The following is a 57,671-nucleotide window of genomic DNA, read 5'->3' as shown; positions in this document are numbered from 1 at the left end:
GTAATGGGCCTTGCAGAAGGAGTCATTGTTTTCGTGTCTGCTCTTATATTCTGGAGGGGACTGGAGCCGGTTTTAAATCCCGGGATAAAGGGTGAGGCCCTGTCCAATGAGCAGATTATCGGACTTGCGGTTATGGGGGGAGTTATTATATACGGAATACCGGATATGAATTCTCTGGGCTTTTCCCTTCCGCTGACCTGTGCGATGTTCAGCGTCCTTCTTATCGGTTTTCGCTATGGAGCAGGCTTTGGGGCGGTAATAGGAGCGGCCTGCGGGATTATTCTGGCACTTCGGACCGGGGAGCTGAATCAGCTGGGTCTGATGTGCATGCTTGGTATTATCAGCGGAAGCTTTCGGGAGATGGGAAGGATTGTGGATTTTCTGGCCTATACAGGAGGCTTTCTTGTCCTCGGAGAGCTTTATAAGAACAGCAAGTTCAATCTGGAAGGTTTTGGGGTGCTAATCTCCTGTGCAGTGCTGTTTTTCCTGCTGCCTAAAAATCTGATATATGGTAAAAGGGCTGGTGAGAATGACAGGGAGGAGGAAGTGTTTGTTCATCAGAATCTGCAAAGCATTGCCAGAGGGAAGCTGAGAGATTTTTCGGAATCCTTTCACAATCTCTCCACCACGTTCCATTCCATCTCCGAGCAGAAGGAGGAGTTGGACAAGCTTGATAAAAGGGAGCTCTTTGACCAGTTATCGGAAAAGCTCTGCAAGGATTGTGAGAATTGCAGCTATTGCTGGGAGGGGCATTTTTATGAGACCTACGAGGGGGCCTACCGCATTATGGAACAGGTGAACGAAAATGGGACCGTATCCTTAAGTGAGATTCCGGGAGAATTTGCCTCCAGATGTATTTGTCTGGATAATTTCCTGGAGGAAGCAAAGAGAAGCATAGAGGTGGCAAGAATCAACATGGTCTGGAGTAATAAGCTGGCCCAGAGCAGGGCGGCGATTGCAGAGCAGCTGGGGGAAGTAGCCAATATTATCGATGATTTTTCTCTTGACCTGTATAAGCCTTATGAGGATGAGAGCAGGAAGGAAAGAATTGCCTCTGATCTGAGGCGCAGCCATATCCTGGTAAAGAAGGTGGCGGTGTTTGAAAAAAGGGACGGAAAGCAGGAAATTTATATAACCGCAAGAACGGATAAGGGCCGCTGTATTACGGCAAAGGAAGCCGCAGGCATCATAGGAAAGGCCTATGGGAAGCCCATGAGGCCCTATGAGGGCTGTAAGAAAGTAATCGCAAAGGAGCTGGATACCTTTACCTTTGTGGAGGATACGGATTACATGGTGTATACGGGCTTTGCCAGAATGAATAAAGAGAAGAATCCGGTATCCGGAGATAATTATTCCTTCCTGAACCCGGATACGGGAACCTTTATTATGAGCCTTGCAGACGGCATGGGAACCGGGCAGGGAGCTTATGAAGAGAGCGAGTCGGTCATCGAATTGCTGGAGCAGTTTATGGAAGCGGGTTTTCGAAAGGAATCCGCCATAAAGCTGATAAATTCCATTATGGTATTACGGGATAAGGAGGAGAGCTTTTCAACAATTGATTTAACCATCATAAACCTTTATACGGGCTTTTGTGATTTTATCAAGATGGGGGCTGCCGCTACTTTTCTTAAAAAAGCGGGAGAGGTGGAGGTCATACATTCCACCACGCTTCCTGCCGGTATCATCCAGAAAGCGGATTATGAAATCATAACCAAGAAGCTTTACAGCGGAGAATTTGTCATTATGGCTACGGACGGGGTGGTCGACTGTATACCGGGAGACGAAAAGGAGGAATTCATCAGTGAATTCCTGAAGGACCTTAAGACAAATAATCCGAAGGAAATAGCAAATTCCCTTTTAAATATGGCCCTGGAACAAAACGGCTGGGTCCCTGTTGACGATATGACGGTATTGGTAGCCGGCTTTTGGAGCAAGGCTTGATATTTCCCATGGTTCGAGGTAAAATGATAAAAAACTCTGGAGTTATTCATGATAAATAAGGTAAAACAATATATAAAGAAATATAAAATGCTTGAAAAGGGAGACCAAATTATTGTCGGTGTTTCCGGCGGAGCGGATTCGGTCTGCCTTTTTCACGTGCTTTTGGAGCTCCAAAGGGAATATGGCCTGACCCTTTATGTCATCCATGTAAACCATGGCATAAGGGGAGAAGAAGCTCTCAGGGATGAGGAGCATGTAAGGGAGCTTTGTAAAAAGGAAAATGTATCCTTCACCTCCGTTCATAAAGATATTCCGGCACTGGCAAAAGAAGGCAGAATGTCCCTTGAAGAAGCAGGAAGAAAAGTAAGGTATGAAGTTTTTAACCAGTATCTTATTGCATATAAGTGTAATAAAATTGCAATTGCACATAATAAAAATGATAACGCAGAAACAATTCTTTTCCATATGTTCCGGGGTAGTGCCCTTGCAGGATTAACAGGCATCAGTCCCATAAGGGATAAGCTTATCAGACCCCTGCTCTGCCTTGAAAGGCAGGAGATAGAGGAATATTTGCAGGAAAAGGGAATTTCTTTCCTGAATGACTCCACAAATTTTACGCTGGATTACAGCCGCAATAAGATACGGCTGGGCATTTTAAAGGAAGCGCGGGAAATAAACAGGGGTGCTGTGTCCCACATTGCAAAGGCCGGGGAAAGCCTGAAGGAAATTCAGGAGTTTATAGAAAAGTCCACACAAAAGGCCATGGAGGGAATACTTATAAAGGAGGAAAATAACAGTCTCCTCCTAAAAGCAGAGGAGCTTAAGGCAGAGGATGCCGTTATACAGAAAGAAGTGGTAAGGAAGGCTCTTTACCTGCTGGGTGAAAGCCTGAAGGATATCGAGGCAGTTCATGTGGCAGCTGTACTGGAGCTTTTGGATAAGCAGGCTGGAAGAAGGGTAAATCTGCCCTATGGGATTACTGCCGTAAGAGAATACCGGCATATAGAGCTGTTAATTGAAAAGAAAGACAGGAAGGAAGAAGCTTTCGCTGCAGATAGCGATATAGCAGAATGGGAGCTTATAATTCCGGGTGTTACCCCTCTTCCCCGAAGGGGAAAGAAACTTTATGGAGCAGAAATAAGTTCTGCCGGTGAAGAAAAGGGCCTTCCGGGAGCAGTAACGAGCGCTGCCGGAGAAGAAAAGGGCCTTTTAGAAGCAGGAACGAGTCCTGCCGTTGAAGCAAATACCCTTACCGGAACAGGAAAGAACCGGCCCTTTTTAGGAAAAAGTCTTATAGCCACAATTTTAAATTATAAAAAAAATATGATAATTCCTGAAAGTATCTGTACGAAATGGTTTGACTATGATAAAATTAAGGATACTGTGTTAATCCGCTTCCGAAAGCAGGGAGATTATCTTTGCATTGACAAACAGGGCGGCACAAAAAAATTAAAGGCCTTTTTCATAGATGAAAAGGTACCAAGACAAGAGAGAGATGTCCTGCCTTTACTAGCCGACGGTTCCCATATTATGTGGGTGATCGGGGGCAGAATAAGTGAAGCCTATAAGGTGGATGAAAATACAAGGAGGATACTTCAGATAAAATTGACGGAGGAAGAAGAAAATGAATGAAGATATCAAGGTATTAATATCCGAAGAGGAGGTAAATAAAAAAATAAGAAGCCTGGGTGAGCAGATAAGCAGGGACTACGAAGGAAAAGAACTGCACCTTATCTGTGTATTAAAGGGCGGAGTTTTTGCTACCTGTGAGCTGGCAAAGCATATCAGTGTTCCCCTATCCATCGACTTTATGTCAGTTTCCAGCTATGGAGACGGTTTCGTAAGCTCTGGAAGGGTTAAAATAATTAAGGATCTGGATGATTCCATTGAAGATAAGGAAGTACTTATTGTGGAGGATATCATTGATTCCGGTAATACACTGAAATATCTTGTAGACCTGTTAAATACCAGGAAGCCAAAGAGTGTCAGGATATGCACTCTTTTAGACAAACCTGACAGAAGGACTACGGATGTTGCGGTAGATTATGTAGGTTTTCAAATTCCCGATAAATTCGTGGTAGGCTACGGGCTGGATTATATGCAGAAATACCGAAACCTTCCCTATATCGGCGTAATTGAAGAATAGAAAGGAGGGGTGTTAAGTGAAAAGACAACTAAAAGGATATGGGGCTTATTTGGTTATCCTTGGCATTATTCTGGTCTTGTCGCTTGTTCATCAAAATATAAAAAGCAATCCCAATAATAATTATGAGTACAGCAATTTTCTGGAAGATGTCAATAATAATAATGTTACGGATGTAAGAATTTATCAGAATCAGGAAACTCCTACCGGAAAGGCCATTGTGACCCTGAAGGATAAGAGTGTGGAGAAATTCAATGTAACCAATGTTAGTGAGATGCGAAATGTTATCGATGATAAAATCGTAAATCAAAACAATAAAGAGCTTATCTATCATGTATATGATATTTCCAAGCCCAGCTGGTTTCTGACACTGCTGCCCTACCTTTTGGGCTTCGTAGTGATAATTCTATTATTCTCCTATCTTTCCAACCAGGCAGCAGGAGGCGGCGGTGGCGGCAGCAAGGTGATGAACTTTGGCAAGAGCCGGGCCAAGATGACTACCGATGAGAATAAGAAAACGACCTTTAAGAATGTGGCAGGTCTGGAAGAAGAGAAAGAAGAGCTGCAGGAAATCGTTGATTTCCTGAAGACACCCAAGAAATACACCCAGGTAGGGGCAAGAATTCCCAAAGGTGTATTGCTGGAAGGACCTCCCGGAACCGGTAAGACCCTTCTTGCAAAGGCAGTAGCCGGAGAAGCAGGAGTACCCTTCTTTAGTATATCCGGTTCGGACTTTGTTGAAATGTTCGTAGGTGTAGGTGCTTCCCGTGTAAGGGATTTATTTGAAGATGCCAAGAAGCATTCCCCCTGTATTGTATTTATTGATGAAATTGATGCGGTAGCCAGAAGAAGAGGAACCGGCATGGGCGGAGGCCACGATGAAAGAGAACAGACCCTGAACCAGCTGCTGGTCGAAATGGATGGTTTTGGCGCCAATGAAGGAATTATCGTAATGGCAGCAACCAACCGTGTGGATATCCTGGACCCTGCTATTTTAAGACCCGGCCGTTTTGACCGTAAGGTTATGGTGGGAAGGCCCGATGTAAAGGGCAGGGAAGAGATTCTTCAGGTTCATTCCAAGGGCAAACCCCTGGGAGAGGATGTTGACTTAAAGCAGATTGCCCAGACAACGGCAGGCTTTACAGGCGCAGACCTTGAAAACCTCTTAAATGAAGCTGCCATCAGCGCAGCAAAGGATAACCGCTCTTATATCATTCATGAAGATATCAATAAATCCTTTATCAAGGTAGGTATCGGTACGGAGAAAAAGAGCAGGATTATCTCCGAAAAGGAAAAGAAAATTACAGCTTACCATGAAGCCGGTCATGCAATCCTATTTCATGTGCTTCCGGACGTGGGACCTGTTTATACCATATCCATTATACCTACCGGAAACGGAGCGGCAGGCTATACCATGCCTTTACCGGAAAAGGATGAAATGTTCCAGACAAAAGGCGGCATGAAGCAGGATATCATTGTAGGCCTTGGCGGAAGGGCAGCGGAAGAGCTGATTTTTGATGATATTACGACCGGTGCTTCTCAGGATATCAAGGTAGCCACAAAGACAGCCAGAGCGATGATTACCAAATATGGCTTCTCCTCCTCCGTAGGAATGGTCAACTATGACAACGACGATGATGAGGTATTTATCGGAAGAGATTTAGCACATACCAGAAGCTACAGTGAAAATGTTGCCAGAATTATTGATGATGAAGTAAAGGGCATGATTGATAACTGCTATGGCGAGGCAAAAAAAATCCTCACAGATTACATGGATGTACTGCATAATTGTGCAAAACTCTTAATTGAAAAAGAGCGAATCAACCGTGAAGAATTCGAGTCACTTTTTCTCCAGAGGGGCGAAGGAAAGATTAACGGTGAAAATTCCCCTATTTTAGAAGTATAAATAGCCTATTACAAAAAAATGTCTGAAAATAAATGGTTTTTATATATTTTACAGGAGCGGATATTACGCAAGTAAAAAGATAAGAATAAAAACAGACAAAAAAAAATTATAAAAAATGCAATGTTTGTGCACACTTTTTGTATACATGATGTTATACTAATACTCGTAAACCCCAATACATTATATAGTTTTTGCTACACCCCATAAGTAACAAAATACCTTCTCCAAGAAAAGGACAGCACTCGGAAAGCTGTCCTTTTCTTTGCCCAAAAATAGATGCAGGTTGCTATTTTTCCTGAATTGATTTAATATACAATATCAGATAGTCCCATACAAAATTGGGAATCAGTAAAACGGAAGGGCCTGACTTGAGATTATGATAAATAAAGGTGCACTATACAGTGACGGAACGAAAGATTACAGAATACCTGCTGAACCCAGGGAATTTGAAACTGTAAAAATCCGCTTAAGGACTGGGAAAGGCAGCTTAAGGGTAAACCTTCATCCTTTCACAGGAGCGGAAGAAACAGAAGTAATCCGAATGGAGCGAGCGGAGGAAGAGGATTATTTCGATTATTATGAAGGTATGATTAAGCTCACGGACCAGCCGGTAAGGTATTATTTTGAAATAGAGGACGGAGAGAGCGTCTGTTATTATACAAAAGCAGGAGCAGTTGACAAGCCTCAGGATAAGTTCTTTTTTAATATTACCCCTGGTTTTCAGACACCGGAATGGGCTAAGGGAGCGGTGATTTACCAGATATATGTGGACCGTTTCTGCAATGGAGATGCCTCAAACGATGTGGAGAACAGGGAGTATTTCTATGTCGGAGATTATGTGAAGAAGGCAGAGGACTGGTACCAGTATCCGTCCGCTGTTGGAATCCGCGAATTTTACGGAGGAGATTTGGCAGGTATCATGCAGAAGCTTGGATATCTGAAAGACCTGGGAGTGGAGGTACTGTATCTGAATCCCATCTTTGTTTCTCCTTCCAACCATAAATATGATACACAGGATTATGATTATATAGACCCTCATTTTGGTGTCATAGAAGAGGATTGCGAAGAAGCCATGCCGGAGGGAGTATATGACAACCGCCAGGCATACCGTTATAAGAAAAGGGTAACAAGCCGTGTGAACCTGGAGAAAAGCAATGAGCTGTTTGCAAAGCTTGTGGCACTTGCCCATGAAAATGGCATGAAGGTAATTTTAGACGGTGTATTTAACCATTGCGGTTCCTTTCATAAGTGGCTTGACAGGGAAGGAATCTATGAGGGAGAAAAGGATTTCGCAGTCGGAGCCTATTGGGATAAGATAAGTCCTTACAGGGATTACTTTAACTTCCGGGAAGAGGGCTGGCCGGAAAATAAAAGCTATGACGGCTGGTGGGGATATGAAACCCTTCCGAAGCTGAATTACGAGGGTTCTGAGAAATTACAGGAAGAAATCCTGGCCATTGGTGCCAAATGGGTATCCCCTCCCTATAACTGTGATGGCTGGCGCCTGGATGTGGCTGCTGACTTGGGGCTGACCAGAGGGTTTAACCATAAATTCTGGAAGGACTTCCGCAGGTCTGTGAAGGAGGCTAATCCGGAGGCTGTGATATTGGCAGAGCATTACGGGGATTCCAGAGAGTGGCTCATGGGAGATGAATGGGATACTGTCATGAATTATGACGCCTTTATGGAACCTCTGACCTGGTTTTTGACCGGAATGGAAAAGCACAGTGATTCCTATGAAGAATCCCTTTATAATTCCGGGGCGGCCTTTGAAGGACTTATGAAGAATGCCATGGCAAGCTTTCAGACATCATCACTGCTTACGGCAATGAATGAGCTTTCCAACCATGACCATTCCCGCTTCCTTACAAGAACCAACAAAAAAGTAGGAAGAACAGCTACCCTTGGACCCAAGGCGGCTGAGAGCGGTATTAATAAAGGCGTATTGAAAGAGGCAGTGACAGTTCAGATGACCTGGCCCGGTGCCCCGACGGTCTATTACGGAGATGAAGCAGGGCTTTGCGGCTTTACCGATCCGGATAACAGGAGGAGCTATCCCTGGGGAAGAGAGGATATGGATTTAATAGCCTTCCATAAGGATATTATCGGCATCCATAAAGCCTATGAAGCTCTTAAAAGCGGTTCCCATCTTATGCTGCATACGGGATACGGCTATTTATGCTATGGAAGATTTAATAAGCAGGATAAATTTATTATAGCCCTAAATAACACGGAAGCCCCAATGGCAGTGGATATTGAAGCCTGGAGGATAGGGATAAAAGACACGGATACTCTTTCGAGGCTGATACTGACTACGGCGGAGGGGCATTGTATTGACTCTGAGATGTACTTTACCGACGGAGGGATATTAAAGCTTACTCTTCCTCCGGTATCCTCCCTTATTATAAAAAACTTCGTTGGAATTCAGGCTTGAGGATAACCTATAAGCAGTATTAAGTTTTTACCTTCTGGAAATATAAAAATATTATACGTTCCAGCCTTTTTACATCCATAAGAAGATAAAACTTAAAATAGACTTATAGGGAATGATAAGAATTATTCGAATTTTCTCTAAAATTAATACAAAAACCTCTTGAAATGTAAAACTGACTGTGCTATAATCTAACCTTGTCAGAAAGCTTTCAGATGCCGGCGTGGCGGAACTGGCAGACGCACAGGACTTAAAATCCTGCGGGCTTAATCGCCCGTACCGGTTCGATTCCGGTCGCCGGCATATTTCAGAAATTTTAATTTTGAAAGAAAGACTGACAACTTCATAGTATTTTGCGGGTGTAGTTCAATGGTAGAACACTAGCCTTCCAAGCTAGATACGTGGGTTCGATTCCCATCACCCGCTTTTTTCACGCCCTTTTTTCAGTTTAAATATTCAACTGCAGGTGAATTGCTCTTGTAAAGGGAAGCTGTCTGCTCAGGATTTTCCCGGTTGTTTCCTGTAATCAATCAAATTTGATAAATTTTTATAGAAAAGAGAAAGAATAGAAGCTCTGGAAGCTGCTGTAAAGGGAAGTGATGGAATAGGGCGAACTTTCGATTTCAAAAAAAATAACGGAGTATACTAATTTTTAACCCGATTAAAATCAATTTATTTTTATGAGGAAAGGAATGATTAGTATGCTCAAAATAAACAGTAACAGTCTGAAATATATTCTATTTTTCTTTGTAGGAGGTTTTTCCTACTGCGGTATTGAAACCCTGTTCCGGGGATATTCCCATATCTCCATGCTGATAGCAGGCGGAGTCTGCTTTTTGCTGATAGATTACATCAATCAAAAATGCAAGCATGAAATTCCCCTTCCGGGGAGAATGTTTCTCTCCTCTCTGGCTATAACGGCAGTGGAACTAATGGCTGGTCTGATCGTTAACCTGTGGATGCATCTTAATGTATGGGATTACTCCAACCAGCCCTTAAACGCCTGGGGGCAGATATGTCCTCTTTTTAGCCTGGTATGGTTCTTACTGTCCGCTCCGGCAATCTGGCTGGATAATTATCTTCAAAATGTGATAGGTGATAGTAAAATTGTGGAATAAGCGGGTGGCATTTATAGTCCGGAAGCTGGACTGAACGGTAACAATTCCTCCCATTTCCTAGGCCAACGGGTTTTCTTTTCAAAAAACTTGTGTTAAAATAAGCATAAGCCACTGGACAACGGTGTGCTTATGCTTATTTATTAACCCTATGGGAGCTAAACGTGAAGATTTTATTAGTAGGAATTAACGCAAAATATATACATTCTAACCTGGCGATACGAAGCTTAAGAAATTATGCCGCTCCTTACAAGGAAAGTATTTCCCTGGCTGAGTATACCATTAACCAGTATACGGAGGATATCCTGGTAGATATCTACAAACGTAAGCCGGATTTTATAGGCTTTTCCTGCTATATCTGGAACATGGGAATGATTAAAAAAATAAGCAGGGAAATAAAGAAGGTGCTTCCAGGCACCAGCCTGTGGCTTGGAGGACCGGAGGTTTCCTATGACCCGGAAGAGGTTCTGACAGAGCTTCCCTGTATTGATGGGATCATATGCGGAGAAGGGGAAGAGACCTTCCTGGATTTAATGCACTTTTATACCGGAGACAGAGAAGGATTAAAGGACATCAGAGGGCTTTGCTGCCGGGAAGAAAACGGCAGGCTCTATCGGACAGCCCCGAGAAAGGAAATGGACATGGATGCCATACCCTTTCCCTATGAGGAGCTTACAAGCCTTCAGAATAAGATAATATATTATGAATCCGGGCGGGGCTGTCCCTACTCCTGCAGCTATTGCCTTTCCTCGGAAAATAGGAAGGTACGCTTCCGGGACCTTAAGAAGGTGAAGGAAGAGCTGTCTGTCTTTCTGAAGGATAAGGTTCCTCAGGTGAAGTTTGTTGACAGGACCTTTAACTGCAACCATCAGCATGCGATGGAAATCTGGCAGTTCTTAAAGGAAAATGATAACGGTGTAACAAATTTTCATTTCGAGATAGCGGGAGAATTATTAAGGGAAGAGGAGCTGGCCCTTTTAAATACGTTAAGAGAAGGTCTCGTTCAGCTGGAAATCGGTGTACAGTCTGCCAATGAAACCACCCTGGATGCCATAAGGCGGAAAATGAGCCTGGATAAGATCAGGGAGGTGGTCCTCCGGATACAGGAGGGCAGGAACATTCATGTGCATCTGGACCTGATAGCCGGTCTTCCCTATGAGGATTACACCTCCTTCAGGGATTCCTTTAACGAAGTTTATTCCATGAAGCCGGACCAGCTTCAGCTGGGCTTTCTGAAGGTGCTGAAGGGCTCTTACCTTCATGGAGAAAAGGAAAAATGGGGCATTGTATACCAGGACGAGCCTCCTTATGAAGTGCTTTATACCAGATGGATCAGCTATGATGAGATACTGCTCCTGAAAAAAGTAGAGAGTATGACGGAAATGTATTATAACAGCGGGCAGTTTGAATATTCCCTTGCATACCTAATGCATTTTTTTGCTACTCCTTTTGACTTCTTTTTCGAGCTCGGGAATTATTATGAAGAACAGGGCCTTTTTCTTTTAAATTCCTCCAGAATGGGAAGGTATGAAGCCCTTCTGGGATTCTTTGACCAGTATATCGGGAAAAAAGCAGGCAGTGAAAGCACAGGTGAAACCCAAACATTGAAGCATCTGATGGTCCATGATCTGTATTGCAGGGAGAAGCTGAAAAGCAGGCCGCCCTTTGCAGAGAATTTTGACCGGTATAAAGCCAGGTACCAGGAATTTTATAAGGATAAGGACAGCCTTAAGAAATATTTGGGAGAGGCAGATATCCGTACGGAGGAGATAAAGGGAATGCTCCATATGGAACATTATCCCCTGAATGTATATGAGACGGCTGTCTCAGGCCGGGCAGTAGGGCAGGAGCAGTTTATACTATATGATTACAAAAACCGTAATCCCCTTAACAAACAGGCAAGGCAGATACCGGTAGATTTAATGATGGTATAGGAAAAAGTCAGACAAATTTACAGTATCCAATGATTAAATTTAATTTTACGAAAGGAGCAAATATGGCTGTTAAAAGGCTGACGAAGAACGAACGTGAGAGGGTCGGGCAAGTGCTCTCCCTTCTGGATGAACATTATACGATGGAATATAAGTGCTATTTAAATCATGAGACACCCTGGCAGCTTCTGATTGCAACCATTCTCAGTGCCCAGTGCACGGATGCGAGGGTCAATCTGGTTACAGAGGATTTATTTAAAAAATACAGGACCCTGGAAGACTTTGCAGCGGCAGACTTAAAGGAGCTGGAGCAGGACATTCACAGTACGGGCTTTTACCATAACAAGGCAAAGAATATCATAGAGTGTACAAAGACTTTGGTAAAAGAGTATGGCGGAGTTGTTCCGAAGGATATTGAAGCTCTTACAAAGCTGGCGGGAGTGGGAAGAAAAACCGCCAATGTCATCAGGGGAAATGTATATCATGAGCCCAGTATTGTGGTGGATACCCATGTAAAAAGGATATCCGGAAAGCTTGGGTTTACAAAGGAAGAGGACCCGGTAAAGATAGAGTTCGACTTAATGAAAGTGCTGCCGAAGGACCATTGGATTTTGTATAATCTTCAGATAATTGCCCATGGCAGAAGCATCTGTACTGCCAGAAGCCCAAAGTGCAGGGACTGTTTTCTCTTTAACCTTTGCAGATGGGAGGGAAAGAATGACGAATAAAAGTGACAGAATAACTTCCTTTGTCTGCTTTGACATTGAAACTACCGGACTTTCTCCGGAAGAGGATTACATAATAGAAATTGGTGCAGTCAAGGTAAGGGAAGGAAAAATTACAGAATATTTTAATGAGCTGATAAAGCCGCCGGTGCCCTTGCCGGAGAAAATCATCCAGCTTACCGGCATTACGGAGGACCTGCTGAAAGAGGCGGAGAATCAGGTAGAAGTGATACCGCGGTTTATAGAATTTGCCGGAGAAGACATCCTGATGGGGCATAACATCCTGTTTGACTATAGCTTCTTAAAGGTTGGTGCAGCCCGCCTTGGAATTCCGTTTGAAAGACAGGGGATTGATACTTTGAAAATCAGCCGGGGAGCCATTTCCGGGGATGAGAGCAAGAGCCTTACAAATCTTTGCAAACGCTATCAGGTAGTGAATGCAAGCGCTCACAGGGCATCTCACGATGCAAAAGCCACGGCTGTGGTCTATGCACATCTTTGCAATGAATTTTTTACAGAGCATAGCGGGCTGTTTATGCCAGTTCCGTTAAATTATAAAGTGAAAAAGGAGCAGCCAATTACTGCGAGACAAAAAAATTACTTGAATGATTTATTAAAATATCATAAGATAGAGTATAGGAAGCAGATAGACGAGCTGACAAGAAGCGAGGCTTCCAGACTGATTGATAAAATTATCCTGAATAAAGGCAGAATAAATGAGGTATTTTGAATAATACTATAATCGAAAGGAAAGGTGTAAGATGAACTTTAACAGCAATAAAGTCAAGAAAACGATTTCAACCATAATCGTAATTATTCTGGTGTTAGCTATGGTAGCTCCCATGGTAATTAACGTATTTTTCTAAACAGGTACGGATGTTTACAGTTATACATAAGTAAATAACTATAAATAATAAGTATCATCAATAAGTTATAAATTATGCTAGCAGAGGAGGGTAATTATGAGTATAAGCAAGAGAATGATAAGAATAGTGTTCCTATTATCATTATTCCTATTATCCGCTGGCAGCTATACAAAGGCTTTTGCCGCAGATGAAGACAATGCAATAACAAAAGGAGTATATATTGATGCGGTAGATATCAGCGGAATGACAAAGGATGAGGCAGCAAAAGCAGTAGCTGATTATGTGGATACACTAAAACAAAGAACTGTTACCGTAGATATAAAGGGTGAAAAAGAGCAGGTAAAAATAAGCGATTTAGGCTTTACCGACAAAAAGAACAATTATATTGAGGAAGCCATGGAAATTGGCAAAGTAGGTAATCTTATCAAGCAATATAAGGATTTAAAGGATACCCAGGAAAATAAACTCGTATATCATTTGGAGTTTTCCATAAATGAGCCAAAATTAAAAACCTTCGCAAAAAGACTTTCCAAACATAATGTAAAGGCGGCAAATGCAACGGTATCCAGAAAGAACGGAGCCTTTGTCTACACCGACGAGACTGTTGGCCAGAAGGTAGATACGGAAACTACCGTGGCAGCCATCAAGGATGCTGTTTTAAATAACTGGTCAGGGGAAGATGTCAGTCTGAGTGCAGAGGTAAAGGAGGTAGCTCCAAAGTATACCAGAAGTATGGTAGAGGAGTGTAATACCTTGTTGGGAACCTTCCATACAACCTTTACCACCTCCACAGCGGACAGGGCAGCCAATCTTGCCAATGGTGCAAGACTTATTAATAACACAGTATTATACCCCGGACAGGTTTTTTCTGCCTATGAAAAACTGGCACCCTTTACCACCTCCAATGGTTATTACCAGGCAGGAGCATATTCTAACGGTAAGCTGGTAGATTCCATCGGCGGCGGGGCCTGCCAGGTAACCACTACCCTGTACAATGCGGTGCTGTTATCAGAGCTGGAAGTAGTGGAGCGCGCCAACCATTCCATGACCATCAGCTATGTGGATTTATCTAGGGATGCCGCTATTGCAGGAACCTGGAAGAATTTAAGATTCAAGAACAATACCGATGCACCTGTCGTAATCGAAGCTTCCACTTATGGAAGAACCATTACCTTTAATTTATGGGGACATGAGAAAAGAAATACAAAGGGCAGGAAGGTTAAATTTGAAACCGTAATCGTAAGTCAGAGACAACCGGGAGCAGATGTGGTAACAAAGGACCCCAACCAGCCTCCGACTTATGTATATACCACCCAGTCAGCTCATACAGGATATGTGGCAGAGCTTTACAAGATCGTGTATGAGAATGGACAGGAAGTAAGCCGAACCAGAGTAAACAGGAGTGTCTATAACGCTTCTCCCAGATATGTAACCGTCGGTACCAAAAAGGAAGAAAAACCGGATAAAGATGTAACGGATGATAAGACGGATAAGGGAAAGGGAGATATCACATCGGATGATCCTGGGGATGTGCCTGCAATATCAGGAAATGATAAGGGCGGTAAAGAGGACAAAACAGGCAATAAGAAAGATACCAATAAAGAAAATAACAAAGAGAACAACAAGGAAAACAACAAGGAAAACAATAAAGGAAATACCACAGAAGACAATAGTAATGACAGTACCCAGGAAGAAAATACAGGCTTATAGGTCTGTGTGGGTTGTTGCATAACGGAATTTGGTTATGCAGCAACCCCTTTTCACAATCAAAAGGAATATATATGCTAAGAAAGAGGTTATCATGCAGGCTGGAAAAGTATCGGAACCGATATTGAAGCGTTCTGTTTTAAGGCAGATAAATCATAGAAGAGAAGAAGTGCTCTGGGGTCCGGGAGTGGGAATGGACTGCTGCATGCTGAATTTAAAAGAGGAAGAAGGAGTCCTGCTTACCTCTAACCCCATAACCTTTGGAAAGGACATGCCTTCCGATATTGCAGTACATAGTGCTGCCAATGATATTACGGCAGCAGGAGGAGAAATTATTGGAATTCTGATGACGGTTCTCTTACCGGAAGGGTCACCGGAAGCAATGCTGCAGAATATGATAAAGGAAACAGAAAAGACCTGTGAAGCCTGCCGGATAGAGATAATGGGAGGACACACCGAAATTACCACTTTTGTGAACCAGCCGGTCATAACTGTCACGGGAGTTGGCAAGATACGCCGCAGCAGGGCTACCGCCACCGCGGGCGTCCTGCCCGGAGATGAGATTGTAATGACAAAGTGGGCAGGCCTTTTAGGAACTGCCATCCTTGCCAGAGAACATAATAGGAAGCTTACATCCAGGTACAATCATGATTTCATCCAGAATGCCGTTCAGTTCATCAGCTATTTACCTACAGAAAAGGAAGCATTGTTATCGGAAAAGGCTGAGGTAAAGCTTATGCACAACGCATCCAACGGCGGAATTTTTGGTGCCCTGTGGGAACTTGGAGCACGTACGGGACTGGGATTAACAGCAGACTTAAATAAGATTCCCATAAAGCAGGAAACCATAGAAATCTGCGAATTCTTTGATATTAATCCCTACCAGCTGCTCTCAGGAGGCTCCCTGCTGCTGGTTACCGGGAAAGGAAATGAACTGGCAGATATGCTTTGTGACAACGGCATACCGGCCGCTGTAATCGGAAGATTTACAGAGGATATGGGCCGGATAATACGGAATCAGGACGAAAGAAGGTTTCTGGAGCCGCCTAAGAGTGATGAACTTTACCGGATTAAAGCTGTGAAATAGTAAAATAAAGCCAGAGTATGGCTGCATAAATAGAAAACAGGCCGGGAGAAATATGAGAGAGGAATAAAAGACTGCCGCCTTCCGGAGCTGCTGGCAGTGCCCATTAGGGCATAGGTGAAGCTTATGTTAAAGGAAAAGATATTAAAAGCCATAGATAAGAACAGCAAACTGACACCAAAGGATTTGGCAGCTATGTTAAATTCTACGGAGGAGGAAGTAGCCTCTGTTATAAAGGAATTAGAAGAGCAGACCATCATCTGCGGTTACCCTACCTTAATCAATTGGGATAATACGGAGAGCGAGAGGGTTACTGCCCTGATTGAGGTCAAGGTTACTCCCCAGAGAGGGCAGGGCTTTGATAAAATTGCTGAGAGAATCTATCGGTTTGATGAAGTAGAGTCTGTTTATCTGATGTCGGGGGGCTTTGACCTGACGGTAATCATAGAAGGAAAGAGTATGAGGGAGGTTGCCAATTTCGTATCCAGTAAGCTGGCTCCTATGGAAGCAGTTCTTAGCACCGCCACTCATTTTGTGCTTAAAAAGTACAAGGAGCATGGACTTCCGCTGGTTCATGAGACCAACGATGAAAGGATGCTGATTACACCGTGAGAGACCCATTATCAAAGAAAGTTGTAACAATTGAGCCCTCGGGCATACGTAAGTTTTTTGATATTGTAAGCGAAATGAAGGATGCCATCTCTCTTGGTGTGGGAGAGCCTGATTTTGACACTCCCTGGCATATCCGGGAGGAGGGCATTTATTCGCTGGAAAAGGGCAGGACCTTCTATACCTCCAATTCCGGAATTAAGGAATTGAAAATAGAAATCTGCCGGTATTTAAACCGCCGGTTCGGGCTTTACTATGATTATGATCATGAGGCCATTGTGACGGTCGGAGGAAGTGAAGCCATTGATATTGCCTTAAGGGCAATGCTGGACCCGGAGGATGAGGTGCTGGTTCCCCAGCCCAGCTATGTTTCCTATGTTCCCTGTGTTGTCTTGGCAGGGGGCAAGCCGGTCATTATAGAGCTAAAGGAAGAGGATGAATTTAAGCTTACCAGGGAGGGCCTTTTAAATGCCATTACGGATAAGACAAAGGTCCTGGTGCTTCCCTTCCCCAATAATCCAACGGGGTCTGTTATGACAAAGGAGGATTTGGCTGAGATTGTGCCAGTACTCATAGAAAAGGATCTTTTTGTGATTTCAGATGAAATCTATTCTGAGCTTACTTATGGACGTGACCATGTATCAATCGCCGAATTTCCCGGTATGAGGGAAAGGACTATTGTAATAAACGGGTTTTCCAAGTCCTATGCCATGACGGGCTGGAGGCTTGGCTATGCCGTAGGGCCTGCAGCGATTATCGAGCAGATGATAAAAATTCACCAGTTTGCCATCATGTGCGCGCCCACTACCAGCCAGTATGCCGCAATAGAAGCTTTAAAAAACGGGGACGGAGATGTGGAAATCATGAGAGAGGCATATGACCAGAGAAGAAATTATCTGGTAAAGGCCTTTCATGACATGGGGCTTAGCTGCTTCGAGCCCTTTGGAGCCTTTTATGTCTTTCCCAGCATCAAAAGCCTTGGTATGACCTCGGATGAATTCGCCACAAAGCTGTTGATGGAAGAGAAGGTAGCGGTTGTACCGGGTACAGCCTTTGGCAGCTGCGGAGAAGGCTTTCTTCGTATCTCCTACGCTTATTCCATCGACAATTTAAAGATTGCAGTGGAGAGAATTGAGCGCTTTGTTAAGAAACACTGTGAATAAGAAAAGAGGACTTTAGTTATGAACATAGTATTACTGGAACCGGAAATCCCATCTAACACGGGAAATATCGGACGTACCTGTGTGGCAGCGGGAGCCAGTCTCCATCTGATAAAACCCCTTGGCTTCTCCCTGGAGGAAAAGGAGATTAAGAGGGCTGGACTTGATTACTGGAAGGACCTTGATGTAACGATTTATGAGAATTATGAAGACTTCCTTTCAAAAAACCCCGGAGCCAGGATTTATATGGCTACCACAAAGGCATTGAAGGTCTATACGGAGGCTTCCTACGAACCGGACTGCTACATTATGTTTGGCAAGGAGAGTGCCGGTATTCCGGAGGAAATCCTGCTGGATAATAAAGAAAATGCTATAAGAATTCCCATGATGGGAGATATCAGGTCCTTAAATCTTGCGAATTCCGTGGCAATTGTTTTATATGAAGCATTAAGGCAGAATGATTTTTCAGGCATGCGTCTTGCCGGAAAGCTTCACCGCCATTCCTGGGATGAGGCGTAAAAGGTAATAAGGAATTTAAAAAGAAGGCTCTTTGTAAAAAAATGGCTGTATCACATGAGTGCCGGAATGCCGGTACTCATGTGATACAGCTTTTTTTGTCAGGCATTTCCTGCCGGATTATCCGGCTCCTACATAAAACCACCGGTGCGGGGCAGTGTAAAGATAAATTCTGTCCCGACGCCCTGGGTGCTGATAACGTTAATATTCTCATTATGGGCCGTGATAATCTCCTTGGTAATGGACAAGCCAAGGCCAGTGCCCTTCTTATCCTTTCCTCTGGAGGCGTCTGTTTTATAGAAACGCTCCCATATCTTATTGATGCTCTCCTTTGGTATGCCGATTCCATAATCCTTTACCGATACAAAGACCTTATCTCCTTTTTCCTGGGTGGAGATCTTAATGGTGGAGCTTTGGGGGCTGAATTTGATGGCATTGTCTAAAAGGTTATAAAGGACCTGCTGAATTTTACCCATATCCGCGTCTACCAGAATTACCTTGTTGGAGAAGAGAAGATTCAGGGTGATTTTCTTATCCTTGCAGGAGCCCTCGAAGCTTTCGGCTGTTTTTTTAATAATGTGGTTAATGTCAAAGGAGGTTTTCTCCAGAAGAATTCCTTTGTTTTCAAAGCCATTTAAGGTTAGCAGGCTGCCGGTCAGTTTGTTTAGCCGTTCCGTTTCAAAAAGTATGATACCCAGATACTTGTCCTTCATTTCATAGGGAATGGTTCCATCCATCAAAGCCTCCGCATAACCCTTTATAGAGGTCAGGGGAGAGCGGAAATCATGGGAGATATTTGCCACGAATTTCTTCTGGTAATTATCAAGATTCCGAATTTCACCGGACATGTAAGAAAGGGAGGATGCCAGTGTACCGAACTCATCGGTGGTCTTAACAGTAATCGGATAGGAATAATTCCCCTTGGTATATGCAAGGGCAGCCTTGTTGAGCTTATTCAGAGGGCGCAGGGTTATGAAATACAGGCAGGAGAAAATTAGGGCCTGTATTGCACAAAATACAAGAAGGCAGAGATTCAGGGTATCTGTAAAGGACAAACTGCTTTTATGTATCTTATTCATGGAATAATGGATAACGACATAACCTCTTACCTGGTATTTATACAGCACCTTATATACAACACTTACCATGGGCTCTGACAGAACATTTTTTAAGCTTGCGGAATTGGGAAAGGGCTGGTGCTGATACAGAAAGTCGGAGTCCATTTCGAAGATATTGATTGGATTTTCTGTAATTATTCCAGAGGCTGTGTCGGAGATGACAATTCCGTTTTTATTAACAATCCAGATACGGGAATCCAGCATGATTGCCATAGCCTTTATCCGGGCAGACAAATCCTCCAGGGATATATCCTGGTTATAGTAATCTGTCATATAATCGTTGGATAAGGAAAGGGCCTGGGTATAAAGCAGCATCTTCTTTTCTTCCACCAGCTTTTGCTCGTAGTGCTTCATACCATAGGTATTTAGAAGCAGGAACATAAATACTGCCGAAACAAGATAAAGTACCACAAGTTTTACGAAAAGGGAACGCTTCATATTTTATCTCCAAATTATTTCTTTACTTCAAATTTGTAACCGATACCCCATACGGTAGAAAGACTCCAGGAGGTATGGTCTTTAATTTTTTCACGCAGTCTTTTGATGTGTACATCCACGGTTCTGGTATCTCCGATATATTCATAGCCCCATATGTGGTCCAGAAGCTGTTCTCTGGTAAAGACCTGATTGGGATGGGATGCCAGAAAATAAAAGAGCTCCAGTTCCTTCGGGGGCATTTCGATGGTGCTTCCGTAATACAGCACCGAATAATTGCTCTGGTTTATAATAAGATCGGGATAGGCTACATAGTCCCCTGTCTGCTCCGCAGCTTCCGCGGGCGGAACAGGCTGTGTGGAGGCCGGGTGAAATCGCCTCAGGACAGCCTTTACTCTTGCCACTAATTCCTTGGAATCAAAGGGCTTGATAATGTAATCATCCGCTCCCAGCTCTAAGCCCAATACCTTATCAAAGATTTCTCCCTTGGCAGAGAGCATGATAATTGGGACAGAGGAATTCTTCCGGATTTCCCGGCATACCTCATAACCGTCAATGCCGGGAAGCATAAGGTCCAAAAGAATCAGATTCGGCTGGTATTCTGTGAACTTTGCAATGGCCTCTTCTCCGTCATGAACCATAAGGGTGTCAAAGCATTCCTTGGTAAGGTAAAGGGAGATAAGCTCCGCTATATTAACATCATCATCAACAATGAGGATTTTTTGCTTGGCAGCCATATAGGACTCCTTTCTACTGTTTAAATTCTACGATAGTAACGCCCTGACCGCCTTCTCCGAAGGCACCTTCCCTATAGGATTTTACATACTTGGTCTTCTTAAGGTGGGAGTGCACTGCATTGCGCAGGGCACCGGTACCCCGGCCGTGTATGACCGTAACCTGAGGAAGGTGGGAAAGGTAAGCATCATCCAGGTATTTATCCAGCTCTGACAATGCCTCATCCACGGTCTTTCCGATGAGGTTGACCTCCGGGCTGATATGAAGGGCCTTGGAAATCTTAATCTTTCCGCTGCCGGATTTGGTGATATTAGGGCCTGTTATATCCGGCTCATCAATAAGCTCCAGGTCACTGATATTTACCTGGGAGCGGAGTATTCCCATCTGTACGTACAAATCGCCCTTGGCATTGGGGAGTGTACTTACCGTACCCTTTAAGCCAAGGCTGTTAACATGGACGGCATCGCCGATTTTAAATTCTCCGGGCTTGGGTGTTTTGGAGGATTTCTGCTTTCCTTTTATGGCAAGCTTACCTTCCGTGGAAGACAGCAGGTCTCTGACTTTGCCCCTCTCGTGTTCCATCTCTTTTCCAAAGCCGCCCTCGGAACCCCATTTGTTAAAATTCTTAATGGTTCGGTCAGCCACATCCTTGGCTTCCTGCAATACCTTTCGGGCCTCTTCATTGGCCTCCGCCATAATACGGTCCTTGGCACTGGCAAGCTTATCATTCTGCTGCTCTAATTTAACCTGAAGATTCTTAGCCTGCTCTCTTAAAGCCGCAATTTCTTCCTTCTCCCTCTCGATTTCCAGGCGGTTTTTTTCCAGGTCCGATATTACATCCTCAAAGCTCTTTTCCTGTACGCCGATCAGGTTCTGTGCATCCTCGATAATGTGACTGGGAAGTCCAAGCTTTGAGGAAATGGCAAAAGCATTGCTCTTGCCGGGAATCCCGATAAGTAGCCTGTAGGTAGGGCGGAGGGTTTCCACATCAAATTCACAGCTGGCATTGCTGACACCTTCTGTAGTCAGGGCGTAAACCTTCAGCTCGCTGTAATGGGTGGTGGCCATAGTACGGACATGGCGCTTATGAAGATAATTCAGGATTGCCATAGCCAGGGCAGCCCCTTCCGTAGGGTCTGTTCCGGCGCCTAATTCGTCAAACAATACCAGAGACTGATAATTGGCTTTCTCCAAAATCGATACCGTATTGGTCATATGGGAAGAAAAAGTACTTAAGCTCTGCTCAATACTCTGCTCGTCGCCGATATCCGCATATACCTCTTCGAAGACTGCCAGCTCTGAGCCGTCAAAGGCCGGAATGTGAAGGCCTGACTGGCCTAAGAGAGTAAAGAGTCCCACAGTCTTTAAAGAAACAGTTTTTCCTCCGGTATTAGGCCCTGTGATTACCAGCAGGTTAAAATCCTTACCCAGAGTGATATCAATGGGAACTACCTTTTTGGCATCAATCAGGGGGTGGCGGCCCTTCTTGATATTTACGATGCCCTTATCGTTAAATAAGGGTTCTATACCCTTCATTTGCTTGGAAAGGGTAGCCTTTGCAAAGATAAAGTCAAGCTCTGGCAGGACTTTGATGTTGTTATAAAGCTTCTCTGAGTGCTGGCCGGCCTGCTCACTTAATGCTTCCAGTATGCGCTCGATTTCCTGCTGCTCCTTGATTTCAAGCTCTCTTAAATCGTTGTTCAGCTTCACGACTGCCATGGGCTCTACAAAAATAGTGGAGCCGGAAGAGGACTGGTCATGAATCATGCCGGGGAACTGGCTTCGGTATTCCTGCTTGATGGGGATACAGTACCTGCCATTTCGCATGGTAACGATATTTTCCTGGAGCATGGTCTTGGAGCCGGAGGAATTTACGATGGAATTAAGCTGGTCATGAATCTTATCGTTCGTAAGCTTTAAGGAGCGTCTGATACTCTTAAGAGCAGGGCTTGCGTCATCGGCAATCTCCTCCTCACTGATAATACAGCGCTTGATTTCGTTATTCAGAAGGGTCAGGGGCTCCAGGGAGCGGAACATTTCCTCCAGGGAGTCCGTTTCTTTTAAAGTGGAATCGCTGTCTCCTGAATCCTTTAAACCATAAGCTCTGATTCTGGCAGTGGCGTCCAGTACGGAGCTTAAATGCAGCAGCTCCTGTGCACTTAGGGAAGAATCAACCTCCAGCCGCTTTAAGGAAGCTCTGATATCATGAACTCCATAAAAGCCAAGGCTTCCCTTTCTCAGAATACGGGACAGGGCATCGGAGGTCTCCCTCTGTGCTTTTTTAATTTCTTCTATATCACTTACAGGCAAAAGACTGTTACATAAGGCTTTTCCAAGGCCAGAGCCTGCAAAGGAGGATAATTTTTCTATAATTTTATTATATTCAAGGGTTTTTAGTGCTTTCTCGTTCATAGGAACCTCTTTCTTGCTCAATCCATAGCAGATACAAAATGCAGAGTTTTATAGCCCTACGTTCCCTATTTTACCTTATTTTTGCTGAAAATAAAACTATTAATTTGAAAATTACAGGCTTGCTGGTGTTTGTTTACAATTCATTCATATAATGTTCATAAGTACATGTTAAAATAGATGTACGGATTGTCCTAAGGGAGTATAAAATTGAAGCGGCCTGATTTATCAAAAATCAGTTATCAAATACAACATCAGAGATTGAATAACCGGAGAGAAATAAAAATGCCAGAAGATAAATCCAACAAAGATTCCAATGAATATTTATTTATACAGGAACAGATATCGTCCAAAAGAAGAAGCAGGAAAGTTCACATGCTGATGTCACTTCTATGGACGATTATTTTAGCTTGTGTATTTGCCGTAGTGGCCGGAGTGGTATTCTATCTTGCGAATCCTTTTATCGTAAAGCTTTTAGGAGAAGGCGGGGATAAGAAAACCGTGGAATTTCCCACACTTACTCCGGGTGCAGGAGAGAATACAGGAGCAACAGCCACACCTACGCCCACCCCACAGGCAGAAGGACAGGGAGGCAAGGATAATTCCGGGAAGGAGCCTTCTAAAAAACCCGGTACCGTATATGTGGAAACCCATGTGGCTGCCAATATTAAGGACTTGAATAATATCTATTATGAGATAAGGGAAATAGCATCGGGAGTAAACAGTTCCATTGTTGATATAGCCTGCACCAGCAGCAAGATAGACGGATTAAATGAAAATGAAAAATATGATGTCACACGAAACACCACCGGGATTATACTTGCGAACAATTCGGTAGATCTGCTTGTGCTTGTAACCCTGGATAAAATAAAGGATGCCAAGGCTATTCAGCTTCAGATAAATGATGAGTTGTCGGTAAAGGCCCATATCCAGGATTATGATAAGGAGCTAAATCTGGCTGTTCTGTCAGTGAGCCTTGAAGATATTCCGGACTCCTTTGAGGCAGGCTTAAAGCCGGCTGAGCTTGGAGAATCCTATTCATTGCTGGTAGGTTCCCCTATCATAGCACTTGGAAGCCCTAACGGTTATGTAGACTCTATGGAGCTTGGTATTATATCAGGCACTGATTACGGTTTCTACATAACGGATAACAAGGTGGATTTATTTACTACGGATATCAGCACAAATGAAAACAGTGACGGTATTATCATCAACATGAACGGAGATGTCATTGGTATCATAACAAATAAATTAAAGGATGAAGACAACGGGAATGTAAGTACTGTTATCGGGATTTCCAAAATCAAAAAAACCATTCAAGCTATGGTGAACCAGACGGAACGCAGCTATTTTGGCGTAAAGTGTATGGATATGTCAAAGCAGGAGCTGGCCAATGCCAACCTTGAAAATGCAATCTATGTGACAGAGGTGGAGAGCAATTCGCCGGCCCTGAAAGCAGGACTTCAAATTGGAGATATGATAACTGCCGTAAATACCACCCCCATAAGCAGCGTAAGCACCTTTAACAATACTATTACGGCCCTAAATCCCAAGGACACGGTAGAAGTAACCATTAAGCGTACTATTAAGGACAAGGAAAAGGAAATGAAACTGTCCGTTGTGCTGGGTAAGGTAAATGCAAAGAAGTAAAACAAAGTCAAACCAGAATTAAACCATGAAGAGTGCTTCTTTCTATACCGAAGCTATTTTCTTTCGAGAGAGAAAATACAACCTGGTCTTTGGTATTGCTGGCATGTCAATTACAATTGGAACAGCTATTTTATTAACACCAATAGACCGTTATGTAACCCTGCTGAACAATTTCATTCCGATTGGAACCTACATTTTAGGTGTAATAATGTTATCAGTTCATTATATAAATCAATTTTTATTTGGCCGGAGAAGCATAGTACAAAGGCAGTAAATATCAATCTAACGACGAATCATTAAGGCACCTGATACCTAAGTTATCTGGTGCCTTACATTTTTATACATTATTTGAATAAAGAAAAATATTAATATATAGCTTGTCTATAGTCTGAATAACCGGGCAGAGTATACTGTCCGGTTATTTTGGGGGTTATACGCCTGACGGGCCCACGTTCTTACGCAATGTCATTAAGTAAACTTAATGACATTGCGTCCTTACGAGCTCAGACCTCGAAGTCGTCTGATTGTGGGAAGGATATAGCCAATAGCAACCCAATTGGAGCGATGGAAGAACAGATACATGGAAAGCGGTTGAAATGGCTTCACGCTTGGGTTATAATGAGTCATACAATTACATTAAGACGTAAAATAGTAAGAATACGGGCTTATAGAATGAATTGCGGCTTTGCTCAAATTGAAGGGTGAAAGAAATCACTTTGATACTCCATTTTTTATGGCAGTACCCCAGACAAGTAAGCGGTATGCAATGGGAGTAAGTGGAAAGGAAAAGCACCTTCGCCCCCCCTTTATTTATGGCAGTACCGCAGACAGGACAGCGGTATGCAACGAGAGCAAGGTGAAAATTAGAAAGAGGTCAGGATGAGATATATAGGCGATTTAAGAGATGGGGAAATGGTATCGGAAACCTATCTTTGCAAAACAAAACAGGCACTTAAGACAAAGGCTGGAAAAAGCTACTATTCCCTACTGCTCCAGGATAAAACAGGAACACTGGACGGTAAGGTGTGGGAACTGTCCCAGGGGATAGATCACTTTGAAAGCATGGAATATATTCACATAGATGGACAGATGGTGAATTTTCAGGGGGCACTTCAGCTTAACATAAAAAGAGTACGTAAAAGTCATGAAGGGGAATATGACCCATCAGATTTTGTACCGACGACAGGAAAAAGTATCAGTGAAATGTACAGTGAACTGTTAAAATACATCAGCAAGGTAAAGGAGCCCAATTTAAGAAAACTGCTGGAGAGCTTTTTTGTAGAAGATGCTGCTTTTGCAGAACGTTTTAAGAAGCATTCCGCTGCTAAAAGTGTCCATCACAGCTTTATGGGAGGTCTCCTGGAGCATACACTGGGTGTGGTAAGGCTGTGTGATTACTATGCGGACCATTATCCGTTAATTAACAGGGACTTATTGATTACGGCTGCAATGTTCCACGATATCGGAAAGATGGATGAATTATCCATATTCCCGGAAAATGATTATACCGATGATGGCCAGTTATTGGGCCATATTTACATCGGAACGGAAATCATAGGGGCTAGGATAAAGACAATGCCAGGTTTTCCGGCAGCACTGGCATCACAGCTGAAGCATTGTATTTTAGCTCATCATGGGGAATTGGAATACGGTTCACCGAAGAAACCCTCTATCATAGAGGCTATGGCATTGAATTTTGCCGATAATACCGATGCAAAGCTCGAGACAATGATGGAATTTTTAAATAACGGTGACGAAAAGGCAACCTGGCTTGGTATGAACCGTTTATTTGAAGCAAATATCAGACGTACCGTTTTTTAGCATTGCATGCATTAATTTGGCTTTGAAAGGGATAAACATTGAAGGAAGATGCTGTCTTAAAGAAAAATGAAGAATGTATCATTCACATAGAGGATATGGGAAATGACGGCGAAGGTATCGGTAAATACCAGGGCTATACTTTATTTGTAAAGAATGCGCTGGTTGGTGATACGGTGCGGGTCCGCGCCATGAAATGCAAGAAAAGCTATGGCTATGCAAGGCTCATGGAGATAATAGAACCTTCCCCCTACCGGGTAGAGCCGAGGTGCGGGATTGCCAGCCGGTGCGGCGGCTGTACCCTGCAGCATCTGGATTACAACGAACAGCTTCGCAGGAAGCAGAAGAAGGTAGCGGACTGCATCGAAAGACTGGGAGGTGTCACAGAAGGATACACCCTTTATCCCATTATAGGAATGGAAACTCCTTATTATTACCGGAATAAGGCACAGTTTCCCGTCAGAAAAAAAGACGGGAAGCTTTCTATCGGGTTTTATGCAGGAGGCAGCCATTCCGTTATTGACACAGACAACTGTTCTATCCAGGCAAAGGTAAATGAGGACATCATAAGGTGTATCCGTTCCTTTTTGGAAGAAGAGAATATCAGCATATATGATGAGGAAACCCATGAGGGGCTTGTAAGGCATATCCTGACCCGTGTTGGATTTGTAACCGGTGAAATTATGATATGCCTGGTCATTAATGGAAAGGACTTGCCTCATAAAGAAAAACTCATTAAAAGTCTTACGGATATCCCGGGGATGGCCAGCATTTCCTTAAATATTAACAAAGAGAAGACCAACGTCATTCTTGGAGATAAGATAAAACCTCTCTGGAGGGAACCTTATATCACAGACTATATCGGAGAAGTGAAGTTCCGCATCTCTCCCCTTTCCTTTTACCAGGTAAATCCCGTGCAGACGAGGGTACTCTATGAAAAAGCTCTGGAATTTGCCGGATTAAAAGGTGATGAAACCGTTTGGGATCTATACTGCGGAATTGGCACGATTTCCTTATTTCTTGCAGCACAGGCTAAGAAGGTATACGGAGTGGAAATTATCCCTCAGGCAATTGAAGATGCAAAAGAGAATGCAAGGTTGAACGGAATCGAAAATGCAGAATTCTTTGTAGGGGCAGCAGAAGAGGTCCTGCCGGAGAAGTACAGGGAAGAGAAGATATATGCAGATGTCATTGTAGTAGACCCGCCCAGGAAGGGCTGTGAGGAAAGTCTGTTGGATACCATAGTCCGGATGGAACCCAAAAGGGTGGTTTATGTATCCTGTGACCCTGCCACACTGGGAAGGGATATCAGGTATCTTGGCAGCAGAGGGTATGAGCTTAAGAAGATTCAGGCGGTAGACCAGTTTCCACATACGGGGCATGTGGAGACGGTTGTGTTATTGTCCCACAAAGATGCGGACGTTTTATTAGTGTGAAAATGGAGTATGAGGACGGTGTTGATAGGCTACCAGAGCGTGTTACTTACTCAATGATACAAGCATATGTAGAGGGGAAATACGGCTTTAAAGTGCATAAAGCCTATATTGCGGAGGTTAAGCATTCACTTGGTTTACCTATGTATGAAGCGCCTAACGCAGCCGATGAATTGAAACATCCGTACAAACCAGCACCAGCTCATAAGGTGGAAGCAATTAAGGATGCACTTAAACATTTTGGGGTATATGAATAATAAACGAAATATGAGATAGCACGCAGAGAATTTTAACTGCGGGCTTATTTTAATAATCTATTTTATAAGTGTTGATATAACACAATCAGTATGTTATCTTATGTGATAATATGGAATTAATTGTGCTCTTTCAAAAGCAATTGCAAGAAACACCCTTGGTTCCTTAATATGTTCATATCCTTTATTCATAATTTCGAGTGCAATAGGACCTTTATAATTAATATCAGTAAGCTTTTTCAGCACAACATCCCAATTAAATATTACCATCGAATGGCATACGGTGCTGGTCAGCACTTTCATCATTATCGTGAAGATGTAGAGCCATTAATTTATCTCCATATATTAAAAGATTGGAAGGTTTAAGATAATTTATTACGTATAATTACAGCTGAAAAATTGACTTGGAATCAAGCAAATAAAGATAATTTATATTTTGTGGAGGTGTGTTATGGATTTTAGAACAATTTTTGAACAAGTGCCGGAACAATTTGACAAATGGCGGCCTCGTTATTGCGATGAACTTTTTACTGACCTTATCGCATATGCAAATCTCGATTCAAATAGTGAAGTGCTTGAGGTTGGACCTGGAACAGGTCAAGCTACCGAACCTATCTTAAAAACAGGATGTTCTTATAAGGCGATTGAATTGGGGGAGTACTTTAGTGAAATAATGATAAATAAATTCAATTCCTATAAAAACTTTAATATTGTCAATGCTGACTTTGAAACATATCCTTTTAGAAGTGAACGATTTGATTTAGTATATTCGGCAGCTGCTTTTCAATGGATACCGGAACGAATAGGTTACCCAAAAGCGTATGATATACTAAAAAGTGGTGGAGCTTTTGCTATGTTTATGATGCGACCAGATATACGACCAGGCGGGGGATATACCGATGAACCATTATACTCTCAAATTCAAGAAGTATATGCTAGGTATTTTCACCCAGAAACAGAATACAAGTGCAACTTGGATTATGATGCTCGTGACAAGTACGGCTTTGTTAATCTTGAGCGCCGAGAATACCTCAAAACAAGAGAATATAATGCCGATGACTATGTTTCGCTAATTGGAACACACTCTGACCATATAACACTTAAAGAACCAAACAAAACATATTTTTATGAGGGTATAAGAAAAGTCATTCTTGATTCTGGTAACAAGATAACTCTTTATGATAAAATAACAATGTATTTAGCTAAAAAACCATAACACCAAATAATAAGCATAATATTCATTAAAGGGAAGAAATATAATAACAACCGATGGAATATGATTTTGTACAATGTATTTTCTACAATGTTACCTTCATAATATAAAAAATGAGCTTATGTTAACAGTCCGAGAGTCGCCCTTTTAGTAATAGGCGACTCTTGTTTTATAAATATTTAGGTGTGAAGGGATTTAATCCCCTAATCAGGCCATCCTGCAAGTTTGTATACTGCCCGGAACGCATATTCAACAGGCAAACGCAGGCCTATATTGGGGCTGCATTCAGCAGCATGAATATAAGTTATTCAGAAGGCATTCTTTTAATGAATATGTACGATAACGAGGGAATCAATCAAGAAGAATTGTCATCCATGTTGCATATTGATAAAGCAGCAACCGCAAGGTCAATCAAATCACTTGAAAAAAAAGGATATATTATACGGGAGGTGAAAACAAAGGATAGAAGAGTAAAGAAACTTTTTTTAACGGATAATGTGAAAGGCCAGAAAGAAAATTTTAGCTCACTAATACAAAAGTGGGAGGATTTTATCACAGAAGGCATGGAAACAGAAACGCTGACTCAGTTTTCTAAAGTGATTAAGCTCATGGCACAAAAATCTGAAATTGCAGATTTCGATGAATTTTTCAAATAAAAAGATAGGAATAAAAATGCTATTAAAGCCAATGATTAATTTATCGAAGTAAGTAAATTTAAAAGGAGTTATAAGGATGGATATCATAAAGAAAAAAAATATGTCAAAGATTGATTTTCATGTACATTATTTACCCAAAGCATATAAAGAAGTAATGCTTAAATATTGCGGAGAGCGTCCTGACGATTTTCCGACGCCCGACTGGGACGCGGAGTCACATTTGGAAGCTATGGATTGTCTGGGTATTTCTACATCAATGCTTTCTTTATCATCTCCTCATATTAATTTTGGGAATTACTTTCAGATAGACAGCGGCAGAGCATCTACTCGGAAAATGCTCTGCGTTTATTCCCAAGACTGTTACAATTTAATTAATCTGTAATAGTAAAAAAGAAAAATTAAGTGCATAGCTTGATACCAGGCTGTTGTGAAGCAGCCTGGTATCATATAATATCAATCTCATTGGGTCTGTTCTATCCAATTAAGCATGACATCTGCTGCCAGTCCCAAATTTCCTATCTGGCAATGGGTATCGGCAGTTTCCTCCGGTGTAAACATACGTGCGGTGAGAGAGTGTACTTTTGTCAGTGTTGAAATCTGATCTGTAAACTGTTTTATCGGAACATAATGATCGTTCTGCCCTGCAAGAAGAAGTACATCCTGTGTTATTAAATGTGAAAAGGCTGCGGTATTATAAGAAATCATACTATGAAAAAATTCATAAGGAGATTTACTGCCGGTTATATGCATTCCCTGCATAATTCCCCATTCCAGCATCAAACTTTTTTCCGTGAGCTTTTTCAGTACCGTGTTAACCTCTTCCATTTTTTTTTGTGTTATCATATCTTTAAAGGTGTCTCTAAAAGCAGGGTCGATTTGATACGTCAGCACGTCAAAGAAGTCCGTTAAAATGTCATATGCAATCACTTTTTTAACCCTTTTTTCATATGCCGCAGCCCTTAATGATAAATAACCGCCAAGTGACATACCAATTAAAGTGACATCATTCAACATGAAATAATCAAGAATTGATTTTACAGGTTTTTCCCATTCATGTGTCATTGGTATTTTATAATCCTCCAATGCAGTACCCTGACCAGGTCCGTCAAAACAGATAACATCATATCCGGCATCTTTAAATATCAAAGTCATCAAAAAAAGTTCTTCTACATAGCTGTCGAAACCGCCGAAAAAAACAACTGTATCTTTCGGATTTTCCGGTGATATACGGTAAGCTGAGAGATACCCATTCTGATAAGGAATCATATAGTGCTGATTTTCCGAGATGCTATAAAAATCACTCGCAAGAGATATAAATCGGTTGCGTAAATTTTGTTTGTGTGGATCAGATTCGGGTAAATAAAACTCAGCGCCACGAAAATAATAGGCAGCCTTTAACTTTTCATTTTTTTGAAGAGAATTTTCACCAAGTTCAATAAATGACTTAATCAGGTCATTATATGAATGGATTGTATTACTGGCACTGCGCATTTCATCCAGCATAATTCTATCATTCGTCCAGTTGTAAAATCGATTCATTTGGAAATTGATGCTTGGATCTGAGTGTAAATTATAAAGTCCTACCGGAAAATCTTTTGTTGTCCACTTTTTTATCATATTGAAAACTCCTTTCTTGTTTTTACAAATAGTAGTATAATAGAGCCAGATTTTTATTCAATGATTGATAAAATAGAATTCGCAGCATATGCAACAAAGTTGCTATAATTGTTGATTATTGCACTAAATAATAGATAGGTGGGATAAAAATGTCTATTGAAAATGATTTGCGGATAATAAAGACACGCAAGCTAATAAGGGATGCTTTTGTGAAACTGATAGATATAAAAGGTTTTGATGCAATAACAATAAATAATATTGCAGACATGGCAATGATTAACCGTTCAACCTTCTATCTTCATTACACTGATAAATATGATCTTTTGCAGAAAACAATGGAGGAAGCAATACAAAATATATTGCAACTGGTAGCTCCCGAAGCGCATATCATTGATAATCAGCTTGAATATGATAGCTTTGTACAAAATATAAGTTCTATTCTTAAGACAGTTGAAAATGATGCTTTGCTTTATAAAATAATTCTGAATGATAAAGAAATGTCAGGAATAAGCAAAAAGTTTGAAAACGCTTTAATTGAGAAACTTGACATTTGTTTTCCAGATCATATTTTAATTTCCAGAGATTTATTTTTGCAGTTAATCACTTCACTGTATATGTCAGCCATAAGATGGTGGTTAAATAATGATATGAAATACTCAACAAATTTTATTGCAGAACAATTGGTTAAATTACTTGTAGCAGGACCTTGTAAGACTGTCAGAATTTGACCTGGGACCTTAAAAAATGGTATTTCTGCCTCAAGGCCTTGCCAGATTCAATGGTATCCTTTTATTACACTCAAAGAAGGTTGAAAAAATCAAAATTGAATATTTTCATATGGGTATGCAGATTAATATCCCATGGGATATGCAGAAATGTATGTCCCGCTAAGAATATTACTTTGGAAGCTGGTCAGCCGGTATTTCATCATCACTGCGAAAGCTGCCTTGCTTGTATCCAGCACTGTCCAAAGATGGCACTCAATTACAAAGACAAGACTCAAAACCGTAGGCGGTATACACATCCTCAAGTAGGACACAAAAAGGTCGCGGGTTATTATAAGTAAAAATAGTTGGTGTTGATAAAGTTACTGCAACGTTCAATTCTATCTGAAGAAATAGACTTTTCTGTCAGCTCTAGGTTGTAATCTTTTAAATTGACATTTAAAATTTATTATGTTATTATCATAATAGTTAGCCGGCTAATTATTATGAAGGAGATTATTTATGGATAACTTTACTTTTGCTGATCGTCCTGATAACCAGCGTTTGCAGTTGATGAAAGATGTTTATTCGGAATTAAATTCAGATATTGTCAAATTATTTATTGATTTTCAATGGACATATCGTAATATGCAAAAACAATATGATTATGTCCTTGATAAGAACAATTTAAGTGAATCAAGATTTATTATTTTGATGTTTTTATATCATGCTCCAAGCCAAACATTGTTGCCTTCAGTTATTTCTGAGAAATTGGGAGCTACTCGTGCAACAGTTAGTAAACTATTAAAAGCAATGGAGATGAAGGGTTGGATTATAAAAAGTACTTCCACTATAGATAAACGTTCATTATCTGTCCAACTTACTGAAACAGGAAATCATGTTTTAGAGAAATTTTTACCTGAAAACTTTAGCATCGTTAACAATTTACTGGGTAGCCTATCTAGTGAAGAAATTCAGCAGCTCTCAAATCTATTAAAAAAAATTAATGACAGCACTCAAGAATATGCCCAAGAAATGGAGAAATAAAAGATGCAAACAAAAAAAATCGAATTATTAGAAACATACCTTAGCTTATATATAAATCATTTTACTGTGTTAGAAAACATTGAAAATGAAGATTCGCCATATGTCATATTAGACGTTCGCAACGCTCCGGCACAGGTAAAAAAAGACCAAATAAAAGGTGCTATTGCAATGCCTGCAAAAGAATTAGGAAACCATTTAGATGAATTAGATAAAAACAAAACCTATGTTGTATATGACTGGACTGGTGGTACCACGCTTGGAAAAACAGCATTGCTTATTTTATTATCAGCAGGTTTTGAAGCTTATGAACTTGCAGGGGCACTTGAGGGTTGGAAAGGAATGAACCTTCCAATTGAAACATTAGAATAAGAATGAAGAATTTTTATTTTATTTAGAAAGAGCAATTAACAAATGTTAATTGCTCTTTTTTTACCCGTCATGGGCTGGCTCTAGCTGGTGTAAGTTCCGAGTGTGCCTAGGCAACGAGGAAACATATGGCGGTATTATCCGTATTTGACCGTTATGTTTTTGAAAGTATTGTTGAAAAAGTTATCGCAGGCGGTTATGATGAGGATAGAAACAAATACTCAGCGCAGCTCCAGCATAATAAGTGATTTTTTCGTGCATCAAATGCAAGGCTTGGTTTTGGTGAAATATGGATTCCTGTGAAGAAAAATAATTTCATTATTTATGTTGCTTATAAGAGCGGTAAAGCAGTGAGAATGGCAAATCCCAATTTATATAATGAGAAAAGGAGGCTATAGGCTGTGAAAGTCAATATGTATATTAGTGGCGCTGTTCGTCAATTTAGTTATTGGTTTGCCCATGGAACATTGGGTTACCCTATTTTAGAGGGAATTGATTATACGGATTCCACAATGAAAGAGGAAAGCAGTTTCGCAGAGCAGGCTTTTGCAATATTTATGAATAATCTGGAACTGGATGAAGATGGAAGTGTGATAAATTACAAATATTGCGAGCAACGAGCAGCACAGTATATTAGAAGCTACTTTGAAGCTGGTTATACGGTTCAGCCGCCATTGGAAAGCTGGGAAACAGAGCTTTATCCTGTTAGTAAGGAAAGTTATGCAAAATAATATAAGCGATGAAATTAATAGGAACACATAGAAAGCCCAGTTTAACAGCCTTTGCTTTTAATAAACCGCATCATCCAGTTTATCGTAAACTGAAACAATGATTGTGCTGATAGCCCTGTTATCTTTGCTAACCTTAAGAGAAATACTTACATGTTGCTGCCGATACAAAACGAAATCAGCATCATTATCCGATGACTTCTCATGCTCAGTAAACCCCTTTTCTTCCAAAAGCGGTGTTACGTCATTGAGGTTTTGTCCTACAGAAATGCCATAAACATGGTATGGCATTGCTGTTATACTGATTTTTGCAAGCCGGTAGTCATTACTATCGTAGGGATAATTAAAATAAATCCCTTCAACACCATCCTTTGCTTCTTCCGCAAAATCAGGAAGAATATCAGAAGTTCCTTGGGACTGCTGCTTTTTCTGGGTTTTGTTTGAAAATTTAAGCAGCTCTAATCCACCGAAGTCGCTGTTTTGATTGATATCTTTAACAAGTTCTAAGGTTGCTTTGTATTCTTTCAATTCTTTATCTTTGTGTTTCGATTTATTGTTTTCTGCAATAAGACTGCCTCCAGCCAAACATGCTACAAGAACGACTGCTGTGATTATGACTTTTAAAAAGTGTGGTTTCATCTTATGTTCTCCTTAATTGGACGGCCTGGATACCATCAAGGTATCTCTTACTTCAATTTTACATACCATCGTCAGTATAATTATAGCGGTTTGGGATAGGTAAATTATAGTATATATTTGTAACTTTTTCAATGAAACAATCTAAAAATGGAGGTTAATTTTGTTTTTCATCAGAGAGACATTTTACATTATCCGAACAACTGCTATTGACAAATCGACTACTTGGTGATACTATATAGCGGTAGTAAGTAATACTGAATATCTGTTATACTGAATAGTAAGGAGTGATCGTGTTGGAAAATCTAACGGAAATGCTCAAAGGCGTTCTTGAGGGCTGTATCCTTGAAATTATAAGCCGTAAAGAAACCTATGGCTACGAAATCACACGGCAGTTGAATGCCCTTGGCTTCACTGATGTTGTGGATGGAACGGTGTACACCATTCTCGTCAGGCTTGAAAGAAGCAAGCTGGTAGAAGTCACCAAAAAACCTTCTGACATGGGGCCGCCGCGAAAGTTTTTCGCACTCAATGATGCGGGGCGAGAGGAACTGCGGAGGTTCTGGGGAAAGTGGAAATTCGTGTCATCAAAAATCAATGAGTTAAAGGAGGAGAAATAATGGATTTTTGGGAAAAAATAACGGGAAGTGATATGACGAAAGAGATGAAAGCATTTGAAGCGCGTGCCAAAAAGCTGCCGGCTGATTATCAGGCGGCTTGGGAAAAAATTAATGCCAATCTTTGGTCCCACTCAGATTTCACCGGCCGCAACCTCATGCCAATTCTTGACGGTGTGCTTGGGCTGCTCGAAGAATCGGCGGCGGAGGGTCAAAGTGTCCAAGAGATTTTGGGTGACGATATCAAAGGCTTCTGCTCAGCGCTGGTCGGCGAAGAAGGGGCAAAGTCTTTTCGCGACAAGTGGCGCGAGCAACTTAACAATAATATCGCTAAGAAATTAGGTGAATAGATTGAAAAATGTGTTATATTTTTAATCTTTCTATTTAAGCAGTATCACAAGCAAGCTTGTGATATGCATGGGGATTAGTGTGAAAATTAAAAAAGCAATTTTTGCACAAGTGCCTGCGAAATCCTCGGCCCAATCTTGCGGCGTATTGGGAAGGCATGGCTTTTAGCGTGAAAATTAAAAAGCAATTTTCACACACAAGATTGTGCTTACGAAATCCTCATCCCAATCTTGCGGCGTATTGGGAAGACATGGCTGTTAGGTTAAAAAAGGGCTGTTTTTTCAACTACGTATTGAGGAATATCAAATCAAAGATTTGTTATTCACGAAAGGAGTTAAAATGAGAATACAAGACATTATCGAAGGAAAAAGAGAGTGGCGGGCGCACATGGCACGTGTCAAAGCGCTTCCTCAGGATTATCAGATTGTTTATAAAGAGATTCAAAAATATCTCTTTAAGGTCGGCCCAGCCCAGCTGACTGAGGGGGCGGGTTTACTCTCAGGGATTGTCGAGCTTTTTGAAGAGGGTGCGGCTTTTGGGAAAGGTGTACTCGAAGTGACGGGCAGTGACGTAGCGGCTTTCTGCGACGATCTAATCAAGGATTCAAAAACTTATGCTGATATTTATCAGGAATCTGTTGGGCAGGAAGTTAACAAGGCTATGAAAAAGGTTACGGATAAAGCAAAGTAAATGGGAATTACGGTCAGCAAAAACATCATGTTCTTCCCACTATTTTGTCCCAAGTGTAAACAGGAAATGATAATCGATGTAAGAAAGCGGAATATAATCGTTAGTAAAGGGACAGACGTTAAGAGGAAGAGCCGGTAATCGTGAGTGAAATCACAGTTGTCGGCTCTTTCTTTAGGTTAACTCCCCAAGCTGCATGGATGCTGCATACTTAACAATGGATATTAAACCATTGCTTTAAAAGCAGTATGTATATTGCTGAATGATAACGGTGGTTTTGAAATGACATCAAAGCCGGATTTTACAAGGTTTTTAGATACCTATTATTTTACATCAGAGCATTTTCTCATAGTATGTGATTTTATTTTGTAAACTTTATATTATCTAAAGAAATGTTATCTGAGCTTGAGCCAACAAATAATATCATATTCCTTACGGTACTGTCATTAGAATCAGCAGCTATCGTTTTGAAATTGGGACTATCATCAAGAGAAATAGTCAAGGCTGCTTTATAGGTACCATCTGATTGTGCTGTAAAATTATTTGCACTGACACGTACCGCTCTTGCCGGATTTGCCCATCCATGACTGGTGCTTTGGGGAATAGCAGCTATCGAAACATTGGTTGGTGAGGGAGCTATAACATCCATTGTAAGTTTTGTATCTCCATATATATTAATGGACTGACCCCAGACATCAGCTGAAAGACGGGCATTTGCCCAAAAGTTACCTTCTGATAGATCATTGCTGCCATAGGTATTAAGTCCCCGAAGTTCTAATGCATTGTTTGCATTTTGTATCATAATAGCAGTAATCGGGCTATCTGCATTAATACCAAAGCCTTGTGTAGTTCCATCGTTAAAATCCCAGAAACCGGAAGAAAAATCCAATGGCGGCTGAGGCTTGATTGGCTTGGGATCTTCTGGAGTGGCATAATAAAGACCTTTAATACGGGCACGTGCATATTGGCCTGATAAAGTTAATTCACTCTCTGACCATACTTTATCATTACCTGGGTCAAAGCTTGTGGAACTATTTAATGCAGAGGCTACTTCATCCTTATTGCAGAGTGAAAAATTACACCAGCTTATGTTATTTGCATTAAGGAAATCCAACCATGCGTCAGCTTTTGCTAAATAGGGCCCGGTAGTACCTGTTGCAAGGCTGGTTCCCCATTCTGTAGCAAATACTCCAACACCATGATTCAGAGCATATCTAACATTACTCATGGCATTATTTCTATCGGAATCTACATTTGATACCGGATTGGTACCGCTATAAAAATGAACGGAATACATTGTATTTTTGTCATCAATTGGATTGTCTGCTGCCAAATCAGGTCTTTGACTCCAGAAGGGGGAACCAACAATGATAAGATTTTCGTTACCTTTATTTCTTAGGAGTTGTACGATAGGAGCTGCATAAGCTTTTACCTGAGCCCATCCGGCCGCATCATTTGATACACCTCCATTGTAACCATTAGGTTCATTACATAATTCATAAATAATGTTTTTATTATTTGGATATAAATCAGAAATTTCATTGAAGAAGCTTTGTGCTCCTGAATAGACACTGTTGTTTGGATTTCCCGGATTTATCATATGCCAGTCTACAATCACATACAGATCATTTGCAATGGCATAGTTTATTCCATTTATAACGGACTGTTTTACGGAAGGATTACTTGCATACCCATCTTCAGCTACATACATCGCAAGGCGGATTACATTTGCCTCCCAGTCGTTGGAGAGAGCTGCAAAAGCATTATTGTTAATGACCTGAGGGAACCACTGTAACCCATGGGTACTCATACCCCTTAACTGAATTGGATTTCCATCTTCGCTGCATAAGGTCTTTATGCCATTTTTATCAAGTACCTGTAATTTACCTCCAACAGAAGGTTTTTTTACATCAGAATTACCAACTAGATGAGAGTAATCTGATGAAGCTGCTGTAACGGTCGCTTTCGGTATGATAGATATTATCATAGCAATCATTAAAGCAAGAGAGATCAAAGTTCTTTTTACATTTTTAACCATAGTGTCCTCCTTTTTGTTCTTAATCATCTGCTAGTGCGATATCGTAATGCAAATTCCATATATTTCAAATTTGCTCCATCATATTACCGCCAAAATTTTTTGATGTAAAGTAAAAATTTGCTTACGAAAACGAATGTTTCTTAACAAAAGTGATATAATATTTATAAAATTCAGACAATATTTTTAAAAAACAGAAAAAAATTTACAAAATCATGATATATTTTCTACAACCTGTTATTGAAGTTATAGCCCCCAAAGTCATCCTTTTATTTGAAGAATCAGGGATTATCCTTATGTTGCTTTGAGCTGTAATGTTGTGGCTTCCCCTTTGGCAAATATTAAATTCTATAGGTATATCAGAATGGTAATAATCGAAAAATTTACTTAATGAAACAAAGAGTTTTAAGGAGGGATATCTTGATGAAGCCAGACGGACTATTTAAATATTCTGTATAAGATGATAGCCTGAGAAAGCATATATCAGAGAGGTTCTGTGACCCCGATATCATGTCATTTAGTTCAGAAAGACACAAGAGCAGAATATGAAAAAAATACATATCCTGCTCTTTTTTCTGTATCAAAGCTGTTTATAGAAAAACCTTACGATAAAAAGACTGTTCATTATTGCCCTGTTTCTGAAAAAACATGAAGAATCCAACGGCTATTTTAGTAATCCCATCAAGCAGGGCAATATAAAGAAATGGAATGGAAGGAAATAGCAAACCTGAAATACAGTACATCAAACACAATATTCCCAAAACCACTACGCTTCTGCCATGGACAAAGTAGAAAACAAAGAAATGGATTGCAGTGGCAAGAAGCAGACATAACCATATCGTCCGGATATTCTGCTTGGTCAGCCAGCAAATAGTACCGAAAAAAGCACATAAAAAGCATAAAGTAAACAAAGCAAAATCCGAAGTCTTTTTCTGGAAATCAGTCTGTTTTCCAGTTGCTAACTTATCAAAAATAATTTTTCTATTTCCATAGCACAGATAATACCCTCCACTATATCCTATAACAAATATAAATGGATTGATGTACATTCCGTTCCCAAAGATAGCGGCTAGGATGATAATAATACCTATAAAAGAGAACCATATCCCACAAGTCTTTTTTGTTACATAGTTAAATACTTCTCCGTTATATCCAAATTTCATTAATATGGTTTTCAAAAGTTTCTGCTCCTCTGATTTTAGCATCTGTAATTTGCAATATTTACCCGCATATATTTTTGGTCCAGTTTACTACATCCCCAACTTGCTGTCAAGCATCGGGCATACTATATTTTGCAGCATCAGGCATACCTATATTTTGCAAGGTCATACTGGTTGAATTTTGCTATTGGTGCATAATAATATTCAAAGGAGATGCTCTAAGAATAACTTACCGTGAAAGCCAATTCCCCATGGCTGTTGCTCTCCAGGTTCAAATTCTTTTGAGAACTTTCGTTTTTCATTTTAAGTTTTTAATTATTTTCTGCTTAATTATATAATATGCATCAATTATTTATATACTGCTTTTATTAATATATCTTGTCTGTGATTTCCAAAATCCCTCCCAAAAAGGTTAATACCACCGGGGTGGGCACTGTCTTTATCAACTCCTATTGCGAAATTAAAATAATAGTTATCCTTTAATTCCAGAGATTCAATATTATGTGAAGATACTTTCTGATTATTCAAATAGCATCCATCGTTTTTAATTACCAGCTCTCTTAATTCTCCGTATTGGGTATTGGAATCGCTCCACCAGGTGGGATTATTCGCTCCCTTTTGTCCGCCATAATCTCCTTTGACCGTAAAAGTGGTGATGAAAGTATTGTTAATTTTTATAAATATATCGGAAGGCCAGTAATTATTATACCCTGGAGCTTCGGCACAGACTTCAAAGCTGATGGATACATATGCTAAATCGTCATCCTTAATATCTTTATTAGGTATGTGGTAAACAAGTGAACCGGTGGTAAACCAGAGGAGTGAGGCATTTACATGATTCGGATCATAAAAGCCATGAGGAGTGTCCTCGATATTTATATAGGACATGGAAGTTACCAGGCCACAGGGAGCAGTTATATTGCAATCTGAATAACTTCCGATGGGTATTTCGGTAAGCTTGGGAGGCTTTGTGCCGTAATCCCGCAATGAAGAAAAGAAATTGAAGGTAACCTCATCCACTTTAATGCCACAAAGCTTTTGTGAACCATGAAGGCCAGGTCTGGGAGTCACTGTAATCAGATTTGCTTTCTTAAGATTATTACAGTGCATGCATATGGAGGACATAGGAAGGAATAGATCGTGAGAAAGCTCGCTCATAGTCATGGAATTTTTAATTAGCAGCTTTAATATCTCCAGGCGGACAGGTGATGATAATGCTTTTGCCATTAGATAAGAGCGTTCAATATCTACTAAATTAAAAAAAAGGGACTCTTTACCTGTATTCATATAATCCTCCTTGTATTTGAATTATTCATTGATGCTTATAGGATGATAGGCTAATCAGCATCAGAAGTTCATTATAAGCATAAATCAGCAGCAGTGTCTACCATCTGGTAAGGATAAAAATTTACTACAAGAAAATTGTAGTAAAACATATAAAGTGCTACTAATTGTATAAAGCAAACATATATGATTGACTTATATAGAGATAATATATACAATATCCACATATTTAAGGCTTTTAAAACGAATAGTGATACAGGATGTGGAATTATAAGAGAAATGACATCACGGTGTAATAATGATAATGATGGACAACAATACAGGAGATTATTCTATTGGGGATTGTTATTTGTAAAATGTTGTATTGTGCCATTTTTATAATATTAAATATGAAAAAAGAAAAGGAGATTGAAATGAAGAAGGTAATAAGTATATTGGTGGTATTTGTTATGATGTTCTCGCTGGCAGCATGTGGCGGAAAAACAGAAAAAACAAGCTCAGAGCCTACACAACCGGCAGCAGCGAGCGGAACTTCAGAGACTCCCTCTGAAGTGGACATAAGCGGAAAGGGCCTGGAGATAGCGGTTAGGTATACCGGTAAACAGTTAGAGGTTTTTCAAAAAGTAGTAGACGATTTTAATGCAAAATACAAAACAAAAGTGACGGTATCCTCATATGGTGATGACTATGAAGCAACATTAAAAACCCGTATGGCTTCCGATGAATTGCCGGATATATTTGAAACTCACGGCTGGTCAATCCTTCGTTACAAAGAATATTTAATGGATTTACGTGACCAGGAATGGGTAAAGGACTATGATGATTCTGCACTTGGTGTAATCAAGGACACAGACAGTGCGATTTATGTATTGATGATTTCAGAAATGATCGGCGGTACTTTAGTTAATCTTGATGTATGTAAAGAAGCTGGAGTAGATCCATATACCATCTATACATGGGATGATTTACTGGCTGCCTGTGAAAAGATCAAAGAAGCCGGTTTTACCCCCTTATCCAATGGAATTGGAAGTGGAGAGCTTGCCAATATAGCCGGTACATATTACAACTATAAGGGTGAAAAGTATGAATTATCTGATTCGATGATGGACGGGACCTTTGATTGGTCCGTATATAAGGACCTTCTTGGAGACTTATCCAAATGGATTGATAATGGCTACTTATATAAAGATATTGCTACAATGACAGGAACGGATTTTACTGAGAGATGGGCTGCCAATAAATCGGCTTTCTATGTAGGGAATGACCCCGGATTTTTGATTGCTGCCAAGCAATTGAATAAAGACGGCAATTATGCATTTTTACCTTGCTTTGCATCCACTAAGGAAGGAGTACAATTTGTTCCTGTTGGAGAAGGAGATGCTTTTGGTGTCTGGAAGGATACTAAAAACGAAGATGCAGCAAAGGTCTTTCTTAATTACTTAGCTACTCCGGAGGTGGCAACAACCATTAATAAGGCTACCGGTAAAATCAGTGCCCTTAAGAATGCGGTAGAGACAGATAACTACGGTGAACAGCTGTTTGCGGCACTGAAAGAAAAATATCCAAATACCTTTTATGAAAATTACTGGGACAGAAAATACATGCCATCCGGTATGTGGCCTATTTTTGGAAATGCGGGTGCATTGCTCTTGACAGATCATTCTGATAAAGGAATTGAAGATGTGATTAAGTACTTATCTGAGAACTTTAAGGATTTATATGAGCAGGCCAGCGTTAAATAACTAAAAGTTTAATCAATGAGCGGGGCAGCGAAAGCCGCCGCCCCGCTCATTATGTATGCCATTATGCAATAGAAGAAAGATGCCGGCAAAGCTGATGAATAAGCTTTGCCGGCATGATAGGGCAGAATCCGGAGGTATTGATTTGAAAAGGAGAAGATACATTTATTTATGCTTAACAATTCCTGCTATTTTATTAATAATATTATTTATTGCTGTACCATTGTTTAATGCTATCAGCCTTTCGTTCTTAAAATGGAATGGTTATTCACAGAACAGAAAATGGATTGGTTTTGAGAATTATATACAAGCTTTTTCAGACCGCTTGTTTTGGAGAACTCTGATTAACACACTTATTTATGGGTTTGGATCTTGCCTGCTGCAGAATCTTGGAGGTCTCTTTGTGGCAATTTTTCTCAACAATAAATTCAGAGGAAGAAACGGAGTAAGGGTAGTTGTGTATATGCCGATTATGATATCTGCTTTTATCATGGGTCAGATATTATATTATTTCTTTCAATATGATGGTGGTGTATTCAATGAGATTCTTAAACTTTTCGGTTTACCGGCTGTTTACTGGATGGAGAAGGGATGGACTGCGGTAAGCTTGATTACTCTGGTTAATTCCTGGCAGTATATTGGTTTATGCATGATTATCTATCTTGCTGGATTACAGAACATTCCCAATATGTATCGTGAGGCAGCACGTTTGGACGGAGCGAATAAAATCTATGAGTTTGCCCATGTGACGCTACCGTTGCTCATTCCGGCGATAACCACCGCTGTAGTCACTAATCTTATAGGCGGCTTCAAGATGTTTGATGTTATCGTGGCTATGTCGGGAGGCGGGCCGAGTAAACAATCCATGTCATTATCTTACTATATCTCCACTCTTTATTTTACGGATGAACGAGCAGGCTATTCGTCAGCAATCGGTGTTATTCTGTTTGCTGTAATCATTATCATAACCCTGCCTGTGAATGCATGGCTAAGAAAAAAGGAGGTTGAATATTAGAATGAAAAAAAGCAACATATTAATAATACAAACGAAAAGCGATTCAAAATTATGGCATTATTTAGTTGCAGTTTTATTGATTATTGTATATTTGCTTCCAATTTATATTTTAATAAATATGTCATTCAGAGATGTGACAGATATCACTTCCAGATTATTTCTTCCCAAAAGATTGAATTTAGAAAATTACATGAGTGCTTTTTTCGGCAAAGATCTTTGGATTGGGTTTAAGAATTCTACAATTATTGTTATTGAAACGGTTTCAATTCAAATCGTGATAGGCGCATTAGCAGCATACGGACTTGCCAGAAGCAGCGGAAGAATTGCAGAAGGCATAAGAAAGTTGAATATGGGCATTATGATGATTCCCGGATTAGCGCTCCTGGTTGGTACTTATTCCTTGATGGTCAAGATGAATATGGATAATTCTCTCTGGGGATTATCACTATTGTCTGCAGCAGGTGCATTACCAGGCACAATATTTTTATATGCCAACTTTATAGTTGCTATTCCGAAATCTTTGGATGAGGCTGCTGCAATTGATGGGGCAGGTGTAATCCGCACGTTCTTTAGTGTCATTATGCCCCAGTTAAAAGCCATTACGGTGACACAGATAATCTTTGCGGCTACGGGCTCCTGGAATAACTACTTAATGCCAATGTATTTGCTGCAGAAGAAATCACATTTTACAATTATTCAGGTAATTAAAGCTGCTTTTAATCAGAGCAATGGCAATTCCAATCTGCCGCTAGCCTGTGCTACCTGTGTGCTCGGTCTGCTTCCTGTTATCATCCTCTATCTGTTCTTGCAAAAGTATATCATACAGGGCCAGATTGACAGCTCTTCCAAATAATTTAATAAATGAACATAATGTGAAAGGTTTAAACATGAAGAATTATGCTATCCCACAATTAACAAGTAAGTTATACAAAAACCCATTGCCAATCCAAAATAAAGGGGCGTTATCTGATGCAGAGTGCAGGATTAACGGAGACCCTTTTGTAATGAAATATAACGGAGAATATTTTTGCTATTCCACCGGGATGAAATATGTAAATCTGCTGCATTCTACGGATTTGGTTCATTTTGAACATCTGGGTGGGTGTATTGAAGATTCTGGGAGAGAAGATTTCTGGGCTCCCTGTGTCATATATCTGAATGGAAGATTTTACATGTATTATTCCAGTAATCCCGAGGGAGAAGAAGATAATCATGCACATTGCCTGCGTGTTGCAGTGGCAGATTCTCCTTATGGTCCCTTTGTTTTTCAAAAACAGCTTCTTGATTTATTTTCAATCGACCCTCATGTGATTAAAACAGATGACGGTAAACTGGTCATGTTCTATGCAGCAAATAATTATAACGGTACAGATCGAAACTTTACCGGGACTATTGTTTTGCAGGATGAAATGATAGATCCTTATACCTTAGCCGAAGCTCCAAAGCCTGCGGTAATTCCTTCCATTAAAGAAGAGATGTTCATGGAAAACAGGTTTGGTGACGGAAGAGACTGGTATACCATTGAAGGAGCATTTTATCTTAAAAAAAGAGAGAAAGAATACCTTATGTACAGTGCTAATGCCTTTACTAATCCATCCTACTTTATCGGCTATGCAAGAGCGGAGAAGGGATTGGGCTTAAACAGCTGCAGATGGAGCAAGTATCCGAATAATACGGATTATGACCCCTTTATCTGTCAGAATGATAAAATAATGGGAACAGGACACAACTCGGTAGTTAAGGCGCCTAACAATGTGGATGACTGGATTATCTATCATGGAAAAGAATCGGAAAATCATCAAACAGAGGTATCTGCCTATAGAGAAATGAGGATAGACCCAATTATATACGGAGAGGATCAGCTGTATACCATTGCACCAAGCAGCGAATTACAGGATGCACCAGCAGAGCCGTTATATAGGAATTTGTATAATGGTGAACCGGGAAAAGAAGTATTTGCATTCGGTCATTGGAATATTAAGGAAGGACGTTTGTGCCAGGATAACAGGAACATCATTTCGAATACATATCTCAAAGACATAAGTACGGAAAATTACATACTTGAAGTAAATACCAGATGGCATGCGTACCACCTGGGAGGCAGATATGGTATATTTGCCGCTTATTATGATAATCAAAATAATGTTCAGGTGATATTAAATGAGGGAGAGCATACGGTGGAGCTCTATGCGATTCTGAACGGATGCCAGACACAGGTAATTTCGGTAAAACTGGAGAAGGAGTTTGATTTCACAGCATATCATAAGCTGACGATAAAAAGAACAACAAAGTTATTTCTTATATATGTGGATGATTTATATATGGCAAAGGGTGTTTATTCCATCGGAAAATCTACCGTTGGGTTAATATCCTACTATACTGGGACAGATTATGCCTCCATGGAATTGACAGAATACCTTGAGTTAGACCAGGAGAATGTTTCGGAATTTGCCGCCCAGATGCTTTCAGATAACAATACCCTTGAAAAAAACTGGTCCATTACCGATAATGGTATTGTGGGCTATGCGATTGATAGTAAAGCCCTCTTGATTAATCAAAAGAAATCGAGATATCGATTTTCTGTAAATCTGGAACAGCAGCTAAAAAAGCAAAATGCTTACAGTGGTATTTATGCCGCATATTATGATGAAACAAATTATATTGCGCTGTTACTTGATACGGCAGGTAAAAGAATAACTGTGAAAACTTGCCGGAACGGTTTGGCTAATGAGAATTCAGCCATTTCTGATGAGGCAGGACCGAATACCATAACGGTCAAGCGATACGATAATAAAATAATTATCCTGGCAGGGACGAAAACTATTCTGAAGGATGTTATTGATTTTGGGGATTGCCATTGCGGATTCTATGCGGAAACCAGAACATTTTTCAGCGGCATAGAATTACTGTCACTCTAGCCTTGGCTGACTGGTGTTTTAATTAAAAAATGGGAGGTATAACATGGGTATATCATCAAATGATGCAATTATGGACAAGAAGGATCCTTTTCGACCAGGCTATCATCTGTCAGTTCCGGAAGGATGGATGAATGATCCGAATGGACTCATCTATTATAAAGGAAAATATCATGTATTTTATCAGCATAATCCCTATGCACCGGTATGGGGGCCGATGCATTGGGGACATGCAACGAGTAGTGATTTAATCAACTGGACACAGGAAGCAATCGCATTAAAACCGGATAAAGAATATGAAATTCATCCTGCTTTAGGAGGGTGTTTTTCCGGTAGTGCGGTTGAATCAGCTGGAAAGATGATACTAATGTACACAGGCTGTGTCCAGGATAGAGATCCTTTTCAGTGTCAGGCTTTGGCTGTCAGTGAAGATGGATATACTTTTGAAAAATATAGTGGTAATCCTGTGATTGCCGCTCCTCCGATCGACTGTACCAAAGAATTCAGAGATCCGAAGGTATGGGAAAAAGATGGCATGTTCTACTGCGTAATAGGCTCACAGAGTAAAGATAAGGGCAGGGTTCTTTTATATCGTTCAAGGGATCTTTACCAATGGGAATACCTGGGCGTCGTAGCAGAGAGTAACGGTAAAATGGGAGATATGTGGGAATGCCCGGATCTTTGTACCCTTGATAAGCATGATGTATTAATTTATTCACCGATTAATGCGGAGGAAGGGGATACCAGATATCTGTCGGGCAATCTGGATTATAATACGGGTAAGCTTTCCGTTATTCAAGACGAGATGTTGGACCGGGGCTCTAATTTTTATGCCCCCCAGACTCTTGTTGACAAAAATGGCCGGCGTATCCTGTTTGGATGGATGCGCTGCTGGGAGGAGCATATGCCGTCAGAGCCTTACGGATGGGCAGGGCAGCTTACAATTCCCCGCAGACTGTGGACAGATGATAGTGGGGTACTGCATCAGGAGCCGGTGAAAGAATTAAAAACACTCAGAAAAAACAGAACAAATTATGAATTGTCAGCAGTTCAAGAGATGAAGTTAGGCACAGTGGAAAGTAACCGCTATGAAATCATACTCAGTGCATCTGGAGAAGAAGTAAATGATTTACGACTTTATGTAAGATGCTCTGAGGATAAAAAAGAGCAGACTGTAATTCATATTGATACGAAAAATAGAAAGGTCACTCTCGATCGTTCCCATTCAGGAGAAGGGGAAAAAGGAATCTATTCAGCATCCATTGAATCAGAGGCGGACGGCAGCTATCGATTTCATATCTTCATAGATAATAATACTCTTGAACTCTTTACCTCCCAATATACAGTGGCAATGAGCTTCTATTTATGGCCGGATGTCAGCAGTACAGGAATATATTTTGAATCAAATTCTGGTCTGGCTTGCAAAATTGCGGCTGATCTATGGGAGCTGGGCTAACGAATACGAGATTATGTCTACGCTGTGGCATGCTGGTATCAGCCAGAGTCCCATATTTCGATTCTAAGCTTTTGGATAGAGTAAAAGGCCAGAATAAATGAAAAATGATAGAGAGGCAGAAGATGTATAAATTTGATGTAGTAGCATTGGGTGAATTGTTGATTGATTTTACGAACAACGGTATCAGTAACCAGGGAAATACCTTATTTGAAGCGAATCCGGGAGGTGCACCCTGCAATGTGTTAGCTATGTTAAATAAATGCGGGAAAAAAACATCGTTGATTGGGAAGGTCGGAGAAGATATTTTCGGTGTTGAATTAAAATTAGTCTTGGATAATTTGGGAATAGATACATCAAATCTGGTCACGGACAAAAAAGTTCCTACGACTTTAGCTTTTATACATACCATCAAGGATGGGGACAGGGAATTTTCTTTCTATCGTAATCCCGGTGCGGACGTGATGCTCAAGGAAGAGGAAGTTAATGAGAAATTAATTAAAGCAGCCAGAATCTTTCACTTCGGATCACTTTCCCTGACTCATGATGAGATAAGAAAAGCAACCAAAAAGGCATTAAAAATTGCTAAAAATAATAAAATAACCGTTTCCTTTGATCCAAATTTACGGGAGCCTTTATGGGAATCTCTGGAGGAGGCCAGAGAGCAAATTGCATTTGGCTTAACGCAATGCGATATATTAAAAATTGCAGATAATGAACTTCAATGGTTTACCCGGGAAAGTGATTTTGACAAGGGTATTGCAAGGCTGAAAGCGGAGTATAATATCCCTTTGATTCTGTTAACAATGGGGAGAAGGGGAAGCAGAGCCTACTACAAAGATTTTTATGTGGAAGCTCCCCCTTTTCTTCAAGAGAATACGATAGAAGCTACCGGAGCAGGGGATACATTTTTCGGCTGCTGTTTGAATTACATCCTGGAAAATGACTTAAATAATATGAATGAAGAGGCTTTATTGGAGATGCTTACCTTTGGCAATGCAGCTGCATCAATTATAACAACGAGACGGGGGGCACTGTGTGTAATGCCCGGTTGCTCAGAGGTAGAATCACTGATTAAGAAAGAAAACAGATAAGAGGGCCTGGAGAACTGTTTTTGTGATATAATGAAGGAGAAACACGGCATAAAAGAACCGAATCAATTATTTTTACAGTGTTTCCGGCTTAAAGCAATTTTTAGAATCATTGCAGTGCCAATGTTAAATTGAATATAGCTGTTTTTTCAGTAATAGGAAATGAAGAGGAAGAAAATGAATAGGTTAAGCAGTGATTTAGAGGCGCTTAGAGGAAGGGGCTATCTGGAAAATTATGACCTGGGGGAATTCCAAGAGCTTAACAGAGCGGAGCTGATAAAGCTGCTGCAGGATAAAGTCCCTGTTCGCCGGTCTGCAGCTGCAAAAGTCCTGGGTCTAAAATACAGTGAAGGTATGGACGAAATAGCGGATATCCTTCTGGAGCAGCTTTGCAAGGAGAAAAAGCTGTATACAAGACTGGAAATCTGTGCCGCCCTTGAAAGGGGCAACACCTTAACAGCAAGGAAAATGATTCCGTATATCGGCAGAATCGGAGATAACCGGCACAGTGTTCTTCCCGACAGGCCGTCACTAAAAAGCAGCTACCCCTTGCCCAGAGATTTGGTAGTGAGAAGCCTTGCCAGAATGAAGAGGGAAATTATGCCTGTATTAATGGAGGTATTGGATAGCGGAGATAGGGATAGGATAAGGGAAGTACTGGATGCAATCGGTTTTTTAGCGTTTTATCACAGAGAAGCAGCAGCTGCCGAATACATGGATAAAGTGATTGAGACAGTCGAAAGGCATAGGGAGGATGAAGTTATAACCTGGAAGGGAATTATTTGTCTGTCCGCTTTTCCCTATGCGAAATCGAGAGAATTCCTTAAAGACATGTGTGAAAACAATAAAAATAAGCTATTGGTACAGGAAGCAGAAAGAGCTCTTAGGGTAATGAGATAATGAGAAATGAGCTTGTTAGAAGGGTGTGTCATGTCCAAAAACGATAATATGCTGGCTATTTTATGGATGCTGAATTCTGGTGCTAAAATGACGGCAAAGCAGATATCTGAAAAGTTAGAAATCAATATAAGAACGGTGTACCGTTATATAGATGCACTTTGTGCCAGCGGAGTACCTGTCATATCAGACACAGGCCATAACGGCGGGTATAGCCTGCTGAACAATTTTGTCAAAGCGCCTTTGCTATTTGACCTGGAAGAGCAGAAGGCACTTCTTCATGCGGCCGTTTTTGCAAAAGAAGCCGGATATCCTTTCAATGAGGCATTGACCAGCGCCGCATCAAAGCTGAAGATGTATTCAAATCAGGAGCAGAAAAGTATACTTAACCGTCATCTGGCCGGGTTTGATGTTATAAACCGTGCAGATAAGCCTTCTCTCCAGCCGGTATTGGCAGTATTGGAGGAGTCCGTGGCAAATGAATACTCTGTGGAAATTGATTACCGATCAGGACGTCAGGAACAGCCTAAGAGCAGGGTGATTGACCCCTATGGAATAGTTTACTGGAACAATAAATGGTATACGGTTGCATTTTGCCATCTAAGAAATGAGATCCGCAGCTTTCGGGCCGAACGGATATTGCAGATAAGGCAGACCCAGATAAAGTTTCAGCGTCCCGAAGCTTTTGCAGCCCGCGATTTTTTTATGAAAAATCTGCTGCCGGACATGGCTGGAAAGACCGGATTAATTACTTTAATTATCGAAGGCAGGGCGGAAGCACTGGATGATTTGTGCCTGCACTGGTTTCTGGGACATTATTTGAAGGAGCGGACTTCCAATCAAGCTGTGTTTTGGCTGGAAGAAAATATAATTTACTCCTATGTGCCTTATTTTCTTCTATCCTATGGAAAATCCATTCAGGTAACCGAGCCCCGGAGCTTCCGGAATAAAATGGCGGCTGTTACATCGGAATTAATGGAATATTATCAAATAAAATAGCTTGACTGACAGCGGATGTCAGTCAAGCTATTTTATAATTATGTTCATCACCGGTTACGGATGGTGTTAACTGCTATTTGATAAATTCTAAAACAAGGAGGATGTGTATATGAGCAACAGGGTATACTTATATGTGTTTGATACAATGTCAGATTGGGAAACTGGCTATGTAACTGCCGAATTAAATACAGGGAGGTATTTTAAAAAAGGGGCTGTCCCATATAAAACGGTCACTGTGGGAATGGGCAATTCGCCTGTTACTACAATGGGAGGCTTGAAGATATTACCGGATCTCAAGCTGGACGAGTGCAGTATGGATAGCACAGATGTATTGATTTTACCTGGGGGAGATACCTGGACGGAATCAATTCACCAGCCAATTTTAAAAGCCGCTGAAAAGTGTCTGGAAAATGGCATACCGGTTGCAGCAATTTGCGGTGCCACATTCGGACTGGCCCAGAGCGGACTGCTGAATTCCCGCCGGCATACAAGCAATGACTTACAATACCTTAAAATGACCTGCCCTGCATACACCGGTGAGAAGTACTACAAAGAGGAGCCTGTTGTAACGGACGGAAAACTGATAACAGCCGCCGGGATAGCTCCATTGGAATTTGCTCTCCACATCTTTAAGGCCTTAGACGTATTTACAGAGCAAAGCTCAGATGCCTGGTATAATCTGAATAAAACTCATGATCCAAAGTATTTCTACCGGCTGATGGATTCAATCCAATGAAGGCGGATTTAAAAATATGGGGATTGAAAAATACACTCAGCTCCGTGAAAGCTGTTTTACGGCTTTTATACCCCAAATATACATGGACGAAAGCTTAGATTAGCTTCTGACAACCAAATTAAATTTGAATTAAAAGGAGAAAAGATGACAGATAACATAAAGCATATGGGTGTAACAGGTAAATACACTAAGAATGGAATACCCAACGGGTTTACAGCTATAACACCATTTATAGTAGTGAAGAACCCTTCCGAAGCAATAGAGTTTTATAAGGCTGTATTTCATGCAAGGGTTAAGGACATTACGGAGTTTTCCTATGGAGAGGGCGAAAAAACAGTTGTTCACGCGGAATTGAATTTTGGATATGGCTTTTTGCAGCTGGGAGCAGCGAATCCGTCATATAAGCTGGTCCTGCCGCCGGAGGAGGATAATGCATGTTATTCTCTGGCAATTTACGTTGAGAATGTTGACCAGGTATATGAAGAGGCAGTTGCAAGAGGAGCAAAAGCCAGGGAGCCGGTTGCGGACTTTGTTTCAGGTGACAGATACGGAAGTATTTTGGATCCCTTTGGAGTGAGGTGGTCTATTATGACCAGGATTGAGGATTTATCAGAGGAAGAGAGCAAGCAGAGAGTAAGTGAATGGGCAGAGAGCTTAAATACGGCAAATAATCCTTAATCAGGGTAGATAATCAGCAGGGAGAGCGAGGGCTTTCCGCAGATTGGCAAACAGTTATTGAAAGACATGTATAATTATAGGAAGGCTGGTTTTCGGTATTCGAAAACCAGCCTTTTATATATTGGGTTAAAGATTAAATCGGGAAGTTAAAAACCCCGCTCCAGTCAAAATCTCCGGAGGTCTCTACATTTTTGGGCCAGCCGGCACACCAGTCCGGGACAATCGGATTTTCGACTCTGTCAAGGCTGGGTGTATAGGGCTTGATATCGATAACCGGAGTTCCATCCTCCGCATCGATAAAAGCCAGGCCTATGATTCCCTTTTCAAAATCCAGATAGGTGATATAAGCACAGGTAAGAGCTATTGGATTTGGGCGTTCGGGAGAACGCGTTGCAAAGGTCCCCAATATATCCGGAGAAGCTTTGTAGGGGCTTTTCTCAGTCAGCTTTGAGCGGGAAGCCGGATTGTCGCTTTGATGAAACCACCAAAGAACATTAATATAGCCAAATCCCTCCAGATTTTTGAGAGCAGGAATAAACTCTTTTTCCAGCTCTATGCGCGTTCCGTGGTCATCCCCACGGACCGTTCCAATTGATTTTACAGTAAATTGTTCCATAAATAATCTCCTATTCATTTTATTTACGGCGCCGATATATTCAGTATACCAATGTGTTTTTATACTACAAGCCTTTTTTGAAAAATTTTTTTTGATTCGGGTAAATAAGCCAATGTCACGTTTATTGAATGTATATTTGGGGTATAAAAATACATAGTTGAAAGCTAAGATTGACTTATGACACCCGAATCATTTTTAAGGCATAGTATTCAATAAGCAGCCTTATAGACCAGGCACATGTATAGCAGATGATTCATATAATATCCGGAGAAAGTTTCGGAGAGATAACAATATGGATTTTTATAATTATGGCAGACATAATCTCTATACTTATAGTGAAGTAGCCCCATTTATACAGGCCATAGTCCCGCCTGTGAAATTACAGCAGACAGATAATACGGATATCTTCACATATCCCCAGAATTTTCAGGGTGCACTTGAATTAATCCGGCAGGCTCTGTTGGGTGAAAATGAGGACAGGATGTTTTATATATGGCTCATTGAGCAATCCCCGTCAGAGGAGGATGCACAGATTATCTCCGGCATCCGTGACAATGAAATTGGACACTATGCCCTGTTTCGCCAGCTTTACTATGAATTGACCGGTGAGATGCCTCCCCAGGTTCAGGATGAAGTATTTGCGCCCCCGGCAAGCTATTGCCAGGGATTAGCCAATGCCTTACTGGGAGAGCAGAATGCGGTGCAGAGATACCGTAAAATTCTTTATGCAATGCAGGACCGTGTTCATATTAATGTCCTTGTAGAAATCATTACGGATGAAATCCGGCACGGGATTCTTTACAGTTATCTGTATGCTAAAAATGGATGCAGGGGAGTTTTATAAAAAGTTAAAAGGGCATAATTACACCCACCCTTCCAGGCAAGTGAAATAACGGAACCTGCTGCAGGAGGGGGAGCAGCACAGGGAGAAGTTCAGAATATTATAAGCAGCCGGCTTTTATTAAGCCGGCTGCTGCAGTATAGAAAATAATATAACATAGGAAATGCTATAACTTTAATCGGCATATAGCATTATAGTTCAGGTAAATATTTTTCATATACATACCTTTAGAAAGGAAAATCACGTAATACTTTGCAGACCTGATTTCATAGCCAACTGCCGGAGGGTAGGGTTATACATAGCCGGGGATTTTAGGTTTTTAAGAAGCAGGTTTAACTTGATATCTGCTGACCTTTTTTTATATCTGGCCAGGAATCCGTCAATTCCCTCCTCCAGGCTCTGGGCTAAGTAGAAGGAACTTTTTAAAGCGTAGCTGATTCCTTCCGCAGAGCTGGGGCTGATGGCACCGGCGGCTTCTCCAACCAGAGCAATCCCGTTTCTTCCGGCGTTAAATTGTGATACCTTTCTGGGTCTGAAGATAAAGGCACCTTCTGTTTTTATCTTGTTATCGAAATGAAAACCCCGCTGCGTTAGCTTTTCCTTCAGCAGGTCATATTTTTTTCTGGCATTTTCCTTAGGCCGAAGGGCGGAACCTAATAACAGGTAATTCTCCTTTGGAATTATCCAGGAATAGAAATCACTGATCTCTTCATCGAAAATCGCTGTGTAATAGGGTATTTTATAGGGACATTCAAACCATTCCTGAATAGCGATATACTTTTCAGGAGCTATTATATGTTTGCTAATGAGATTTCTTACCCGGGAGGAGGCTCCGTCAGCTCCGACAATAAGTCTGGTTTTTGCGGACAGCTCCTGACCGTTGGATACATATCTGATTTCATAGCCCTCCGGTATTTCGGAAAAGCTTTTAAAGGCAGAGTTGAACTTTCTGTCCACACCGGACGGAAGCAAGGAAACCAGCCATCTGTCGAATTTTTCCCGGTCAATGTTAAAATAGAATCTCTGGTACAGTCTTTCCAGGTTGTTGGGCAAATCAATGGTCCTTACAGCAAAGAGCTGGGGGTCCACCAGAATATCCTTGGGTATTCCTAAACCCAGCCTTGCAATCATTTTCTGGGCATCGGGTGCCAGCAGGCCTCCGCAGCATTTAATTGCCGGGTTCTTGGGGTTTTCATTTGCCAAATCACGCCTGTCTATCAATAAAACCTTATATTTATTTCCAATTAATCTTGCAAGGTTTGCCCCTGCTGGACCGGAACCGACAATTACGATATCATACATGAATTATTCACCTGTTTCCGAATTTTTATCATTTCTATATTCCAGGATATCTCCCGGCTGGCATTCCAGTGCTTTGCATATGGCCTCCAGGGTTGACAATCTGACAGCTCTTGCTTTTCCGTTCTTAAGAATGGAAAGGTTCGCCATGGTTATTCCGACTTTCTCCGAAAGCTCTGTTACACTCATTTTTCTTTTTGCCAGCATTACATCGATATTAATTACAATTGCCATGTCATTCACCTCAAACTGTCAGATCATTTTCTGATTTTATATCTATGGCATTTTCCAAGAGCTTTTGAAGAACAGCTGCAAAGACTGCAATTACAATGGGAGCGAAGGTACAGACCAATCCGATAATCAGGATACCCGGAGCGTCGTCCTTCTGAGCCATAAAGTAAAAAAGCGGCATGCCCGCACCATACACGATACCTATGATGGCTGCGCTGTATTTTATATATTTTAATGAGTTTACGGATAATTCCGAGAAGGCATTGTTTTTGTCAATATAACTCAGAAGCTTAAAGGCCTGGTACAGAGTGAAGTAAAAGGGTATCGCCGTTAGATATACACCTGTTAAGACCGGCAGATAAACGGCTCTTGGATAATGGGCCGCCGCCTTTTCGGCTATCCAGGGCAGCAGGAATATACACAGAACAAGAACTGGAATCCCTATCAGAAAAAGAGATATTTTTAAAAAGAGAGTTTTCCTTTTCATTAAAAGCACCTCACTTACTTTGATAAACAGGCCAACGGGAAATATACCTGCATGAATAAATTATATTTTACAATTTATCGAATGTCAATAAATTATTATTGAAAAGAGATGGAAGTTTATCGCAAATCAAATAAATTCTAAGCTCGTAGCTTAATAGTAGCAGGAGATGCTGCTTTGTAAATTGAAATTTAGTATTGACAAAGAATTATTAAAAGCATATATTGTATATATTGAGTATATACAATATAACGAGCAAGGAGAACAGCAGGTGGATATCATAATCAGTAATTCCAGCGGGAAACCAATATATGAGCAGATTACAATGCAGATAAAGAACATGATTATGAGCGGTGAGCTAAGGCCGGGGGATTCTTTGCCCTCAATGAGGCTATTGGCAAAAGAACTGAGGATTAGCGTAATAACCACAAAAAGGGCCTATGAGGATCTGGAAAGAGACGGATTTATCACTACCCTGGTTGGAAAAGGAAGCTTTGTCTCGGAAACCAATACGGAAATAATGAAAGAAGAGCAATACCGCACCATTGAGGAATTTTTGCAAAAAGCTGCGGAGATTGCAAAGAAAAGCGGCATAAAGCTGGAAGAATTACATCAGATACTAGACATGATATTTAAGGAGGATTAAAAATGGAATATGCAATTGAGGTAAATCAGCTGACAAAGCAATATGCCAGCTTTAAGCTGGATAATATATCATTTTCTGTCCCCAAAGGAAGTATAATGGGCTTTGTTGGTGAGAATGGAGCGGGTAAGACTACTACAATCAAATCTATTTTAAATCTCATTCACAAGGACGGAGGAGACGTTAAACTCTTTGGGCTGGATTACGCAAAGGATGAAAGGAAAATAAAAGAACAAATAGGGGTTGTCTTTGATGAAAGCTATTTTCATGATTTTCTGACAATCAAGGATATTACGAAAATAATGGGGAGAATCTACTCTAATTGGAGCAATGAAACTTTTGAAAGCTATACCAGTCGATTTAAATTGCCTAAGGATAAATTTATGAAAGAGTATTCCAGAGGTATGAAAATGAAGCTGACCATTGCGGTAGCGCTATCCCATCAGGCAAAAATTTTAATACTGGACGAAGCTACCAGCGGTCTGGATCCGATTATAAGAGATGAAATACTGGACATTTTTCTGGAGTTTATACAGGATGAAGAGCATACCATATTTTTATCTTCCCATATAACCAGTGACCTGGAAAAAGTCGCAGATTACATTACCTTCATCCATGAAGGGAAAATTATATTCAGCGAAAGCAAGGACGATTTAATTTACCGGTATGGTGTGGTCCATTGCAGGAAGGAAGAATATGAAAAGCTGGATAAAAAACACATAGTAGGAGTCAGGAAGAGCCAATTTGGTTATGAAGTCATGGTAAATAATAGAAAAGAGATCGAAAAGCATCATAGAGAGCTGGTGGTTGACAATACTACCATTGAAGAAATAATTTTATTTATCGTCAGAGGAGAGTGTGAAAATTAAAAAGCAATTTTCACACACAAGATTGAGCCTGCGAAATCCTCGGCCCAATCTTGCGGCGCGTTGGGAAGGCATGGCTGTTAG

General features: G+C 40.9%; 55 protein-coding genes and 2 tRNA genes (1 of these 57 running past the window's edge). 45 read left to right on the top strand and 12 right to left on the bottom strand.

The features are described from left to right. The 16 genes from spoIIE to BUB77_RS26145 form a co-directional block, all read left to right on the top strand. Nucleotides 1–1,941: the 3' portion of a stage II sporulation protein E gene (spoIIE, locus tag BUB77_RS26220; protein WP_073280134.1), read on the top strand. It extends 357 nt beyond the left edge of the window; only the last 1,941 of its 2,298 coding nucleotides appear in the window; its start codon lies off the left edge, out of view; the stop codon is at nucleotides 1,939–1,941. A 48-nt stretch (nucleotides 1,942–1,989) separates the two neighbouring features. Then, complete coding sequence (gene tilS / locus BUB77_RS26215; RefSeq protein ID WP_073280133.1) at nucleotides 1,990–3,573, top strand: tRNA lysidine(34) synthetase TilS; 1,584 nt, start codon at nucleotides 1,990–1,992, stop codon at nucleotides 3,571–3,573. Further along, on the top strand, nucleotides 3,566–4,087 hold the full coding sequence (gene hpt, locus BUB77_RS26210) for a hypoxanthine phosphoribosyltransferase (protein WP_073280132.1): 522 nt from the start codon (nucleotides 3,566–3,568) through the stop codon (nucleotides 4,085–4,087). Before tilS ends, hpt begins: the two co-directional genes overlap by 8 nt. Before the next feature lie 16 nt (nucleotides 4,088–4,103). Continuing rightward, complete coding sequence (gene ftsH, locus BUB77_RS26205; RefSeq protein WP_073280131.1) at nucleotides 4,104–5,990, top strand: ATP-dependent zinc metalloprotease FtsH; 1,887 nt, start codon at nucleotides 4,104–4,106, stop codon at nucleotides 5,988–5,990. 376 nt (nucleotides 5,991–6,366) lie between these two features. After that, the gene (locus tag BUB77_RS26200) at nucleotides 6,367–8,424 is read left to right on the top strand and encodes a glycoside hydrolase family 13 protein (RefSeq protein WP_073280130.1); all 2,058 of its coding nucleotides are present in this window, start codon (nucleotides 6,367–6,369) and stop codon (nucleotides 8,422–8,424) included. Between the two features lie 214 nt (nucleotides 8,425–8,638). Then, nucleotides 8,639–8,724: transfer RNA gene (locus BUB77_RS26195), tRNA-Leu, on the top strand. A gap of 52 nt (nucleotides 8,725–8,776) precedes the next feature. Continuing rightward, nucleotides 8,777–8,847, top strand: a tRNA-Gly gene (locus tag BUB77_RS26190). A gap of 266 nt (nucleotides 8,848–9,113) precedes the next feature. After that, nucleotides 9,114–9,539, top strand: a complete 426-nt coding sequence (locus BUB77_RS26185; RefSeq protein WP_242962593.1) for a putative ABC transporter permease — start codon at nucleotides 9,114–9,116, stop codon at nucleotides 9,537–9,539. A gap of 161 nt (nucleotides 9,540–9,700) precedes the next feature. Continuing rightward, nucleotides 9,701–11,470 carry a B12-binding domain-containing radical SAM protein gene (locus tag BUB77_RS26180; protein ID WP_073280129.1) on the top strand — a complete coding sequence of 590 codons (1,770 nt, stop codon included), beginning with the start codon at nucleotides 9,701–9,703 and terminating at the stop codon, nucleotides 11,468–11,470. Between the two features lie 62 nt (nucleotides 11,471–11,532). After that, nucleotides 11,533–12,195, top strand: coding sequence for an endonuclease III (gene nth, locus BUB77_RS26175; RefSeq protein WP_073280140.1), 663 nt, complete (start codon nucleotides 11,533–11,535; stop codon nucleotides 12,193–12,195). After that, the gene (locus BUB77_RS26170; RefSeq protein ID WP_073280128.1) at nucleotides 12,185–12,922 is read left to right on the top strand and encodes an exonuclease domain-containing protein; all 738 of its coding nucleotides are present in this window, start codon (nucleotides 12,185–12,187) and stop codon (nucleotides 12,920–12,922) included. Before nth ends, BUB77_RS26170 begins: the two co-directional genes overlap by 11 nt. A gap of 232 nt (nucleotides 12,923–13,154) precedes the next feature. Continuing rightward, nucleotides 13,155–14,768: a VanW family protein gene (locus BUB77_RS26165; RefSeq protein ID WP_073280127.1), complete on the top strand. Its 1,614-nt coding sequence runs from the start codon at nucleotides 13,155–13,157 to the stop codon at nucleotides 14,766–14,768. Nucleotides 14,769–14,859: 91 nt separating this feature from the next. Beyond that, nucleotides 14,860–15,852 carry an AIR synthase related protein gene (locus tag BUB77_RS26160; RefSeq protein WP_073280126.1) on the top strand — a complete coding sequence of 331 codons (993 nt, stop codon included), beginning with the start codon at nucleotides 14,860–14,862 and terminating at the stop codon, nucleotides 15,850–15,852. Between the two features lie 123 nt (nucleotides 15,853–15,975). After that, a complete protein-coding gene (locus tag BUB77_RS26155; RefSeq protein WP_073280125.1) occupies nucleotides 15,976–16,461 on the top strand; it encodes an Lrp/AsnC family transcriptional regulator in 486 nt (161 codons plus the stop codon). Beyond that, nucleotides 16,458–17,621 (top strand): aminotransferase class I/II-fold pyridoxal phosphate-dependent enzyme, encoded by a 1,164-nt coding sequence (locus tag BUB77_RS26150; protein WP_073280124.1) that lies wholly within the window; start codon nucleotides 16,458–16,460, stop codon nucleotides 17,619–17,621. The genes BUB77_RS26155 and BUB77_RS26150 overlap by 4 nt, the downstream gene beginning before the upstream one ends. Before the next feature lie 18 nt (nucleotides 17,622–17,639). After that, complete coding sequence (locus tag BUB77_RS26145) at nucleotides 17,640–18,137, top strand: tRNA (cytidine(34)-2'-O)-methyltransferase (protein WP_073280123.1); 498 nt, start codon at nucleotides 17,640–17,642, stop codon at nucleotides 18,135–18,137. A 128-nt stretch (nucleotides 18,138–18,265) separates the two neighbouring features. On the opposite strand, the gene BUB77_RS26140 is transcribed toward BUB77_RS26145, so the two are convergent. Genes BUB77_RS26140 through BUB77_RS26130 form a run of 3 tightly spaced genes read right to left on the bottom strand, consistent with a single transcriptional unit; the run spans nucleotide 18,266 to nucleotide 22,834 of the window. Beyond that, entirely contained in the window at nucleotides 18,266–19,690 is a 1,425-nt protein-coding gene (locus BUB77_RS26140; protein WP_073280122.1) for a sensor histidine kinase, read from the bottom strand. 14 nt (nucleotides 19,691–19,704) lie between these two features. Continuing rightward, nucleotides 19,705–20,424: a response regulator transcription factor gene (locus tag BUB77_RS26135; protein WP_073280121.1), complete on the bottom strand. Its 720-nt coding sequence runs from the start codon at nucleotides 20,422–20,424 to the stop codon at nucleotides 19,705–19,707. A 13-nt stretch (nucleotides 20,425–20,437) separates the two neighbouring features. Further along, entirely contained in the window at nucleotides 20,438–22,834 is a 2,397-nt protein-coding gene (locus BUB77_RS26130) for an endonuclease MutS2 (RefSeq protein ID WP_073280120.1), read from the bottom strand. A 282-nt stretch (nucleotides 22,835–23,116) separates the two neighbouring features. Here BUB77_RS26130 and BUB77_RS26125 point away from each other — a divergent pair, with 282 nt between their 5' ends. The 7 genes from BUB77_RS26125 to BUB77_RS26080 all read left to right on the top strand — a co-directional run bounded on the left by BUB77_RS26125 (nucleotide 23,117) and on the right by BUB77_RS26080 (nucleotide 30,237). Beyond that, the gene (locus tag BUB77_RS26125; RefSeq protein ID WP_073280119.1) at nucleotides 23,117–24,481 is read left to right on the top strand and encodes a S1C family serine protease; all 1,365 of its coding nucleotides are present in this window, start codon (nucleotides 23,117–23,119) and stop codon (nucleotides 24,479–24,481) included. 879 nt (nucleotides 24,482–25,360) lie between these two features. Further along, entirely contained in the window at nucleotides 25,361–26,302 is a 942-nt protein-coding gene (locus BUB77_RS26110; RefSeq protein ID WP_073280116.1) for a 3'-5' exoribonuclease YhaM family protein, read from the top strand. Between the two features lie 95 nt (nucleotides 26,303–26,397). After that, the gene (gene rlmD / locus BUB77_RS26105; protein WP_073280139.1) at nucleotides 26,398–27,735 is read left to right on the top strand and encodes a 23S rRNA (uracil(1939)-C(5))-methyltransferase RlmD; all 1,338 of its coding nucleotides are present in this window, start codon (nucleotides 26,398–26,400) and stop codon (nucleotides 27,733–27,735) included. After that, nucleotides 27,732–27,989, top strand: a complete 258-nt coding sequence (locus BUB77_RS30305) for a hypothetical protein (RefSeq protein ID WP_456297831.1) — start codon at nucleotides 27,732–27,734, stop codon at nucleotides 27,987–27,989. Before rlmD ends, BUB77_RS30305 begins: the two co-directional genes overlap by 4 nt. A gap of 448 nt (nucleotides 27,990–28,437) precedes the next feature. Continuing rightward, a complete protein-coding gene (locus tag BUB77_RS26090; RefSeq protein WP_073280113.1) occupies nucleotides 28,438–29,202 on the top strand; it encodes a class I SAM-dependent methyltransferase in 765 nt (254 codons plus the stop codon). Nucleotides 29,203–29,492: 290 nt separating this feature from the next. Then, the gene (locus BUB77_RS26085; protein ID WP_084124760.1) at nucleotides 29,493–29,855 is read left to right on the top strand and encodes a MarR family winged helix-turn-helix transcriptional regulator; all 363 of its coding nucleotides are present in this window, start codon (nucleotides 29,493–29,495) and stop codon (nucleotides 29,853–29,855) included. A gap of 76 nt (nucleotides 29,856–29,931) precedes the next feature. After that, on the top strand, nucleotides 29,932–30,237 hold the full coding sequence (locus BUB77_RS26080) for a hypothetical protein (protein WP_073280112.1): 306 nt from the start codon (nucleotides 29,932–29,934) through the stop codon (nucleotides 30,235–30,237). A gap of 77 nt (nucleotides 30,238–30,314) precedes the next feature. Here BUB77_RS26080 and BUB77_RS26075 read toward each other — a convergent pair whose 3' ends face one another. Then, the gene (locus BUB77_RS26075) at nucleotides 30,315–31,472 is read right to left on the bottom strand and encodes an alpha/beta hydrolase (RefSeq protein ID WP_073280111.1); all 1,158 of its coding nucleotides are present in this window, start codon (nucleotides 31,470–31,472) and stop codon (nucleotides 30,315–30,317) included. Between the two features lie 149 nt (nucleotides 31,473–31,621). Between BUB77_RS26075 and BUB77_RS26070 the strand changes: the two genes are divergently transcribed. The 5 genes from BUB77_RS26070 to BUB77_RS26045 all read left to right on the top strand — a co-directional run bounded on the left by BUB77_RS26070 (nucleotide 31,622) and on the right by BUB77_RS26045 (nucleotide 34,320). Further along, complete coding sequence (locus BUB77_RS26070; protein WP_073280110.1) at nucleotides 31,622–32,200, top strand: TetR/AcrR family transcriptional regulator; 579 nt, start codon at nucleotides 31,622–31,624, stop codon at nucleotides 32,198–32,200. Between the two features lie 50 nt (nucleotides 32,201–32,250). Next, nucleotides 32,251–32,538, top strand: coding sequence for an EFR1 family ferrodoxin (locus tag BUB77_RS31085; RefSeq protein WP_207650867.1), 288 nt, complete (start codon nucleotides 32,251–32,253; stop codon nucleotides 32,536–32,538). Between the two features lie 160 nt (nucleotides 32,539–32,698). After that, on the top strand, nucleotides 32,699–33,223 hold the full coding sequence (locus BUB77_RS26060) for a MarR family winged helix-turn-helix transcriptional regulator (protein WP_073280109.1): 525 nt from the start codon (nucleotides 32,699–32,701) through the stop codon (nucleotides 33,221–33,223). Between the two features lie 3 nt (nucleotides 33,224–33,226). After that, the gene (locus tag BUB77_RS26055; protein WP_073280108.1) at nucleotides 33,227–33,592 is read left to right on the top strand and encodes a rhodanese-like domain-containing protein; all 366 of its coding nucleotides are present in this window, start codon (nucleotides 33,227–33,229) and stop codon (nucleotides 33,590–33,592) included. A gap of 398 nt (nucleotides 33,593–33,990) precedes the next feature. After that, nucleotides 33,991–34,320: a DUF7677 family protein gene (locus BUB77_RS26045; protein ID WP_073280107.1), complete on the top strand. Its 330-nt coding sequence runs from the start codon at nucleotides 33,991–33,993 to the stop codon at nucleotides 34,318–34,320. A gap of 57 nt (nucleotides 34,321–34,377) precedes the next feature. On the opposite strand, the gene BUB77_RS26040 is transcribed toward BUB77_RS26045, so the two are convergent. Further along, the gene (locus tag BUB77_RS26040; protein ID WP_073280106.1) at nucleotides 34,378–34,956 is read right to left on the bottom strand and encodes a hypothetical protein; all 579 of its coding nucleotides are present in this window, start codon (nucleotides 34,954–34,956) and stop codon (nucleotides 34,378–34,380) included. A 293-nt stretch (nucleotides 34,957–35,249) separates the two neighbouring features. On the opposite strand from BUB77_RS26040, the gene BUB77_RS26035 reads away from it, so the two are divergent. The 4 genes from BUB77_RS26035 (at nucleotide 35,250) to BUB77_RS31080 (ending at nucleotide 36,746) form a co-directional block, all read left to right on the top strand. After that, the gene (locus tag BUB77_RS26035) at nucleotides 35,250–35,573 is read left to right on the top strand and encodes a PadR family transcriptional regulator (RefSeq protein WP_207650866.1); all 324 of its coding nucleotides are present in this window, start codon (nucleotides 35,250–35,252) and stop codon (nucleotides 35,571–35,573) included. Further along, the gene (locus BUB77_RS26030; RefSeq protein ID WP_073280104.1) at nucleotides 35,573–35,920 is read left to right on the top strand and encodes a DUF1048 domain-containing protein; all 348 of its coding nucleotides are present in this window, start codon (nucleotides 35,573–35,575) and stop codon (nucleotides 35,918–35,920) included. The genes BUB77_RS26035 and BUB77_RS26030 overlap by 1 nt, the downstream gene beginning before the upstream one ends. A 337-nt stretch (nucleotides 35,921–36,257) precedes the next feature. Then, the gene (locus tag BUB77_RS26025; RefSeq protein WP_073280103.1) at nucleotides 36,258–36,608 is read left to right on the top strand and encodes a DUF1048 domain-containing protein; all 351 of its coding nucleotides are present in this window, start codon (nucleotides 36,258–36,260) and stop codon (nucleotides 36,606–36,608) included. Further along, the gene (locus BUB77_RS31080) at nucleotides 36,609–36,746 is read left to right on the top strand and encodes a cysteine-rich KTR domain-containing protein (RefSeq protein ID WP_084124753.1); all 138 of its coding nucleotides are present in this window, start codon (nucleotides 36,609–36,611) and stop codon (nucleotides 36,744–36,746) included. A 220-nt stretch (nucleotides 36,747–36,966) separates the two neighbouring features. Here BUB77_RS31080 and BUB77_RS26015 read toward each other — a convergent pair whose 3' ends face one another. From BUB77_RS26015 to BUB77_RS26005, 3 genes are all read right to left on the bottom strand, one after another. Continuing rightward, entirely contained in the window at nucleotides 36,967–38,643 is a 1,677-nt protein-coding gene (locus tag BUB77_RS26015; RefSeq protein WP_073280102.1) for a cellulase family glycosylhydrolase, read from the bottom strand. 587 nt (nucleotides 38,644–39,230) lie between these two features. Beyond that, nucleotides 39,231–39,818 carry a DUF6609 family protein gene (locus tag BUB77_RS26010; protein WP_073280101.1) on the bottom strand — a complete coding sequence of 196 codons (588 nt, stop codon included), beginning with the start codon at nucleotides 39,816–39,818 and terminating at the stop codon, nucleotides 39,231–39,233. 330 nt (nucleotides 39,819–40,148) lie between these two features. Next, nucleotides 40,149–41,087: an ArsR/SmtB family transcription factor gene (locus BUB77_RS26005; protein WP_073280100.1), complete on the bottom strand. Its 939-nt coding sequence runs from the start codon at nucleotides 41,085–41,087 to the stop codon at nucleotides 40,149–40,151. A gap of 410 nt (nucleotides 41,088–41,497) precedes the next feature. On the opposite strand from BUB77_RS26005, the gene BUB77_RS26000 reads away from it, so the two are divergent. The 10 genes from BUB77_RS26000 to BUB77_RS25955 all read left to right on the top strand — a co-directional run bounded on the left by BUB77_RS26000 (nucleotide 41,498) and on the right by BUB77_RS25955 (nucleotide 52,607). Beyond that, the gene (locus BUB77_RS26000) at nucleotides 41,498–42,826 is read left to right on the top strand and encodes an ABC transporter substrate-binding protein (protein ID WP_170866757.1); all 1,329 of its coding nucleotides are present in this window, start codon (nucleotides 41,498–41,500) and stop codon (nucleotides 42,824–42,826) included. A 55-nt stretch (nucleotides 42,827–42,881) separates the two neighbouring features. Further along, a complete protein-coding gene (locus BUB77_RS25995) occupies nucleotides 42,882–43,838 on the top strand; it encodes a carbohydrate ABC transporter permease (RefSeq protein WP_330392702.1) in 957 nt (318 codons plus the stop codon). A gap of 1 nt (nucleotide 43,839) precedes the next feature. Continuing rightward, complete coding sequence (locus tag BUB77_RS25990) at nucleotides 43,840–44,691, top strand: carbohydrate ABC transporter permease (protein ID WP_084124740.1); 852 nt, start codon at nucleotides 43,840–43,842, stop codon at nucleotides 44,689–44,691. Nucleotides 44,692–44,725: 34 nt separating this feature from the next. Then, a complete protein-coding gene (locus tag BUB77_RS25985; protein ID WP_139241330.1) occupies nucleotides 44,726–46,756 on the top strand; it encodes a glycoside hydrolase family 43 protein in 2,031 nt (676 codons plus the stop codon). A gap of 43 nt (nucleotides 46,757–46,799) precedes the next feature. Continuing rightward, nucleotides 46,800–48,209 carry a glycoside hydrolase family 32 protein gene (locus BUB77_RS25980; RefSeq protein WP_073280097.1) on the top strand — a complete coding sequence of 470 codons (1,410 nt, stop codon included), beginning with the start codon at nucleotides 46,800–46,802 and terminating at the stop codon, nucleotides 48,207–48,209. 122 nt (nucleotides 48,210–48,331) lie between these two features. After that, nucleotides 48,332–49,300, top strand: coding sequence for a carbohydrate kinase family protein (locus BUB77_RS25975; RefSeq protein ID WP_073280096.1), 969 nt, complete (start codon nucleotides 48,332–48,334; stop codon nucleotides 49,298–49,300). A gap of 174 nt (nucleotides 49,301–49,474) precedes the next feature. Next, a complete protein-coding gene (locus BUB77_RS25970; protein WP_073280095.1) occupies nucleotides 49,475–50,197 on the top strand; it encodes a HEAT repeat domain-containing protein in 723 nt (240 codons plus the stop codon). A 30-nt stretch (nucleotides 50,198–50,227) separates the two neighbouring features. Further along, nucleotides 50,228–51,193, top strand: coding sequence for a helix-turn-helix transcriptional regulator (locus BUB77_RS25965; RefSeq protein ID WP_073280094.1), 966 nt, complete (start codon nucleotides 50,228–50,230; stop codon nucleotides 51,191–51,193). A gap of 109 nt (nucleotides 51,194–51,302) precedes the next feature. Then, nucleotides 51,303–51,929, top strand: coding sequence for a type 1 glutamine amidotransferase family protein (locus BUB77_RS25960; protein WP_073280093.1), 627 nt, complete (start codon nucleotides 51,303–51,305; stop codon nucleotides 51,927–51,929). A gap of 144 nt (nucleotides 51,930–52,073) precedes the next feature. After that, the gene (locus BUB77_RS25955) at nucleotides 52,074–52,607 is read left to right on the top strand and encodes a VOC family protein (RefSeq protein WP_073280092.1); all 534 of its coding nucleotides are present in this window, start codon (nucleotides 52,074–52,076) and stop codon (nucleotides 52,605–52,607) included. 133 nt (nucleotides 52,608–52,740) lie between these two features. On the opposite strand, the gene BUB77_RS25950 is transcribed toward BUB77_RS25955, so the two are convergent. Next, nucleotides 52,741–53,223 carry an SAM-dependent methyltransferase gene (locus BUB77_RS25950; protein WP_073280091.1) on the bottom strand — a complete coding sequence of 161 codons (483 nt, stop codon included), beginning with the start codon at nucleotides 53,221–53,223 and terminating at the stop codon, nucleotides 52,741–52,743. Between the two features lie 292 nt (nucleotides 53,224–53,515). Between BUB77_RS25950 and BUB77_RS25945 the strand changes: the two genes are divergently transcribed. Then, nucleotides 53,516–54,067: a ferritin-like domain-containing protein gene (locus BUB77_RS25945; protein WP_073280090.1), complete on the top strand. Its 552-nt coding sequence runs from the start codon at nucleotides 53,516–53,518 to the stop codon at nucleotides 54,065–54,067. A 237-nt stretch (nucleotides 54,068–54,304) separates the two neighbouring features. Here the strand turns inward: BUB77_RS25945 and BUB77_RS25940 are convergent, their stop codons facing one another. The 3 genes from BUB77_RS25940 to BUB77_RS25930 are packed head-to-tail and all read right to left on the bottom strand — an operon-like array spanning nucleotide 54,305 to nucleotide 56,081. Further along, nucleotides 54,305–55,366, bottom strand: a complete 1,062-nt coding sequence (locus BUB77_RS25940; protein ID WP_073280089.1) for an FAD-binding protein — start codon at nucleotides 55,364–55,366, stop codon at nucleotides 54,305–54,307. Nucleotides 55,367–55,369: 3 nt separating this feature from the next. Beyond that, complete coding sequence (locus BUB77_RS25935; protein ID WP_073280088.1) at nucleotides 55,370–55,597, bottom strand: helix-turn-helix domain-containing protein; 228 nt, start codon at nucleotides 55,595–55,597, stop codon at nucleotides 55,370–55,372. 10 nt (nucleotides 55,598–55,607) lie between these two features. Then, complete coding sequence (locus BUB77_RS25930) at nucleotides 55,608–56,081, bottom strand: DUF2975 domain-containing protein (protein WP_073280087.1); 474 nt, start codon at nucleotides 56,079–56,081, stop codon at nucleotides 55,608–55,610. A gap of 268 nt (nucleotides 56,082–56,349) precedes the next feature. Between BUB77_RS25930 and BUB77_RS25925 the strand changes: the two genes are divergently transcribed. Together BUB77_RS25925 and BUB77_RS25920 are read left to right on the top strand one after the other, a co-directional pair. Next, entirely contained in the window at nucleotides 56,350–56,724 is a 375-nt protein-coding gene (locus BUB77_RS25925) for a GntR family transcriptional regulator (RefSeq protein WP_073280135.1), read from the top strand. Between the two features lie 2 nt (nucleotides 56,725–56,726). Next, nucleotides 56,727–57,590 carry an ABC transporter ATP-binding protein gene (locus tag BUB77_RS25920; protein ID WP_073280086.1) on the top strand — a complete coding sequence of 288 codons (864 nt, stop codon included), beginning with the start codon at nucleotides 56,727–56,729 and terminating at the stop codon, nucleotides 57,588–57,590. Nucleotides 57,591–57,671: the final 81 nt, after the last annotated feature.

The organism is Anaerocolumna jejuensis DSM 15929 (assembly GCF_900142215.1).
Classification (GTDB): domain Bacteria; phylum Bacillota; class Clostridia; order Lachnospirales; family Lachnospiraceae; genus Anaerocolumna; species Anaerocolumna jejuensis.
This window is presented reverse-complemented; position numbering and strand designations above follow the sequence as displayed.

Coding starts and splice junctions, on each gene's coding strand:
- BUB77_RS25935 (WP_073280088.1), bottom strand. CDS start 55,597: ATGGCAATTGTAATTAATATCGATGTAATGCTGGCAAAAAGAAAAATG.
- BUB77_RS25965 (WP_073280094.1), top strand. CDS start 50,228: ATGTCCAAAAACGATAATATGCTGGCTATTTTATGGATGCTGAATTCT.
- BUB77_RS26070 (WP_073280110.1), top strand. CDS start 31,622: ATGTCTATTGAAAATGATTTGCGGATAATAAAGACACGCAAGCTAATA.
- BUB77_RS26200 (WP_073280130.1), top strand. CDS start 6,367: ATGATAAATAAAGGTGCACTATACAGTGACGGAACGAAAGATTACAGA.
- BUB77_RS26090 (WP_073280113.1), top strand. CDS start 28,438: ATGGATTTTAGAACAATTTTTGAACAAGTGCCGGAACAATTTGACAAA.
- tilS (WP_073280133.1), top strand. CDS start 1,990: ATGATAAATAAGGTAAAACAATATATAAAGAAATATAAAATGCTTGAA.
- BUB77_RS26160 (WP_073280126.1), top strand. CDS start 14,860: ATGCAGGCTGGAAAAGTATCGGAACCGATATTGAAGCGTTCTGTTTTA.
- BUB77_RS26110 (WP_073280116.1), top strand. CDS start 25,361: ATGAGATATATAGGCGATTTAAGAGATGGGGAAATGGTATCGGAAACC.
- BUB77_RS26140 (WP_073280122.1), bottom strand. CDS start 19,690: ATGAAGCGTTCCCTTTTCGTAAAACTTGTGGTACTTTATCTTGTTTCG.
- BUB77_RS26130 (WP_073280120.1), bottom strand. CDS start 22,834: ATGAACGAGAAAGCACTAAAAACCCTTGAATATAATAAAATTATAGAA.
- BUB77_RS26165 (WP_073280127.1), top strand. CDS start 13,155: ATGAGTATAAGCAAGAGAATGATAAGAATAGTGTTCCTATTATCATTA.
- BUB77_RS26145 (WP_073280123.1), top strand. CDS start 17,640: ATGAACATAGTATTACTGGAACCGGAAATCCCATCTAACACGGGAAAT.
- BUB77_RS25975 (WP_073280096.1), top strand. CDS start 48,332: ATGTATAAATTTGATGTAGTAGCATTGGGTGAATTGTTGATTGATTTT.
- BUB77_RS26025 (WP_073280103.1), top strand. CDS start 36,258: ATGAGAATACAAGACATTATCGAAGGAAAAAGAGAGTGGCGGGCGCAC.
- BUB77_RS26080 (WP_073280112.1), top strand. CDS start 29,932: ATGGATATCATAAAGAAAAAAAATATGTCAAAGATTGATTTTCATGTA.
- BUB77_RS26170 (WP_073280128.1), top strand. CDS start 12,185: ATGACGAATAAAAGTGACAGAATAACTTCCTTTGTCTGCTTTGACATT.
- BUB77_RS25920 (WP_073280086.1), top strand. CDS start 56,727: ATGGAATATGCAATTGAGGTAAATCAGCTGACAAAGCAATATGCCAGC.
- BUB77_RS25980 (WP_073280097.1), top strand. CDS start 46,800: ATGGGTATATCATCAAATGATGCAATTATGGACAAGAAGGATCCTTTT.
- BUB77_RS26060 (WP_073280109.1), top strand. CDS start 32,699: ATGGATAACTTTACTTTTGCTGATCGTCCTGATAACCAGCGTTTGCAG.
- BUB77_RS26055 (WP_073280108.1), top strand. CDS start 33,227: ATGCAAACAAAAAAAATCGAATTATTAGAAACATACCTTAGCTTATAT.
- nth (WP_073280140.1), top strand. CDS start 11,533: ATGGCTGTTAAAAGGCTGACGAAGAACGAACGTGAGAGGGTCGGGCAA.
- BUB77_RS25985 (WP_139241330.1), top strand. CDS start 44,726: ATGAAGAATTATGCTATCCCACAATTAACAAGTAAGTTATACAAAAAC.
- BUB77_RS25955 (WP_073280092.1), top strand. CDS start 52,074: ATGACAGATAACATAAAGCATATGGGTGTAACAGGTAAATACACTAAG.
- BUB77_RS25995 (WP_330392702.1), top strand. CDS start 42,882: ATGCCATTATGCAATAGAAGAAAGATGCCGGCAAAGCTGATGAATAAG.
- BUB77_RS25930 (WP_073280087.1), bottom strand. CDS start 56,081: ATGAAAAGGAAAACTCTCTTTTTAAAAATATCTCTTTTTCTGATAGGG.
- BUB77_RS26185 (WP_242962593.1), top strand. CDS start 9,114: ATGATTAGTATGCTCAAAATAAACAGTAACAGTCTGAAATATATTCTA.
- BUB77_RS25990 (WP_084124740.1), top strand. CDS start 43,840: ATGAAAAAAAGCAACATATTAATAATACAAACGAAAAGCGATTCAAAA.
- BUB77_RS26085 (WP_084124760.1), top strand. CDS start 29,493: ATGAATATAAGTTATTCAGAAGGCATTCTTTTAATGAATATGTACGAT.
- BUB77_RS25940 (WP_073280089.1), bottom strand. CDS start 55,366: ATGTATGATATCGTAATTGTCGGTTCCGGTCCAGCAGGGGCAAACCTT.
- BUB77_RS26155 (WP_073280125.1), top strand. CDS start 15,976: ATGTTAAAGGAAAAGATATTAAAAGCCATAGATAAGAACAGCAAACTG.
- BUB77_RS26030 (WP_073280104.1), top strand. CDS start 35,573: ATGGATTTTTGGGAAAAAATAACGGGAAGTGATATGACGAAAGAGATG.
- BUB77_RS25950 (WP_073280091.1), bottom strand. CDS start 53,223: ATGGAACAATTTACTGTAAAATCAATTGGAACGGTCCGTGGGGATGAC.
- BUB77_RS26000 (WP_170866757.1), top strand. CDS start 41,498: ATGAAGAAGGTAATAAGTATATTGGTGGTATTTGTTATGATGTTCTCG.
- BUB77_RS26015 (WP_073280102.1), bottom strand. CDS start 38,643: ATGGTTAAAAATGTAAAAAGAACTTTGATCTCTCTTGCTTTAATGATT.
- BUB77_RS25945 (WP_073280090.1), top strand. CDS start 53,516: ATGGATTTTTATAATTATGGCAGACATAATCTCTATACTTATAGTGAA.
- BUB77_RS26005 (WP_073280100.1), bottom strand. CDS start 41,087: ATGAATACAGGTAAAGAGTCCCTTTTTTTTAATTTAGTAGATATTGAA.
- BUB77_RS31085 (WP_207650867.1), top strand. CDS start 32,251: ATGGTATCCTTTTATTACACTCAAAGAAGGTTGAAAAAATCAAAATTG.
- rlmD (WP_073280139.1), top strand. CDS start 26,398: ATGGGAAATGACGGCGAAGGTATCGGTAAATACCAGGGCTATACTTTA.
- BUB77_RS25960 (WP_073280093.1), top strand. CDS start 51,303: ATGAGCAACAGGGTATACTTATATGTGTTTGATACAATGTCAGATTGG.
- BUB77_RS26125 (WP_073280119.1), top strand. CDS start 23,117: ATGCCAGAAGATAAATCCAACAAAGATTCCAATGAATATTTATTTATA.
- hpt (WP_073280132.1), top strand. CDS start 3,566: ATGAATGAAGATATCAAGGTATTAATATCCGAAGAGGAGGTAAATAAA.
- BUB77_RS26075 (WP_073280111.1), bottom strand. CDS start 31,472: ATGATAAAAAAGTGGACAACAAAAGATTTTCCGGTAGGACTTTATAAT.
- BUB77_RS31080 (WP_084124753.1), top strand. CDS start 36,609: ATGGGAATTACGGTCAGCAAAAACATCATGTTCTTCCCACTATTTTGT.
- BUB77_RS26135 (WP_073280121.1), bottom strand. CDS start 20,424: ATGGCTGCCAAGCAAAAAATCCTCATTGTTGATGATGATGTTAATATA.
- BUB77_RS26040 (WP_073280106.1), bottom strand. CDS start 34,956: ATGAAACCACACTTTTTAAAAGTCATAATCACAGCAGTCGTTCTTGTA.
- BUB77_RS25970 (WP_073280095.1), top strand. CDS start 49,475: ATGAATAGGTTAAGCAGTGATTTAGAGGCGCTTAGAGGAAGGGGCTAT.